Source organism: Sphingomonas sp. LY29, assembly GCF_035593985.1.
Classification (GTDB): Bacteria; Pseudomonadota; Alphaproteobacteria; order Sphingomonadales; family Sphingomonadaceae; genus Sphingomicrobium.
The window spans coordinates 1610001-1667120 of record NZ_CP141587.1; the positions used below are offsets into that span (position 1 = coordinate 1610001).

General features: G+C 66.4%; 53 protein-coding genes, 1 tRNA gene and 2 rRNA genes (1 of these 56 cut by a window edge). 34 read left to right on the top strand and 22 right to left on the bottom strand.

The window, feature by feature from the left end:
• The 8 genes from SH584_RS08190 to SH584_RS08225 form a co-directional block, all read left to right on the top strand.
• Window positions 1-2208 (top strand): 23S ribosomal RNA (locus SH584_RS08190) (it extends 589 nt beyond the left edge of the window).
• A gap of 119 nt (window positions 2209-2327) precedes the next feature.
• Window positions 2328-2442: ribosomal RNA gene (rrf, locus tag SH584_RS08195) — 5S ribosomal RNA — on the top strand.
• 87 nt (window positions 2443-2529) lie between these two features.
• Window positions 2530-2606 (top strand) — tRNA-Met (locus SH584_RS08200).
• Between the two features lie 175 nt (window positions 2607-2781).
• Window positions 2782-3594: a universal stress protein gene (locus SH584_RS08205; RefSeq protein WP_324806194.1), complete on the top strand. Its 813-nt coding sequence runs from the start codon at window positions 2782-2784 to the stop codon at window positions 3592-3594.
• Window positions 3595-3608: 14 nt separating this feature from the next.
• On the top strand, window positions 3609-4241 hold the full coding sequence (locus SH584_RS08210; protein WP_324806196.1) for an NAD(P)H-dependent oxidoreductase: 633 nt from the start codon (window positions 3609-3611) through the stop codon (window positions 4239-4241).
• A 22-nt stretch (window positions 4242-4263) separates the two neighbouring features.
• Window positions 4264-5517 carry an MgtC/SapB family protein gene (locus tag SH584_RS08215; RefSeq protein WP_324806198.1) on the top strand — a complete coding sequence of 418 codons (1254 nt, stop codon included), beginning with the start codon at window positions 4264-4266 and terminating at the stop codon, window positions 5515-5517.
• 19 nt (window positions 5518-5536) lie between these two features.
• Complete coding sequence (locus SH584_RS08220; protein ID WP_324806200.1) at window positions 5537-6349, top strand: endonuclease/exonuclease/phosphatase family protein; 813 nt, start codon at window positions 5537-5539, stop codon at window positions 6347-6349.
• Between the two features lie 70 nt (window positions 6350-6419).
• A complete protein-coding gene (locus SH584_RS08225) occupies window positions 6420-8852 on the top strand; it encodes a DUF305 domain-containing protein (protein WP_324806203.1) in 2433 nt (810 codons plus the stop codon).
• A 12-nt stretch (window positions 8853-8864) separates the two neighbouring features.
• Here the strand turns inward: SH584_RS08225 and SH584_RS08230 are convergent, their stop codons facing one another.
• Together SH584_RS08230 and SH584_RS08235 are read right to left on the bottom strand one after the other, a co-directional pair.
• Entirely contained in the window at window positions 8865-10727 is a 1863-nt protein-coding gene (locus SH584_RS08230) for an ABC-F family ATP-binding cassette domain-containing protein (protein WP_324806204.1), read from the bottom strand.
• Between the two features lie 41 nt (window positions 10728-10768).
• Window positions 10769-11491, bottom strand: a complete 723-nt coding sequence (locus SH584_RS08235; RefSeq protein WP_324806206.1) for an arylesterase — start codon at window positions 11489-11491, stop codon at window positions 10769-10771.
• An 11-nt stretch (window positions 11492-11502) separates the two neighbouring features.
• Between SH584_RS08235 and SH584_RS08240 the strand changes: the two genes are divergently transcribed.
• The 13 genes from SH584_RS08240 to SH584_RS08300 all read left to right on the top strand — a co-directional run bounded on the left by SH584_RS08240 (window position 11503) and on the right by SH584_RS08300 (window position 23610).
• On the top strand, window positions 11503-12201 hold the full coding sequence (locus SH584_RS08240) for an ABC transporter ATP-binding protein (protein WP_322841680.1): 699 nt from the start codon (window positions 11503-11505) through the stop codon (window positions 12199-12201).
• Window positions 12198-14714 carry an ABC transporter permease gene (locus SH584_RS08245; RefSeq protein ID WP_324806208.1) on the top strand — a complete coding sequence of 839 codons (2517 nt, stop codon included), beginning with the start codon at window positions 12198-12200 and terminating at the stop codon, window positions 14712-14714. Before SH584_RS08240 ends, SH584_RS08245 begins: the two co-directional genes overlap by 4 nt.
• A gap of 80 nt (window positions 14715-14794) precedes the next feature.
• A complete protein-coding gene (gene paoA / locus SH584_RS08250) occupies window positions 14795-15424 on the top strand; it encodes an aldehyde dehydrogenase iron-sulfur subunit PaoA (protein WP_324806210.1) in 630 nt (209 codons plus the stop codon).
• Complete coding sequence (locus tag SH584_RS08255; protein ID WP_324806211.1) at window positions 15421-16371, top strand: FAD binding domain-containing protein; 951 nt, start codon at window positions 15421-15423, stop codon at window positions 16369-16371. Before paoA ends, SH584_RS08255 begins: the two co-directional genes overlap by 4 nt.
• Window positions 16368-18578: an aldehyde oxidoreductase molybdenum-binding subunit PaoC gene (gene paoC / locus SH584_RS08260; protein WP_324806213.1), complete on the top strand. Its 2211-nt coding sequence runs from the start codon at window positions 16368-16370 to the stop codon at window positions 18576-18578. The genes SH584_RS08255 and paoC overlap by 4 nt, the downstream gene beginning before the upstream one ends.
• Window positions 18579-18633: 55 nt before the next feature.
• Window positions 18634-18876, top strand: coding sequence for a MoaD/ThiS family protein (locus SH584_RS08265; protein ID WP_324806215.1), 243 nt, complete (start codon window positions 18634-18636; stop codon window positions 18874-18876).
• Window positions 18876-19352 (top strand): molybdenum cofactor biosynthesis protein MoaE, encoded by a 477-nt coding sequence (locus SH584_RS08270; RefSeq protein WP_324806217.1) that lies wholly within the window; start codon window positions 18876-18878, stop codon window positions 19350-19352. Before SH584_RS08265 ends, SH584_RS08270 begins: the two co-directional genes overlap by 1 nt.
• A complete protein-coding gene (locus SH584_RS08275) occupies window positions 19336-19872 on the top strand; it encodes a molybdenum cofactor synthesis domain-containing protein (protein WP_324806219.1) in 537 nt (178 codons plus the stop codon). Before SH584_RS08270 ends, SH584_RS08275 begins: the two co-directional genes overlap by 17 nt.
• Complete coding sequence (gene moaC / locus SH584_RS08280) at window positions 19869-20351, top strand: cyclic pyranopterin monophosphate synthase MoaC (RefSeq protein WP_324806220.1); 483 nt, start codon at window positions 19869-19871, stop codon at window positions 20349-20351. Before SH584_RS08275 ends, moaC begins: the two co-directional genes overlap by 4 nt.
• Window positions 20348-21532, top strand: a complete 1185-nt coding sequence (locus tag SH584_RS08285; protein WP_324806222.1) for a molybdopterin molybdotransferase MoeA — start codon at window positions 20348-20350, stop codon at window positions 21530-21532. The genes moaC and SH584_RS08285 overlap by 4 nt, the downstream gene beginning before the upstream one ends.
• A 2-nt stretch (window positions 21533-21534) precedes the next feature.
• On the top strand, window positions 21535-22293 hold the full coding sequence (gene modA / locus SH584_RS08290) for a molybdate ABC transporter substrate-binding protein (RefSeq protein ID WP_324806224.1): 759 nt from the start codon (window positions 21535-21537) through the stop codon (window positions 22291-22293).
• Window positions 22290-22985 (top strand): molybdate ABC transporter permease subunit, encoded by a 696-nt coding sequence (gene modB, locus SH584_RS08295; RefSeq protein ID WP_324806226.1) that lies wholly within the window; start codon window positions 22290-22292, stop codon window positions 22983-22985. The genes modA and modB overlap by 4 nt, the downstream gene beginning before the upstream one ends.
• Window positions 22975-23610 carry an ATP-binding cassette domain-containing protein gene (locus SH584_RS08300; RefSeq protein ID WP_324806229.1) on the top strand — a complete coding sequence of 212 codons (636 nt, stop codon included), beginning with the start codon at window positions 22975-22977 and terminating at the stop codon, window positions 23608-23610. Before modB ends, SH584_RS08300 begins: the two co-directional genes overlap by 11 nt.
• Here the strand turns inward: SH584_RS08300 and moaA are convergent.
• Complete coding sequence (gene moaA, locus SH584_RS08305) at window positions 23607-24584, bottom strand: GTP 3',8-cyclase MoaA (RefSeq protein WP_324806231.1); 978 nt, start codon at window positions 24582-24584, stop codon at window positions 23607-23609. The genes SH584_RS08300 and moaA overlap by 4 nt on opposite strands.
• Before the next feature lie 140 nt (window positions 24585-24724).
• Between moaA and SH584_RS08310 the strand changes: the two genes are divergently transcribed.
• The 5 genes from SH584_RS08310 to SH584_RS08330 are packed head-to-tail and all read left to right on the top strand — an operon-like array spanning window position 24725 to window position 29955.
• Window positions 24725-25636, top strand: coding sequence for an XdhC family protein (locus SH584_RS08310; RefSeq protein WP_324806233.1), 912 nt, complete (start codon window positions 24725-24727; stop codon window positions 25634-25636).
• Entirely contained in the window at window positions 25633-26202 is a 570-nt protein-coding gene (locus SH584_RS08315) for a nucleotidyltransferase family protein (RefSeq protein ID WP_324806234.1), read from the top strand. Before SH584_RS08310 ends, SH584_RS08315 begins: the two co-directional genes overlap by 4 nt.
• A 43-nt stretch (window positions 26203-26245) precedes the next feature.
• Window positions 26246-27043, top strand: coding sequence for an N-formylglutamate amidohydrolase (locus SH584_RS08320; RefSeq protein WP_324806236.1), 798 nt, complete (start codon window positions 26246-26248; stop codon window positions 27041-27043).
• Window positions 27040-28902 carry a peptidase MATCAP family protein gene (locus tag SH584_RS08325; RefSeq protein WP_324806237.1) on the top strand — a complete coding sequence of 621 codons (1863 nt, stop codon included), beginning with the start codon at window positions 27040-27042 and terminating at the stop codon, window positions 28900-28902. Before SH584_RS08320 ends, SH584_RS08325 begins: the two co-directional genes overlap by 4 nt.
• Window positions 28903-28908: 6 nt before the next feature.
• Window positions 28909-29955, top strand: a complete 1047-nt coding sequence (locus SH584_RS08330; protein ID WP_322841662.1) for a glutathione synthetase — start codon at window positions 28909-28911, stop codon at window positions 29953-29955.
• Here SH584_RS08330 and SH584_RS08335 read toward each other — a convergent pair.
• Complete coding sequence (locus SH584_RS08335; RefSeq protein WP_324806240.1) at window positions 29952-30830, bottom strand: arginase family protein; 879 nt, start codon at window positions 30828-30830, stop codon at window positions 29952-29954. The genes SH584_RS08330 and SH584_RS08335 overlap by 4 nt on opposite strands.
• Before the next feature lie 39 nt (window positions 30831-30869).
• On the opposite strand from SH584_RS08335, the gene hutI reads away from it, so the two are divergent.
• Both hutI and SH584_RS08345 read left to right on the top strand, forming a co-directional pair.
• Window positions 30870-32081, top strand: coding sequence for an imidazolonepropionase (hutI, locus tag SH584_RS08340; RefSeq protein ID WP_324806242.1), 1212 nt, complete (start codon window positions 30870-30872; stop codon window positions 32079-32081).
• A gap of 39 nt (window positions 32082-32120) precedes the next feature.
• Window positions 32121-32825: a VIT1/CCC1 transporter family protein gene (locus tag SH584_RS08345; RefSeq protein ID WP_324806244.1), complete on the top strand. Its 705-nt coding sequence runs from the start codon at window positions 32121-32123 to the stop codon at window positions 32823-32825.
• Window positions 32826-32861: 36 nt separating this feature from the next.
• Here SH584_RS08345 and SH584_RS08350 read toward each other — a convergent pair whose 3' ends face one another.
• Window positions 32862-33668: a TerC family protein gene (locus SH584_RS08350; RefSeq protein ID WP_322841658.1), complete on the bottom strand. Its 807-nt coding sequence runs from the start codon at window positions 33666-33668 to the stop codon at window positions 32862-32864.
• A gap of 267 nt (window positions 33669-33935) precedes the next feature.
• Between SH584_RS08350 and SH584_RS08355 the strand changes: the two genes are divergently transcribed.
• Both SH584_RS08355 and hutU read left to right on the top strand, forming a co-directional pair.
• Window positions 33936-34493: a DUF937 domain-containing protein gene (locus SH584_RS08355; protein ID WP_324806248.1), complete on the top strand. Its 558-nt coding sequence runs from the start codon at window positions 33936-33938 to the stop codon at window positions 34491-34493.
• Between the two features lie 78 nt (window positions 34494-34571).
• Complete coding sequence (gene hutU, locus SH584_RS08360; protein WP_324806250.1) at window positions 34572-36233, top strand: urocanate hydratase; 1662 nt, start codon at window positions 34572-34574, stop codon at window positions 36231-36233.
• Here the strand turns inward: hutU and SH584_RS08365 are convergent.
• Both SH584_RS08365 and SH584_RS08370 read right to left on the bottom strand, forming a co-directional pair.
• On the bottom strand, window positions 36230-36829 hold the full coding sequence (locus SH584_RS08365) for an MliC family protein (RefSeq protein WP_324806252.1): 600 nt from the start codon (window positions 36827-36829) through the stop codon (window positions 36230-36232). The genes hutU and SH584_RS08365 overlap by 4 nt on opposite strands.
• Window positions 36830-36839: 10 nt before the next feature.
• Window positions 36840-37511, bottom strand: a complete 672-nt coding sequence (locus tag SH584_RS08370) for a hypothetical protein (RefSeq protein ID WP_324806254.1) — start codon at window positions 37509-37511, stop codon at window positions 36840-36842.
• An 87-nt stretch (window positions 37512-37598) separates the two neighbouring features.
• Here SH584_RS08370 and SH584_RS08375 point away from each other — a divergent pair, with 87 nt between their 5' ends.
• Complete coding sequence (locus SH584_RS08375) at window positions 37599-37778, top strand: hypothetical protein (protein WP_324806255.1); 180 nt, start codon at window positions 37599-37601, stop codon at window positions 37776-37778.
• A gap of 4 nt (window positions 37779-37782) precedes the next feature.
• On the opposite strand, the gene SH584_RS08380 is transcribed toward SH584_RS08375, so the two are convergent.
• Window positions 37783-38760, bottom strand: a complete 978-nt coding sequence (locus SH584_RS08380; protein WP_324806257.1) for a GGDEF domain-containing protein — start codon at window positions 38758-38760, stop codon at window positions 37783-37785.
• Between the two features lie 193 nt (window positions 38761-38953).
• Between SH584_RS08380 and hutH the strand changes: the two genes are divergently transcribed.
• Complete coding sequence (gene hutH / locus SH584_RS08385) at window positions 38954-40453, top strand: histidine ammonia-lyase (RefSeq protein ID WP_324806259.1); 1500 nt, start codon at window positions 38954-38956, stop codon at window positions 40451-40453.
• A 41-nt stretch (window positions 40454-40494) separates the two neighbouring features.
• Here the strand turns inward: hutH and SH584_RS08390 are convergent, their stop codons facing one another.
• From SH584_RS08390 to SH584_RS08435, 10 genes are all read right to left on the bottom strand, one after another.
• On the bottom strand, window positions 40495-40899 hold the full coding sequence (locus tag SH584_RS08390) for a hypothetical protein (protein ID WP_322841650.1): 405 nt from the start codon (window positions 40897-40899) through the stop codon (window positions 40495-40497).
• A 71-nt stretch (window positions 40900-40970) separates the two neighbouring features.
• On the bottom strand, window positions 40971-41369 hold the full coding sequence (locus tag SH584_RS08395) for a DUF2147 domain-containing protein (RefSeq protein ID WP_324806262.1): 399 nt from the start codon (window positions 41367-41369) through the stop codon (window positions 40971-40973).
• Window positions 41370-41436: 67 nt separating this feature from the next.
• Window positions 41437-44781, bottom strand: a complete 3345-nt coding sequence (locus SH584_RS08400) for an error-prone DNA polymerase (protein ID WP_324806264.1) — start codon at window positions 44779-44781, stop codon at window positions 41437-41439.
• A gap of 6 nt (window positions 44782-44787) precedes the next feature.
• Window positions 44788-46302 (bottom strand): DUF6504 family protein, encoded by a 1515-nt coding sequence (locus SH584_RS08405; RefSeq protein ID WP_324806266.1) that lies wholly within the window; start codon window positions 46300-46302, stop codon window positions 44788-44790.
• Window positions 46202-46939 (bottom strand): ImuA family protein, encoded by a 738-nt coding sequence (locus tag SH584_RS08410; RefSeq protein WP_324806268.1) that lies wholly within the window; start codon window positions 46937-46939, stop codon window positions 46202-46204. Before SH584_RS08410 ends, SH584_RS08405 begins: the two co-directional genes overlap by 101 nt.
• 65 nt (window positions 46940-47004) lie before the next feature.
• On the bottom strand, window positions 47005-47760 hold the full coding sequence (locus tag SH584_RS08415) for an alpha/beta fold hydrolase (RefSeq protein ID WP_324806269.1): 756 nt from the start codon (window positions 47758-47760) through the stop codon (window positions 47005-47007).
• 63 nt (window positions 47761-47823) lie between these two features.
• On the bottom strand, window positions 47824-49086 hold the full coding sequence (serS, locus tag SH584_RS08420; RefSeq protein WP_324806272.1) for a serine--tRNA ligase: 1263 nt from the start codon (window positions 49084-49086) through the stop codon (window positions 47824-47826).
• A 52-nt stretch (window positions 49087-49138) separates the two neighbouring features.
• Window positions 49139-50203, bottom strand: a complete 1065-nt coding sequence (locus tag SH584_RS08425) for an extracellular catalytic domain type 1 short-chain-length polyhydroxyalkanoate depolymerase (protein WP_324806274.1) — start codon at window positions 50201-50203, stop codon at window positions 49139-49141.
• A 134-nt stretch (window positions 50204-50337) separates the two neighbouring features.
• A complete protein-coding gene (locus tag SH584_RS08430; protein ID WP_324806276.1) occupies window positions 50338-50841 on the bottom strand; it encodes a hypothetical protein in 504 nt (167 codons plus the stop codon).
• Window positions 50838-51317 (bottom strand): GreA/GreB family elongation factor, encoded by a 480-nt coding sequence (locus SH584_RS08435; RefSeq protein WP_324806278.1) that lies wholly within the window; start codon window positions 51315-51317, stop codon window positions 50838-50840. Before SH584_RS08435 ends, SH584_RS08430 begins: the two co-directional genes overlap by 4 nt.
• Window positions 51318-51451: 134 nt before the next feature.
• Between SH584_RS08435 and SH584_RS08440 the strand changes: the two genes are divergently transcribed.
• Complete coding sequence (locus SH584_RS08440; RefSeq protein WP_324806280.1) at window positions 51452-51724, top strand: hypothetical protein; 273 nt, start codon at window positions 51452-51454, stop codon at window positions 51722-51724.
• A 3-nt stretch (window positions 51725-51727) separates the two neighbouring features.
• Here the strand turns inward: SH584_RS08440 and SH584_RS08445 are convergent, their stop codons facing one another.
• Window positions 51728-51868, bottom strand: a complete 141-nt coding sequence (locus SH584_RS08445) for a DUF2256 domain-containing protein (protein ID WP_324806282.1) — start codon at window positions 51866-51868, stop codon at window positions 51728-51730.
• Window positions 51869-51951: 83 nt separating this feature from the next.
• Between SH584_RS08445 and SH584_RS08450 the strand changes: the two genes are divergently transcribed.
• On the top strand, window positions 51952-53505 hold the full coding sequence (locus SH584_RS08450) for a cryptochrome/photolyase family protein (RefSeq protein ID WP_324806284.1): 1554 nt from the start codon (window positions 51952-51954) through the stop codon (window positions 53503-53505).
• Window positions 53506-53547: 42 nt separating this feature from the next.
• On the opposite strand, the gene SH584_RS08455 is transcribed toward SH584_RS08450, so the two are convergent.
• From SH584_RS08455 to coxB, 3 genes are all read right to left on the bottom strand, one after another.
• Complete coding sequence (locus SH584_RS08455; RefSeq protein ID WP_324806286.1) at window positions 53548-54048, bottom strand: hypothetical protein; 501 nt, start codon at window positions 54046-54048, stop codon at window positions 53548-53550.
• 84 nt (window positions 54049-54132) lie between these two features.
• On the bottom strand, window positions 54133-55812 hold the full coding sequence (gene ctaD, locus SH584_RS08460; protein WP_322841636.1) for a cytochrome c oxidase subunit I: 1680 nt from the start codon (window positions 55810-55812) through the stop codon (window positions 54133-54135).
• A gap of 21 nt (window positions 55813-55833) precedes the next feature.
• The gene (coxB, locus tag SH584_RS08465) at window positions 55834-56940 is read right to left on the bottom strand and encodes a cytochrome c oxidase subunit II (protein ID WP_324806289.1); all 1107 of its coding nucleotides are present in this window, start codon (window positions 56938-56940) and stop codon (window positions 55834-55836) included.
• Window positions 56941-57120: the final 180 nt, after the last annotated feature.

Below are 57120 nucleotides of genomic sequence, written 5' to 3' on the forward strand. Positions count from 1 at the left end.
CGTACCTCTTGCATAATGGGTCAGTGACTTAATGTATCAAGCAAGCTTAAGCCGTTAGGTGTAGGCGCAGCGAAAGCGAGTCTGAATAGGGCGACTTAGTTTGATGCATTAGACCCGAAACCCGGCGATCTATACATGACCAGAGTGAAGGTGCGGTAACACGCACTGGAGGCTCGAACCGATTAACGTTGAAAAGTTACCGGATGAGTTGTGTTTAGGGGTGAAAGGCCAATCAAGCCGGGAAATAGCTGGTTCTCCGCGAAAACTATTGAGGTAGTGCCTCGGATGTTTTCCTCAGGGGGTAGAGCACTGGATGGGCTAGGGGGTCGCGAGATCTACCAAACCTAACCAAACTCCGAATACCTGAGAGTATAGTCCGGGAGACAGACGGCGGGTGCTAAGGTCCGTCGTCAAAAGGGAAACAGCCCTAACCTACAGCTAAGGTCCCCAAGTCATCACTAAGTGGGAAAGCATGTGGGACTTCCAAAACAACCAGGAGGTTGGCTTAGAAGCAGCCATCCTTTAAAGAAAGCGTAACAGCTCACTGGTCTAATTAAGAGGTCCTGCGGCGAAGATGTAACGGGGCTAAAGTGATGCACCGAAGCTTAGGGTTCGATCGTTTACGATCGAGCGGTAGCGGAGCGTTCCGTAAGCCGTTGAAGCGATCTGGTAATGGGTCGTGGAGGTATCGGAAGTGCGAATGCTGACATGAGTAGCGATAAAGAGGGTGAGATGCCCTCTCGCCGAAAGCCCAAGGGTTCCTGCGCAAGGCTAATCCGCGCAGGGTGAGTCGGCCCCTAAGACGAGCCCGAAGGGGGTAGTCGATGGGAAACTGGTTAATATTCCAGTACCTGGTGGTGTGTGACGGATCTAAAAAGTTGTTCCCCCTAATCGGATTGGTGGGGGCAGCGAATAGGTTCCAGGAAATAGCCCCACCGTATAGACCGTACCCGAAACCAACACAGGTGGGCAGGTAGAGTATACCAAGGCGCTTGAGAGAAGGGTGTTGAAGGAACTCGGCAAATTGCCTCCGTACCTTCGGAAGAAGGAGGCCCCATATATGCGCAAGCACTTATGGGGGGCACAGGCCAGGGGGTAGCGACTGTTTAACAAAAACACAGGGCTCTGCTAAGTCGGCTTCAAGACGACGTATAGGGTCTGACGCCTGCCCGGTGCCTGAAGGTTAAGAGGAGGTGTGCAAGCACTGAATTGAAGCCCAGGTAAACGGCGGCCGTAACTATAACGGTCCTAAGGTAGCGAAATTCCTTGTCGGGTAAGTTCCGACCTGCACGAATGGCGTAACGACTTCCCCACTGTCTCCAACACCTGCTCAGCGAAATTGAATTCTCCGTGAAGATGCGGAGTACCCGCGGTTAGACGGAAAGACCCCGTGCACCTTTACTGCAGCTTCAGAGTGGCAGTGGAAAACAATTGTGTAGAATAGGTGGGAGGCTTTGAAGCCCAGGCGCCAGCTTGGGTGGAGCCACAATGTGAAATACCACCCTGTTGTTTTCTATTGTCTAACCTCGCACCGTTATCCGGTGCAGGGACCCTCTGTGGCGGGTAGTTTGACTGGGGCGGTCGCCTCCTAAAGAGTAACGGAGGCGCGCGATGGTAGGCTCAGGACGGTTGGAAACCGTCTGTTAGAGTGCAATGGCATAAGCCTGCCTGACTGCGAGACTGACAAGTCGAGCAGAGACGAAAGTCGGTCATAGTGATCCGGTGGTCCCTCGTGGAAGGGCCATCGCTCAACGGATAAAAGGTACGCCGGGGATAACAGGCTGATAACCCCCAAGAGCTCATATCGACGGGGTTGTTTGGCACCTCGATGTCGGCTCATCACATCCTGGGGCTGGAGCAGGTCCCAAGGGTTTGGCTGTTCGCCAATTAAAGTGGTACGTGAGCTGGGTTCAGAACGTCGCGAGACAGTTTGGTCCCTATCTGCCGTGGGCGTCGAAATTTGAGAGGAGTTGACCCTAGTACGAGAGGACCGGGTTGAACATACCTCTGGTGGACCTGTCGTTCTGCCAAGAGCGCAGCAGGGTAGCTATGTATGGACGGGATAACCGCTGAAAGCATCTAAGCGGGAAGCCTCCCTCAAGATAAGATTTCATCGAGCCGTGGAAGACCACCACGTTGATAGGCTGGGTGTGGAAGTGCGGTAACGCATGGAGCTAACCAGTCCTAATTGCTCTTTTCGCGCTTGAGAGTCCCACCATCATCGTCAGTCCTGGACTGTCGGTGAGGTTTGACCTCAGCTAGATGACGCTAAAGAATATAAAGGTCGCACGATTTCTAGAATTTTCCGCTTAGCGCCAGCTTCATAGCTTGGTGGCCATAGCGTCTGTGACCCACCCGATCCCATCCCGAACTCGGCCGTGAAACCAGACTGCGCCAATGGTACTTCAGCTTAAGCTGCGGAAGAGTAGGTCGTCGCCAGGCTTTGTAGCTGGCGCTAGACGGAAAAACCCATTCACATGTTTCAAAAGCCGCTGCCGGCACGTCCGAGCGGCGGCTTTTGTGTTTTGGCGCGGGGTGGAGCAGCCCGGTAGCTCGTCAGGCTCATAACCTGAAGGTCGTAGGTTCAAATCCTACCCCCGCAACCAGACACCAACATTCAAGACGGCGCTCCGAAAGGGGCGCCGTTTTTGTTTGTGTTCGTGTCTTGCGCTTCTCACAGGATCTATGGCCGGCACCCTACGCCGCAACCCCTAGACGTGGTATGACGCCGCTGAGCCGTCAGTGCGCTTCCACAGTTCGCGGCCTTTCAGGAGACGAACGATGCGATCGATCCTGTTGAACGTCGACAGCGGCCCGACGCTCGACCTTCGATTGCAGCTGGCGCTGTCGCTGGCCCGCGCGACCGGCGGGCATCTGTCTTGCCTCCACGTCACTCCGATCGGTGCCTACACCGCATTCGACGGCTTTGGCGGTGTCTTCGTCATGGACCAGGTGATCGACGCGCTCACTCAGCAGGAAGCGTCGCTTCGAGCCGACATCGAAGAGCGCCTGGCGCGAGAGGATGTCAGTTGGGATTACGCCGCCGTCACCGGATCGGTGGTGCATACGCTATTGGGTCACGCGTCGCTCGCCGACGTCCTGATCACAGGTCGTCACACCTATCCGGGCTATCGGCCGCCGTCCCCAGCCGAGATCGGCGACTTGCTGCTGCTGGCGCGATCACCAATGATCGTGGTCGCCGACGAGCCCGCGCCTTTCGATCCGACCGGCAAAGCGGTGATTGCGTGGAATGGCCGCGCCGAGGCTGCCCATGCGGTCCGCGGCACCATCGGCCTCCTCAAGCTTGCGTCCAGTGTCGACGTGATCCGCGTCGGCGCGGACGATCGCTCGCTATTCCCGTCGACCCGCGTCCTCGAATATCTTTCGGGACACGACATTCACGCCAATCTCGTGATCGAAGATGTCGAGCCCGATTTCGTCGCGGCCGCACTGGTCGCCAAGGCCCAGGAGGCGAAGGCCGCCTACCTCGTGATGGGCGGATACGGACACACGCGGATTGGCGAGTATATTTTCGGCGGCGTTACGCGGTCGCTCCTGACGGCTTGCCCCGTGCATCTCGTTCTGTCGCATTGAAGGAGCCGATCCGGATGACCGACTTAGATCAGAAGCGCCCGATGCACCTGGTCGTGCTCGGCCATCCCTCGCCGACCAGCTTCAACGCGGCCATCGCTGCCGCCTACATCGATGTCGTCCACGCGCGGCACCAGCGGACCGAATTTCGCGATCTCTACGCGTTGGGGTTCGATCCCTTGTTGAAGGAGGAGGAGCGGACCGCGTCCGACGGCGAGAAGCTCCCCGAAGACGCACGGCGCGAGCTCGACCTCGCGCTTGCCGCCGACGTCATCTTATTCGTCTACCCGCTTTGGTTCGGCGCACCGCCGGCGATCGTCAAAGGCTATCTCGATCGCGTGTTCGGCGCCGCATCGCGGACGCGCGAATTCTACGATCCCGGCAACAGCCAGTTTGCCGACAAGCGACTAGCGGTCATTTCAACGTCGGGTGCCTCGCTGCCATGGCTCGAAGGGCAGGGCGTGTGGGTGTCGCTGAAGCAAAGCTTCGACCGCTATTTGAAGGTCGTTGTCGGTTTCGCCGAGGTCGAGCATTACCATGCCGACGGAATCGTCGATGGACTGGGACCGGCCCACGCCGAGCGAGTGCTGTACGAGGTAGCGCAATTTGCCGATCGGATGTGCGCCGCGCCGGCTAGGAGCGGCACCTGACTCTCATCCTGCGGCGCAACCCTTGACTGCCACAAACGATTTCCTCGCGGTCGGCACCGCCATCGCGGCCGGACTCCTGATCGGGATCGAACGCGGATGGAATTTGCGTCGCGTCGCCACGGGAACGCGCGTGGCCGGCGTGCGGACGTTCACGCTTCTTGGCCTGATTGCGGGACTGGCCGGCCTCATGGGGCGGATCGGGCAACCGATCGCCGCCGCCATGCTGCTTGCCGCCACGGGGGCGGTGCTTGCCATCGGCTACGCGCGACGGACGAAGGTCGACGGCCGGCCCGACGCGACAACCGCGGTTGCCGGGTTGGCGACGCTTGCCCTCGGCTTCGTGTCGGGCCTGGGCGAGCCCGGCCTTGCCATTGCTGGCGCGTCGCTCGTGATGCTCGTGCTTGCGCTGCGCAACGAGGCGCATGGGCTGATCGATCGGCTCGATGCCGAGGACGTGAAGGCACTTGCCCGTTACGCGGTCATCGCCGCCGCGGTCCTTCCTTTCCTGCCGGCCGGCGAGTTCGGTCCATATGACGCCTGGAATGCGCAGAAGCTGTGGCTGGTGGTCGTTCTCGTCACGGGCTTTTCTTTCGCGGGCTACATCGCGAACCGCTTGTTCGGCGCCCGCCACGGCACAATCGCAACGGCGCTGATCGGCGGAGCCTACAGCTCGACCGCGGTCACCCAATCGCTGGCGCAGCGGCTCGGGTCGGAGGATCGCGGCGGCGCGGAGGAAGCCGGGATCGCGCTGGCCAGCGCGGTTATGTACCTTCGCGTATTGATCCTGGTCGGCATCCTCGCGACATCGGTGCTGCTGCCCTTTGCCATACTGATCGCACCGCCGCTCCTGGTCGCGGCGATCGCCGGGATCTTTCTTTATCGGCGGTCGTCGGCCAGTGCCGCGCCGTCTCCGCCGGGCAACCCGATCGCCCTCCTGCCAGCGCTCGGCTTCGTCGTCTTCGTGGCACTCGCCGCGGTCGCAGCGCGCTGGGCGGAAGGGCGCTTCGGGCAAGAAGGGATTGCCATCCTCATCCTGATCATGGGGAGCCTCGACGTCGACGCGGCGATCGTGACCGTTGGCGGATTGAGGCCGGGAGCGATTACTCCCGCGCTTGCAGCCATCGCGCTGGGCGGGACGGTATTTGCGAACATGACGGTCAAGCTCGGCATCACGCTGGCGCTCTCGCGCTCGCGGGGGCGTGGCGCAGCGATCGCTTTGGCGGCGAGCATGATTGCGCTAGCCATTTCGATTGCCGTCGCCTTCTTCCGGTTGTGATGCGAAAGGAACCTCGCCCGTGAATCTCAATCGCCGCTCGATGATCATCGCGACTGCCGGAATGAGCCTGACCGCGTGCGTGGGCATTGCACCGGCTCCGCGCCCGCGTCGCCTTACCGTCGCGACCTTCAACATCTGGCATGACATGGGCGACTGGAAGGCACGCCTGCCGCTGATCGTCGCCGCGTTGCGCGGGATCGATGCCGACGTGATCGCGCTTCAGGAGGTATTGCAGGACGCGGCGAAGAGCCTGCCCAACCAAGCCGACACGATCGCCAAGGCGCTCGGCGACTATTCGGCCCACTTTTTCTCGACCGATCCGGCGGGGGCGCCCCGACGCTACGGCAATGCCATCCTCTCCCGCGTTCCGGTGCTCGCCGAGACCGCGAAGAGGCTGCAGCCACTCGACGATTATCGCACCGCCTTGCGGCTTCGGGTCGTGGCGCACGGTCGACCGATCGATGTCGTCGTGACGCACCTGGCGTGGCAGGAAGATGCAGGCCCGGTCCGCGCGCGACAGGTCGCGGATCTGCTCGCCTGGCTTCCGAACGACGGAGTGCCCCTGGTCGTGCTTGGCGATTTCAATGCGCCGCTAACCGACAGCGGGCTGGCGACGCTGACCTCGCCACGGTTCGAAAGCGCGCTCCCGCTTGGCGCCGCTCGGACGACGCTCAATCCCGCGAAAAAACATCCGGAGCGGGTCATCGACCATATCTTCGCGGAGCGGGGTCACTTCGCGGTCGAGCGCTCGCAGGTCTTCGCCGACCAGCCTACCGCCGGCGAATATCCGTCCGATCATTTCGGCGTCGCCGCGACCCTCGCCTTGCGCTGACGATTTTCCCTCTTCCCTAAGACGGCGGGCGCCCTAGTCTGACGGGCAACTCAGGCAATCAGGGGTTTTCATGTTTAAGCAGGCACTTCTCGGCAGCGCGCTCGTCGCGGCGCCCGTCCTTTTCGCCGCCGCCGCCGCGCAGACGGTGCCGATCGTGCAACCGGGCGTACCGGGCACTGCTGGCCGAGTGCTGACCCCGGGCGATGCCGCGCGGATTGCCGACACGCGCTTCACCGCCGCCGACATCTCCTTCATGCAGATGATGATCATCCACCATAATCAGGCGGTGGAAATGGCGACGCTTGCGCGGCCGCGCACCAGCCGGCCCGAAGTGCTGGCGGTCGCAGGACGGATCAACGCCGCGCAGAAGGACGAAGTTACCTTCATGCGCGACTGGCTCCGCGAGCGCGGTGCGGGCGTGTTGCCCGCGTCGATGGCCTCGCATGCCGCGATGGGCCATTCGGTCATGGGTCACACCATGAAGGGCATGGCGACGCCGCAGCAGATGGCCGCGCTCGCCGCCGCCAAGGGGACCGAGTTCGATCGCCAGTTCCTGACATTGATGATCGCGCACCACCGCGGCGCGGTTGACATGGTGTCCGAACTGCTCCGTCAGCCGGGAGCGGCCTACGATCCCGTGCTCTATCAATTCATCACCGACGTCAGCAACGAGCAGTCGGCCGAAATCAAGCGGATGGAAACGCTCCGCGCCGGCCTGTCGAACGACCCGCGCGTCGACCTGAAGGCCGGCTACACCAATGCCGGCGAGGCGATTTCGAACCTGACCAAGATCGCGTCGCTGCCGCGTCCGGCCGGCTTCTTCGATCCCGCCAATCCCTCGGGCCTTCCGCCGGTCAAGGCGCGCTCGGGCGCGAAGCCCGGCGATGCGCCGCGTCCGGGCAACCCGAAAGACGACGGCGCGCAGTTCAGCGATCGCGGCCCGCTCCTCAACTTCGCGCAGACCGACATGGCCTTCTCCGGAGACCGCCTGTTCGTCGGCAACTACCATGGCTTCAACACCTATCGCCTCGATGCCAATGGCGTACCGACCCAGGTCGGCTCGGTCGTTTGCCCGGGCGGGCAGGGCGACGTGTCGGTGGTCGGCAACCTGCTGCTGATGTCGGTCGAGCAGGGTCGCGGCCGGGTCGATTGCGGGCTCCAGGGCGTAACCGAAGACGTCAGCCCGATGCGGTTCCGCGGGCTTCGTATTTTCGACATCAGCGACATCGCACGCCCCCGTCAGGTCGGGCAGGTGCAGACCTGTCGCGGGTCGCACACGCACTCGGTGGTCAAGGGCCCCGAAGGCGACGGCAAGATCCTCGTCTACAATTCGGGCACCGCGGGCGTCCGCAAGGGCGAAGAACTGGCGGGATGTGTCGGCAACGTACCCGGTGACGTGAACACAGCGCTGTTCCGCATCGACATTATCGAGATTCCCGTCGCCAATCCGGCGGCGTCGCGCATCATCGCCAGCCCGGCAGTGTTCGCCGATCCGCGAACCGGACGCCTCGCGGGCCTTTGGCAGGGCGGCGATCACGGCGACGGCACGCAGGACACCAACGTCACCGACCAATGCCACGACATCACCGTTTTCCCGACCAAGAAGCTCGCGGCCGGCGCCTGCTCAGGCAACGGCATCATTTTCGACATCGCCGACCCGCGCAAGCCAAAGCGGATCGACGTCGTCAGCGATCCGGGCTTCGCCTACTGGCACTCGGCGACGTTCAACAACGACGGCACCAAGGTGCTGTTCACCGACGAATGGGGCGGTGGCGGGCGGCCGCGTTGCCGCACGTTCGATCCGTCGAACTGGGGCGCCGACGCCATCTATGACATCGAAGGCGGCAAGCTGACCCGTCGCGGCACCTACAAGCTGCCTGCGCCGCAGTCGGAGCAGGAAAATTGCGTCGCGCACAACGGCTCGATCATCCCGGTCCCGGGTCGCGATATCATGGTGCAATCCTGGTACCAGGGCGGCCTGTCCATCTTCGACTTCACCGACAGCCGCGCGCCCCGCGAAATCGCCTTCTTCGATCGCGGCCCGGTCGATGCCAAGGCGCCGACGCTGGCGGGTTACTGGTCGTCCTATTTCTACCGCGGCCGCATCTACGCGACCGAGATTGCGCGCGGGCTCGACGTGTTCGCGCTTCAGCCGAGCGCGATGCTCAGCCAGAACGAGATCGCCGCTGCCGCGCTCGCGGACCAGGGCGGACTGTTCAATCCGCAGCAGCAATATCCGGTGCGCTGGCCGGCCGAACCGGTCGTCGCGCGTGCCTACATCGACCAGCTGCGTCGCGGCGGCGCGCTCGATGCAGGGCTCGACCAGCGTCTCAACGCGGCCCTCACCCAAGCAAGTGCGCAACTTGGCGCACGCGCACGGAACGACGCCAATGCGCGGCAACTCAAGGCCTTGGCCGACGAGGTGAAGCGCGGACCGGCCGATGCACCGCGTCGCGCCAAGCTGGCGACCGTGCTCGACGAGATTGCCAACCGCCTCGATTGAGGCGGTCGCGGGTCAGGCGGCTTGGCTTTCCAGCTGTTCGCTGACCTCTAGCCAGCGCGCCTCGGCGGCGGCCAATTCGGTCGCCAGCCGTTCGCGCCGGCGGGCAAGCTCCGACATCGGCAAGTCGGCGAGCGCCGGCTCGGCCGCGGTCGGATCCAACATGGCCTTGTCGAGCGCCGAACATTGCGCGGCGATGCGCGCACTTTCGGCTTCGGCTTCGGCCGCTGCCTTTCGCAAGGCGCGTTCGTCGTCACGCGCCTTGGCGGCGGCCTTCTTGTCCCATTTGACCTTGGGCTTCGCCTCGGCCTTCGGCTGGTTCTTGCCGAGCACCAGGTCGATATAATCGTCGATCGATCCGGGATATTCGATTGCCTTGCCGTCTTCGACCAGCACCAGGCGATCGGCCACCAGTTCGACCATGTGGCGGTCGTGGCTGATCAGCAGCACGGCTCCGTCATAGTCGTTGAGTGCCTGCACCAACGCTTCGCGCGCATCGACGTCCAAGTGGTTGGTCGGCTCGTCGAGGATGAGCAGGTGCGGGGCGTCGCGAGTAATCAGTGCCAGCGCCAGCCGTGCGCGCTCGCCGCCCGACAGCTTGCTAGCGACCGTGGTCGCCTTGTCGCCAGAAAAGCCGAAGCGGCCAAGCTGCGCGCGCACCGCGGCGGGGCTCTTGCCGTCCATCGCGCGGGTCATGTGCAGGAGCGGCGTATCCTCGCCGTGCAATTCTTCGACCTGATATTGGGTGAAATAGCCGACCCGCATCTTGCCGGTCGCGTTGACCGCACCTTCGAGCGCCGGAAGCTGCGCCGCGAGTAGCCGCGCGAGCGTGGTCTTGCCGTTACCGTTGCGGCCAAGCAGCGCGATCCGGTCGTCGGGATCGACGCGCAGGTTGAGCTTGCGAAGGATCGGTTCGCCGCCATAGCCGACCGCGGCCATGTCGAGCGTGATCAGTGGGGGCTTCAACTCGGTCGGACTGGGAAAATCGAAGCTGAGGCTCGGATCGTCGGCCAGCGCGGCGATCGGTTGCATCTTGGCCAGCATTTTGGCGCGCGACTGCGCCTGCTTGGCGGTCGACGCGCGGGCGCTGTTGCGGGCGATGTAATCCTGCAGCCGGGCGCGCTGCGCATCCTGCGAGGCGCGCGCGGCAGCGATCTGCGCGACTCGCTCAGCACGCTGTCGCTCGAAATCGTCGTAGCCGCCGCTGTAGAGCGTGATCTGGCCGCGCTCGAGATGAAGGATCGTGTCGACGACATTGTTGAGCAGGTCGCGCTCGTGGCTGATCACCACCAGCGTGCCCGCATAATTCTTCAGGAAGTTCTCGAGCCACAGCGTCGCTTCGAGGTCGAGGTGGTTCGAAGGCTCGTCGAGCATCAGCACGTCAGGCTCGGAGAACAGCAGTGCCGCCAGCGCGACGCGCATCTTCCAACCGCCCGAATAGCTGTCGAGCGGGCGACCCTGCATTTCCTCGTCGAAGCCAAGGCCGAGCAGGATGCGGGCGGCCCGGGCGTCGGCGCTATAGGCATCGATCGCCAGCAGCCGCTCGTGGATGTCGCCAAGGCGATCCATGTCGACGCAATTCTCGGCTTCGGCCATCAGCGCCGACCGCTCGACGTCGGCGGCGAGCACCGCTTCGAACGGGGTGGTCGTCCCGCTCGGCGCTTCCTGCGCGATATAGCCGATGCGTGTCCTGCGCGGCATCTCAATCGCGCCCTCGTCAGGGTCGAGCTGGCCGATCATCACCTTCATCAGGGTCGACTTTCCCGCGCCGTTGCGCCCGATCAGGCCGACGCGGCTGCGCGGGCGGATCGCCGCGGTTGCGCGGTCGAGGATCATGCGCCCGCCAAGGCGCACCGTGATTCCGTTGATATTCAGCATGGGGCGCGCCCTAGCGGCAAATCATGGCGAACCCAAGGCCGTCAGGCGGGCTTGTCGCCAAGCTCGTCCGCGACGATCGGGGCGACCCGCGCCACGATCCGGTCGATGCCGGCTGGCGAAGGGTGCACACGGTCCGGCAACATCAGGCCGGGGACGCCGATCACCCCGTCGAGGAAGAAGGGATACAGGACGGCGTCGAACCGCTTGGCGAGATCGGGATAGATCGGATTAAACGCGTCGGCATATTCGTCGCCAAGGTTGGGCGCGGCGACCATGCCGGTCAGCATGATCGGGATTCCGCGCCGCTTCAGTTCCTCGCAGATCGCGGTGAGGTTGGCGCGGGTCTCGGCCGGATCGACCCCGCGCAGCATGTCGTTGCCGCCCAGATTGACCAGCACCAGGTCGGGCTTGCGCGCCATTCCGTCGAGCACGAACGCCAGTCGGCGAAGTCCGGCGGAGGTCGTGTCGCCCGACACGCCGGCATTGTCGACCGTCACCGCCAGTCCACGAGCGGTCAGCGCCTTCTGCAGCTCAGCCGGGAAACTGTCGGCGGCCGGCACACCGTAGCCCGCGTACAGACTGTCGCCGAAAGCGAGGATAAGCTTCGAATCCGCCGCGGGTTGGGCTGCCACCGCATCCTTCACCGGTTCGGCTGCAGCCGCCACGGCGGCGTTGGTCGAACTTTGTTCGCTCGAACAGGCGGCGAGTGGTTGGATCAGCAGCGCCGCCGCCACATATGGCAAGAAGTTGGACCGGTAGGACATAAAACCTCGACATGAATGATCACTCTGGGTCCGATATCGTCATCGCCGCTCGAAATGTCACCCTGACGCTGGGAAGCGCCGGCCATCCGACCGACATCCTCAAGGGGATCGACGTCGAAATCCGCCGCGGCAGCAGCGTCGCGATCCTGGGGCCTTCGGGGTCGGGCAAGACCTCGTTGCTCTCGATCCTCGCGGGGCTGGAGCAGGCCACCGGCGGTGAGGTCGAGGTCGCCGGCACGCGCTATCGCGGGCTCGACGAGGATGCGCTGGCGCGGGCGCGGCGGGGGCGGGTCGGGATCATCTTCCAAAGCTTCCACCTGCTGCCAACGATGACCGCGTTGGAGAATGTCGCCGTTCCCCTCGAACTGTCGGGCGCGACCGACGCGTTCGATCGCGCCGCGAGCGAACTGGCCGCGGTCGGCCTGGCCGAACGGACCGACCATTATCCGGTGCAATTGTCGGGCGGCGAGCAGCAGCGGGTCGCGATCGCCCGCGCGGTCGCCCCACGTCCCGAAATCCTTTTCGCCGACGAACCAACCGGCAACCTCGACGGCGCCACCAGCGGTGTCATCGTCGACCTTTTGTTCGATCGCCAGCGCGCCGCGGGCGCAACCTTGGTCATGATCACCCATGACCCCGGGCTCGCGGCGCGATGCGACCGCGTGCTGGAAATGCGCGATGGCCTGATCGTCGCGGATCGCGCCGCTTGACCGACGACAGCCGCCTCGGCTGGGCCGCGAGCTGGCGGCTCGCCCGCCGCGACCTAAGCGGGGGGCTTCGCGGTCTCCGCCTGCTGTTCATCTGCCTGTTGCTCGGCGTGACCACGCTCGGCGCAATCGGCAGCATGACCGCGGCGATGACCAGCGAACTCGCCACGCAGGGTCAATCCTTGCTTGGCGGCGACCTTGAAGTCGCGATGACGCAGCGCCGCGCCAGTGCCGAGGAACGACAAGAATTATCGAGCTTCGGCACGGTGAGCGACACGATCCGGACCCGCGCGATGGCGCGCGCAATGAACGGCGGTCCCGCGGTCCTGACCGAGCTGAAGGGCGTCGACGCGCGCTATCCGCTATACGGCACGATCGGCCTCGCCAATGGAAAATGGCGAACGCTGGCCGCCGATGAGGTCGTCATCGACCGCTCCCTCGCCGAGCGGCTCGAAGTCCGGCCCGGTGGCTTGCTGACCTACGGCGACGCCCAATATCGGATCGCCGATATCCTGACCGACGAGCCCGATCGTGTCGGCGAGGGCTTCACGCTCGGCCCGGTCGCCTTGGTCTCGGTTGAGGGGATCGAGCGGTCGGGGCTGCTTCGTCCCGGCGCGCTCTACGAGAGCAAGTATCGGCTTCGCCTGCCCGCCGGCGCGTCGACCGAGACGATCGAGGAGGCCATCAAGGATCGCTTCCCGTCGGCCGGCTGGGAGATCAAGGACCGCGACCGCGCCGCGCCCGGGACGTCGCGCTTCTTCGAGCGGCTGGGGCAGTTTCTCTCGCTGATCGGTCTCGCCGCGCTGGCGATCGCAGGCATCGGCGTCGGCAACGGCGTCGCGTCCTACATGGCGACCAAGCGCGAAAGCATCACGACGCTGAAGGTTGTCGGCGCCACGTCGCGCGACATTGCGCGAATTTACCTGCTGCAGGTCGGCGCGGTCACGCTTGCGGCGGTCGCGGCGGGCCTCGTCGCCGGGGCATTGCTGGCCAATCTCCTCATTCTGGCGACGGGCGATCTGCTTCCCGTGGCGCCGGGCTTCGGCCTATTCCCGCAGCCGCTGATCGTCGCGGGTCTTTACGGTCTGCTGATCGCACTGATGTTCGCCTTCCCGCCGATCGACCGCGCCCGGTCGCAGCCGGCGGCGGCGGGTTTCCGGGGCTTGGTCGACGGGCCGACACGTTTCGCTCGCCGGACATGGGTGATCGTCGGGCTCAGCGCGGCGGCGATCATGGCGCTGGCGCTCGCCACGGCGCGCGACCCGCTCTTCGCGGCAATGGTGATCGGGTCGGTGGTCGGCGTGCTCCTGCTCCTGCTCGGCGTCGGGCTGCTCATCCGTCGTTTGGCGCGCAGCGTCCCGCGCCTTCGCCAACCGCTCCCGCGACTCGCTGTCGCCAACCTCTATCGCCCGGGCGCACAGACCGTCGCGCTGGTGATCGCGCTCGGCCTCGCGCTGACGCTGTTCGTGACCATCGCCGCGATCCAGACCAGCCTGTCGGCCGAGATCAGCCGCACCGTGCCGCAGCGCGCGCCCAACCAGTTCGTGCTCGATGTGCCATCAGAGGCCCGTGTGCAGTTCGCCGAGCTCGTCCGCCGCGAAGCGCCCGAGGCCGAGCTTAACATCGTCCCGTCGCTGCGCGGGACGATCGTCGCTTACGACGGCAAGCGCGTCGCCGACCTTGCCGAGATTCCCGACGGCGCCTGGTTCCTTCGCGGCGAGCGCGGACTGACCTACAGCGACACCGTCCCGCAAGGCAGCGACCTGACCGCCGGCGAGTGGTGGCCGAAGGATTATCGCGGTCCGCCGCTGGTTAGCCTCGACGAGGAAGCCGCCGAGGTGCTCGACATTGGCGTCGGCGACACGATGACGGTCAGCGTTCTCGGCCGCGAGATCGAGGCAAAGATCGCGTCGCTCCGGCGGGTCAATTGGGACACGATGGGCTTCAACTACGTCCTCGTCTTCTCTCCAAGCGCATTGTCCTCGGCACCGCACAGCCTGACCTCTACCATCCACATGGACGAGAAGAACGAGGGCGCCGTGTCGCGCGCGCTGGTCGGCGCCTTTCCTTCGGCGTCGATCATCTCGATCGGCGAAGTGATCGGCAAGGTGCGCACCTTGCTCGACCAGATGGCGCTCGCGATCCTGATGTCGGCGTCGGTGACGATCCTGGCCGGCATCGCCGTGCTGGTCGGCGCAATCGCGGCTTCGCGGCAGGCTCGCGCCTACGACAGCGTCATCCTGAAGACTCTTGGCGCGACGCGCGGGCAAGTGCTGGCCACGCAGGCGCTCGAATATGCGCTGCTGGCCGCGATCCTCGTCGCACTGGCGCTTGCGCTCGGATCGGCGGCCGCCTGGTATGTCATCGTCCAGATTTTCGAGTTCAATTGGGCGCCCGATTGGCCGGTGGTCCTCGCGACTCTTGCCGGGGGCGCGGTGCTCACGCTCGGCATCGGCATCCTCGGCTCGCTGCCGCTGATGGCGATTCGGCCGGCCGCGGCGCTTCGTCGGGTCTGACGCGATAATTTCACGGCGTGCATCGGACTCGGCTTTGCTGCGTTGACCCCGCATTCGCGGGCGGAAGGCAGAATTCCCAGATGAGCAAGGACCTCGAAATCTCAAGGCGCGGAGTCCTCGTCGGCACCGCCGCCGCCACGACCGTGTCGGGAATGCCCGCCGCCCATGCGCAAGCGCCACTTCGTCAGGCCGAGCCGAGCGTCGTCCCGGTGACGATGGAAGTGAACGGTCAAAGCCGCACGCTCAACGTCGACACCCGCACCACCCTGCTCGACGCGCTGCGCGAGAATCTCAAGCTCAACGGCACCAAGAAGGGCTGCGATCATGGTCAGTGCGGTGCCTGCACCGTGCTTGTCGATGGCAAGCGGATCAACAGCTGCCTCAGCCTCGCGGTGATGCACCAGGGCGACAAGATCACCACCATCGAAGGCCTGGGCGCTCCGGGTCGGCTCCACCCAATGCAGGCCGCCTTCATCAAGCATGACGGTTACCAGTGCGGCTATTGCACGCCGGGCCAGATCTGCTCGGCGGTCGCCGTGCTCAACGAGATCAGTGCGGGCATCCCAAGCCACGTCACCGAGGATCTGACCAAGAAAGCGGGCGCGACGCCCGACGAGATGCGCGAGCGGATGAGCGGAAACATCTGCCGCTGCGGCGCCTATTCCAATATCAGCGAAGCGATGGTCGAAGTCGCAGGGGGCCGGGCATGAGGCCGTTCACTTACCACCGCGCGGCCAGTCCGGCGGAGGCCGCCGCAGCGGTCGCCGCGACTCCCGGCGCCAAGTTCATCGCCGGCGGCACCAACCTGCTCGACCTGATGAAGCTGGAGATCGAAACGCCAACGCACCTCGTCGATGTCGGCGCGCTCGGCCTCGACCGGATCGAGAAGACCGATGACGGCGGGCTTCGCATCGGCGCGCTGGTCAGCAACACTGATCTCGCTGCGCATCCGCGCGTTCGAAAGGACTATGCCGTCCTCAGCCGCGCGATCCTCGCCGGCGCCTCGGGCCAGCTGCGCAACAAGGCGACGACCGCCGGAAATCTCCTCCAGCGCACGCGCTGCCCCTATTTTTACGACACCAACCAGCCGTGCAACAAGCGCCGTCCAGGCTCGGGTTGCGCCGCGCTGGCCGGATACAGCCGCCAGCTCGGGATCGTCGGGACGAGCGATTCCTGCATCGCGACCTACCCTGGCGACATGGCGGTCGCGATGCGCGTGCTCGACGCGCGGGTCGAGACGGTTGATCCGTCCGGCGCGGTGCGGGCGATCCCGCTGTCCGATTTCCATCGGCTTCCGGGAACGACGCCCAATGTCGAAACCGCGCTCCGGCCGGGCGAATTGATTACCGCGGTCGCGCTGCCCAAGCCGATTGGCGGGCGGCACATCTATCATAAGGTTCGCGACCGTGCGTCTTACGCCTTCGCATTGGTTTCGGTCGCGGCGGTGATTGGACGCAATGGCGAGGGCCGCGTCGCGGTCGGCGGGATTGCGCCCCGCCCATGGCGCGTCGAGTCCGCCGAAGGCGCCATGCGGCAGGGCGCGCGCGCGGTGACTGCGCAGCTTCTGGCGGCGGCACGGCCGACGCGTGACAATGCGTTCAAGGTGCCGTTGGTCGAACGAACCATCGCCTCGGTCATGGCGGAGGCGCGGTCATGAAGTTCGACAAGCCAGCAGGCCCCAATCCCATCGATCGTCAGCGCGTCATCGGCCAGCCGGTCGACCGCATCGACGGTCCGTTCAAGACCAGTGGCCTCGCGCCCTATGCATACGAACGGCACAATGTCGCGGCCAACCAGGCTTACGGCTATGTCGTCGGCAGCGGCATCGCCAAGGGCCGCGTTCGCCGCATCGACACGACCGATGCCAAGGCCGCGCCGGGCGTTCTCGCCATCGTGACGACGCTCGACATGCCCAAGCTGACCAAGGGCGACTTCAACACCGCCTCGCTGTTCGGTGGCGCGCAGATCCAGCATTACCACCAGGCGATCGCGATCGTCGTCGCGGAAACGTTCGAGCAGGCGCGCGCCGCGGCGGGAATGCTGCGGATCGACTATAGCCGGCAGGACGGTCGCTTCGACCTCGAAGCCGTCCACAAGACCGCCCCGCTGGTTGGCGGCGATCCGGCGCAGGGCGGATCGAAAGAAAAGGTCGACCGCGTCGGCGATTTCGAACGCGGATACGAAGCCGCGGCGGTGAAGCTCGACGCGACCTATACCACGCCCGACGAGAGCCATGCGATGATGGAGCCGCATGCCTCGATCGCGGCATGGGACGGCGACAAGCTCACCATCTGGACCTCGAACCAGATGGTCGCCTGGGGCCGCGGCGACGTCGCCAAGACGCTCGGCATCGCCAAGGACAAGGTGCGAATCGACTCGCCCTATGTCGGCGGCGGCTTCGGCGGGAAATTGTTCGTTCGCGCCGACGCGATCCTTGCCGCGCTGGGCGCCAAGGCGGCGAAGCGGCCGGTCAAGCTCGCGCTGACTCGGCCGATGATGTTCAACAACACGACCCACCGCCCGGCGACGATCCAGCGGATCCGCATCGGCGCGGAGCGTGGCGGCAAGATTACCGCGATCGCGCACGAAAGCGCGTCGGGCGACCTGCCCGGTGGTCAGCCTGAGACGGCGGTGAACCAGACCAAGCTGCTCTACGCCGGCGCGAACCGTCTGACCTCGATGCGGCTGGCCGAACTCGATCTTCCCGAAGGCAACGCCATGCGCGCACCGGGCGAGGCGCCGGGGCTGATGGCGCTCGAAATCGCGATGGACGAGATGGCGGAAAAGCTGGGAATGGATCCGGTCGAATTCCGGATCGTCAACGACACCGCGGTCGACCCGGAAAAGCCCGAGCGCCAATTCTCCGAACGCCGTCTAATCGAATGTCTTCGTGTCGGCGCCGACCGCTTCGGCTGGTCGAAGCGATCGGCGCGGCCGGGCACGCGCCGCGATGGCCGCTGGCTGGTCGGCATGGGGGTCGCTGCAGGCTTCCGCAACAATATGAACATGAAGTCGGCGGCGCGTGTCCGCCTCGGCGTCGACGGGATCGTCACGGTCGAAACCGACATGACCGACATCGGAACGGGCTCTTATACGATCATCGCCCAGACCGCGGCGGAGATGCTTGGCGTTCCGCTCAACCGCGTCCGGGTCAAACTCGGCGATTCCGATTTCCCGGTGTCGTCGGGTTCGGGCGGGCAGTGGGGCGGCAACAGCTCGACGGCCGGAGTCTACGCCGCCTGCGTCAAGCTCCGCGCGGCGATCGCGGCCAAGCTCGGCATCGATCCAGAAACCGCGACCTTTGACGATGGCATGGTCAGCGCCCGGGGCAAAAGCGCGCCGCTCGCCAGCGCGGGCGAACTCGTTGCCGAAGACCATATGGAATATGGCGATCTCGAAAAGCGCTTCCAGCAGTCTACATTCGCTGGCCATTTCGTTGAAGTCGGGGTCGATGCCTATACCGGCGTGACGCGCGTGCGGCGGATGCTCGCGGTGTGCGCGGCGGGCCGAATCCTCAATCCCAAATCGGCGCGAAGCCAGGTCATCGGCGCGATGACCATGGGCGTCGGCGCGGCGCTGATGGAGGAATTGGCAGTCGACAAGCGCTTCGGCTTCTTCGTCAATCACGACCTTGCCGGCTATGAGGTGCCGGTTCACGCCGACATTCCGCACCAGGACGTGATCTTCCTCGGCGGGGTCGACGACAAGACCTCGCCGATGAAGGCGAAGGGGGTCGGCGAACTCGGCCTGTGCGGCGTCGGCGCGGCAATTGCCAACGCCGCCTACAACGCCACCGGGATCCGCGTTCGCGACTATCCGATCACGCTGGAAAAGATGATCGGCCGGCTTCCCGCCATCGCCTGACCATGACCGACCAAGACTGCTTCCCTCGGACGGCCTTTGCTGCCAACGAAGCGGCATGACCAGCGTGCTGTTCTTCGGACATCTGGCGGATCGGCTAGGCCGGCAGATCGACGTGCCGGTCGACGGCGCCACGACCGTGGCCGAGATTCGCCGGGAGTTGGCAGCAAGGGGCGAGGGGTTTGCCGAACTTAGCGATCCGCGCATCCGCATCAGCGTCGATCAGGCGATCGTTGGCGAAGACCATCCGGTCCCGGCCGATGCCGAAGTCGCCTTTCTTCCAATTTTGTCGGGCGGATGATGCCCATCGTCACCCGCCTCGAGCCCGGTCCTCTCAAGCCCGATGCCGAGCTGGCCGCCTTTCTCGACGACCTCGATGGAGAGGGCGCGGTGGTCAGTTTCGTCGGGGTGGCTCGGCCGACCGCCCGCGACGGCCAATCGGTCAACGGCCTGTTCCTCGACCACTACCCCGGCATGACCGAGACCACGTTGCGGGACATTGCCTCGGCCTGTGCAGCGAAGCACGGCGACCTCACCATCCGCGTCGCGCATCGCAGCGGACAGGTCGTGCCGGGCGAGCCGATCGTATTCACCGCTGTCGCCGCGACCCATCGCGGGGTCGCGTTCGACGCCGCCAGCGAATTGATGGACCGGTTGAAAAGCGAAGCCGCCTTCTGGAAACGCGAGGATCGCGCCGACGGACCGGTCTGGATCGAGCCGAGCGCCGAGGATCGGGCCGCCCTGGAAAAATGGAGTGACGATGCCCGGGATCGATGAACAATTGCCGTTCCACGCGCTCGGGATCGCGGTGCTGACTGTTTCCGACACGCGCGATCTCGCCAGCGACACCTCGGGTGCGCTGCTCGAACAGCGGCTCCGCGATGCGGGCCACCGGTTGCACGAGCGAGCCATCGTTCGCGACGAGGTCGAGGCGATCCAGGCCAAGGTCCGCGACTGGGCCGCGGACGACCACGTCGACATCATCCTCACCACGGGCGGGACGGGCTTCTTTCCCCGCGACATGACGCCCGAAGCGATCCGGCCGATGCTGACGCGGGAGATGGACGGCTTTTCGGTCGTCTTCCATCAGGCCAGCCTGACGACGGTCGGCGTGTCGACGCTGCAATCGCGTGCATTCGGCGGACAGATCGGCACGACCTTCATCTTCTGCCTGCCCGGATCGACCGGTGCCTGCCGCGATGCGTGGGACCTCGTGCTCGGGATGGAATTCGACAGCCGTTATCGGCCGTGCTCGATCGCGGGACTGATCCCGCGGCTGGAAGGCGTGCCGTCGTGAGCGACCTCACGCACATCGACGAGGCGGGCCGCGCCCGCATGGTCGATGTCTCCACGAAGGCCTCCACCGCCCGCCGTGCCGTCGCGGAGGGCCGGGTTCGATGCTCGGCGGAAGCACTGGCGATGGCGGTCGAAGAACGCGCGGCCAAGGGGTCGGTCATCGCGACCGCCGAACTCGCCGGGATCATGGGCGCAAAACGAACCGCCGACCTCATCCCCTTGTGCCACCCGCTCCCGCTGTCGAAGGCGGGCGTGACGATCACCGCCGATCCCGATCTGCCGGGCTTTCGCGTGACCGGCGAGGCCGCGACGACCGGCCCGACCGGCGTCGAGATGGAGGCCCTTACCGCGGTCTCGGTCGCCTGCCTGACGCTTTACGACATGCTCAAAGCCGTCGACCGGTCAATAACGATCGAGGGCGTCCGCCTGCTCGAAAAAGAGGGCGGTCGAAGCGGTCATTGGCGGGCGATCGACGAGTGATCTCGTTCGACGAGGCGCTGGCGCTGGTCGAGGCGAATGCCCGCCCGGTCGGAAGCGAGACGGTCCCGCTTGGCAAAAGTGCAGGCCGGGTACTCGCGACTGCGGTTCGCGCCGGGATCGATTCTCCCCGCGCCGATGTCTCCTCGATGGACGGATATGCGGTCGCGACCGGTGCCGACGTGGGCGTCGGCGCTCGGTTCGAAATGGCCGGGGAAGCCTTTCCGGGAACCACGCCGCTTCCCGCGCTGCAATCCGGACAGTGCGTGCGGATCTTCACGGGCGCGCCGCTCCCGATGGGGGCCGACCGGGTCATCATCCAGGAGGATATCGATCGGACCGACGCGTCGATCATCGTCCGCGCCGCTCCGGGCGAAAGCCGCTTCGTCCGGCATCGGGCCTCCGATTTTGCCGAAGGCGACGACCTGCTCGCCGCGCGCACCGTCCTGACACCCCGGGCGCTGGTGACCGCCTCCGCGGCCGATTGCGGCGAGGTCGATTGCTTCATCCGTCCGCGCATCGCGCTGCTGGCCACCGGCGACGAATTGCGCGCGGCCGGTGTGACGGGCAGCGCGACCTCGATCCCCGAAAGCCTGTCGGTCGGCCTCGCCGCTTTCTGCGAAGCATGGGGCGGCGAAGTTGCTTCGGTCCATCGCGAGCCAGACGATCTCGCGCATCTGCTGCAGGTCGCGGCCAGATTGGTCACAGCGCTTGACCTCATCGTCGTCACTGGCGGTGCCTCGGTCGGCGAGCGCGACTTCGGCAAGGCAATGTTCGAGCCGCTGGGGCTCGACCTGATCTTTTCCAAGGTCGCAATCCGTCCGGGCAAGCCGGTGTGGTTCGGCCGCGTGGGCACGACGCTGGTGCTCGGCCTCCCTGGCAATCCGACCTCGGCCATGGTCACCGCGCGCCTGTTCCTCGCGCCGTTGCTTGCCGGAATGACCGGCCAGAGTCCGAGTGATGCCGTCCGATGGGAGCAAGTGGAGCTTACCTCGCCGCTCAGACCCTGCGACGGTCGCGAAAGCTTTTCCCGCGCGCGCCGCGACGGCGACCGCGCGCGCCCGTTCGACAATCAGGACAGTGGGGCGCAGGCAACGCTCGCCGCCGCTGACTGGCTGTTGCGCCAACGGCCCAACAGTCCCGCGTTGAACATCGGCGACCGCGTCGAGGCGCTCGCTTTTTGATCATGCGACTGGTCCTTGCGCTTGCCCTTGCCGTCGTGGCGGGCTGCGCGCCCGATCCTTCGCCACCCGCACCCGTCATTCTCGCGGCGTCGAGTTTACAGGAGGCGCTGACCACGGCGGCCGGAGAATGGGAGAAGCAGGGACATCCGCGCCCGACGTTGTCTTTCGCGGCCTCCTCGGCCCTGGCGCGACAAGTGGAAAGCGGCGCCCAGGCCGACATCTTCATCTCCGCCGACGAGCAATGGATGGACCATGTCGAAGCTTCAGGCGCGCTTCGGGCGGGAACTCGCTACGATCTGGTGGGCAATGCCCTGGTCCTTGCCGCGCCACGCGCATCTGCGCCGGTGGCGCTGGCGCCCACCGCGCTCGCCAAAGCGCTCGGAGACGGACGGCTGGCGATGGCCGACCCCGACGCGGTACCCGCAGGGCGCTATGGGCGGGAGGCGCTGGAATCGCTCGGTCTATGGCCGACCGTGGCCGCCAGGATCACGCGCAGCGAGAACGTCCGCGCCGCGCTGGCCTTGGTCGAGCGTGGAGAGGCGCCGCTCGGCATCGTCTACGCGACCGACGTGCAGGCCGCGCCCGCTCTGCGGGCCGTCGCCGTGTTTCCGAAAGGAAGTCACGCCGCGATCCGTTACCCGGTCGCGCTCCTCGCCGCCGGCCGCCATCCCGGCTCCGCGGCGTTTCTCGCCTTTCTGCGTTCGCCCGATGGGCAGCGGATTTTCCGCGCCCACGGCTTCCCCTCGGCGGACCGCCGATGACTGCCAGCGCCGCAGAGTGGGCGATCATCGCCTTGTCGATGAAGGTCGGATTGGTCGCGGTGCTGGGCGCGCTACCCGTCGCGCTGGGCCTCGCGTGGATCCTCGCTCGAACGAATTTTCGAGGCAAGCTGCTGCTCGACGCGCTGGTTCACCTGCCGCTGGTGATTCCGCCGGTGGTCACCGGCTGGCTCCTGCTCCTGCTGTTCGGCCGGCAGGGACCGGTCGGACGGTTGCTCGAGCAATGGTTCGGCGTGACGCTGATGTTCCGCTGGACCGGGGCCGCGCTGGCGGCGGCGATTATGGCGTTGCCGCTGATGGTTCGCGCACTGCGCTTGTCGCTCGAAAGCGTCGACGTCCGGCTGGAGCAGGCGGCGCGGACGCTGGGGGCGAGCCCGTGGCGCACCTTCCTGACCGTGACCCTTCCGCTCAGTCTCCCTGGCTTCCTCGCCGCCGCGACGCTCGGTTTTGCCCGGTCGATCGGCGAGTTCGGCGCGACCATCACCTTCGTGTCGAACGTGCCGGGGCAGACCCAGACGATCCCGCTCGCAATCTATTCGGCGTTGCAGGTGCCGGGCGGCGAAGCGATCGTGACGCGGCTGGCGATCATCTCGGTCATCCTGTCGATCGGTGCGCTGCTCCTGTCCGAAATCATTTCGCGACGGATGGGCAACGGGGGCCGCCATGTCCTTTGAAGTCGCGGTCGAGCGACGGCTGGGCGAGGCGAGCCTTTCGGTCGCCTTCACTTCCGAAGCACTCGTGACCGCCGTGGTCGGACCGTCGGGGGCGGGGAAGACCAGCCTGCTCAACATGATCGCGGGCCTGCTTCGCCCCGCGGCCGGGCGGATCGTGGTCGGCAGGCGTACCTTGTTCGACGCGGAGGTCGGCATCGACCTTCCGCCCGAAGCGCGCCGCGTGGGATATGTCTTCCAGGAACCGCGTCTGTTTCCGCACCGCACTGTCCGCTCCAACCTCCTCTTCGGTGAGCGACTGGCCGGTGTCCGGCGGCGCGTCATTGCGTTCGACGAGGCCGTTGCGTTTCTTGGCCTCGCTGGACTGCTTGACCGGCGACCCCCGACGCTGTCGGGCGGGGAAGCGCGCCGTGTCGCGATCGGGCGGGCGTTGCTGTCGGCGCCAGAGTTTCTGCTGCTCGACGAGCCACTGACCTCGCTCGACCGCGCGCGGCGCGAAGAACTGCTGCCGATGATCGAACGGATTCGCGACGAATGCGCCCTGCCGATGCTGTTCGTCAGTCACCAGGAAGCCGAAGTCAGCCGGCTGGCGGGCGCGGTCGTCCGGCTCGACCTGCCCGAGGCCTAGCCGCCGGTCACGCTCATGTGGCGCGGCTGCGCGGGGGTGGTGCGGTCGATTTGGAAATCGTGGCGCGGCGGCTTGCCCGCGATCAGCCGGTCGAGCAGCGCCTCGACCGCCGCCCCGTCGCCATGGCGCAGCGGATCGCGAAGCTCGACATGCTGGTCCTGCCCCAGGCAGCCGAAGACGGTACCGGTCGCGGTGACGCGGATGCGATTGCACGACGCGCAGAAATTATTGGTCAGCGGGGTGATCAGGCCAAGCCGGATGCTGCTCTCGCTGACCTGGAAGTATCGCGCCGGCCCGCCGGTGGCGTAATCGGATGCGGCTAAGTCGAACGAGCGGGCGAGCTCCTCTCGCACGACGTCGAGCGGAAGGTAATGCGCCTTCCGGCCCATCCCGATATCGCCCAGCGGCATCGTTTCGATCAGCGTCAGGTCGAAGCCGCGCTCGACGCACCATTCGAGCATCGGTGCGATCTCGCGGTCGTTGAGGCCCGCCAAGGCGACCATGTTGATCTTGATCGCCAAGCCGGCGGCCTTCCCCGCGTCGATCCCCGCGAGCACCTGCGCCAGGTCGCCGCGGCGGGTGATGAAACGAAACGTCTCGGCGTCGCGGCTGTCGAGGCTGACGTTGATCCGCCGCACGCCGGCGTCGCGCAACATTGCCGCATGCCGCGTCAATTGGGTGGCGTTGGTGGTCAGCGTCAACTCATCAAGACCAGCGTCGAGCAGCGCGCCAATCCCACCCACGATGGCAGCGATGTCCTTTCGTACGAGCGGCTCGCCGCCGGTCAGGCGGATCCGACGTACTCCGCGTTCGACCAGCAACGTCGCCAGCCTCACCAGCTCGTCGGAGGACAGAAGGCGGTCGCTTGGCTCGAAGGTCATTGTCTCGGCCATGCAATAGCGGCAGCGCAGATCGCAGCGGTCGGTGACCGACAGCCGGACGTAATCGATCCGCCGCCCGAGCGAATCGATCATTGCCCGCGAAGGGGCTGCCCGCGTCCGAACTGCGTCCAACGTCCTGAATCTCCTGAGCGCCCGATTGGCGGCCCGACGGGGCCATACTATACCCGCCCGATGCCAATGGAAACGCGACCGACCCGCAAGGGGTCCCGCCGATGAGCGGTTGGCCCGAAGAAGGGCTGGCCGACGACATCCGCCCGCGCCTGTTCGAAGCATGGTCGGAAGGCCGCACCGTCGCGCTGTCCACGATCGTCGCCGCCGACGGCGGGCCGCGGCCGGTGGGTTCGCAGATGCTGATCGACGGCGGCCGCACATGGGGGTTCCTGTCCGGCGGCTGCATCGAGGACGATGTCGCGCTCAACGCGGCGGCAGTGATCGAAGACGGAAAATCGCAATTGCTCGTCTATGGCCGGGGCAGTCCGTTCGTCGACATGCGCCTGCCGTGCGGCGGACGGCTGGAAGTGCTGGTCGAGCGGATCGAGCCCGGCGATGAAGCGGTCGCGGCCCTGCGGCGCTGCTGGTTGGAGCGGGTCCCCGCCCGCTGGCGGAGCGACGGGCGCATTCGCTCGTGCGAAGCCGGGGAGGCGATCGGCGACGGCGATATTCAGTTCGATCCGCCGTGGCGCCTGCGAGTAATCGGCGACGATCCCTTCGCCTTGGCTATCGCGGCGATGGGGCAGACGGTCGGCCTCGATACGCGCCTGCTGGCGCCGTTCGCGGACGCCGAGCAAGCGCCGTTCGGGTTGGCGGTTGATCGTCGCGGCCTTGCCGAAGCGCTCGGCGACGAGCCGCCCGACGCCTTTACCGCGATGGTGCTGGCCACCCACGATGTCGACCTCGACGAAGAAGCGTTGGGTCGTCTGCTCCAGAGCAAGGCCGGTTATATCGGCGTGCTCGGCTCGCGCCGCCGGATTGCCGAGCGGACAGCGCGACTGAAGGGAGCCGGCTTCTCGGTCGACGAGATTGCACGAATCCGCATGCCGCTGGGCCTTCCCATCCGCGCCCGCTCGCCGTGGGAAGTGGCGGTGTCGGCGATCGGCGAGATCATCGCCACGCGGCGGTCGTGAGCGCCCACGCCATCGTCCTCGCGGCCGGCGCCGGGCGCCGCTTCGGAGGGGGCAAGCTCCTCGCCTCGTGGAACGGGCGTCCGCTGATCGCGTGGAGCGTCGAGGCAGCAAAGGCGAGCGGGGTCGACGCGGTCACCGTCGTCCTCGGCGCGGATGCCGAAAAGATCACGGCCTACCTCGGTGAAGACGTTCGCATCGTCCGTTGCCACGACTGGGAAGAAGGAATGGCGGCCAGCCTGCGCTGCGGGATCCAGTCGCTACCCGACGGCGCCGAAGCAGCCCTCATCTTCCTTGCCGACATGCCCGACGTCTCCCCCGCGCTTGGCCGAACGCTTCTCGAAAAAGTTCTTTCGGGTGCGCCCGCCGCGCTTGCTACCTACGACAGGGCGCCCGCTCATCCTGCCGCCGTCGGCGCGTCAGCATTCCCACTGCTCGCGTCGCTCCACGGCGATCGTGGCGGGCGCGACGTGCTCGCAGCGCTCCACGGCGCCGTGCAGATCGTCACCGACTGGCCCGGCTCGACCTTCGATATCGACCGTCCCGACGACCTTTCGCGCCAACGCTGACCGGGGCACGCAACCGAACCGGGCGCGAAACGCTTAAAGGCGCATGACACAGCATGCGGCCCTCGGGCAGAAATGGTGGACGGTTCAGCGCGGCGCAGGCCCGGTCATCGCCACCGCGATCCACGACGGACACAGTCTACGCGACGAAGTTGCCGCGGCGATGAAACTCGCCGACCTCGACCGCCTTCGCGAGGAAGACCCGTTCACGGGCCAGGCGGTCGCCGACGTGTCGACCCACGTCATCGCCCATGTCTCGCGCTTCGAATATGATCTCAACCGCGGTCCCGACGGTGCGATCTACGAAACGCCCGATCAGGCGTGGGGTCTCGACATCTGGCACGACGGCCTGACGCCCGACCTCGTCACGCGCTCGCTCGACCTTCATAAGTCGTATTATCGCATGCTCGGCTCGCTGCTCGACGACATCGCCGCCGCGGATCCGAAGTTCGTGCTGATCGACGTCCATAGCTACAATCACCGCCGCAATGGTGCCGACGCCGCCCCGACGCCGCAGGAGGATGCGCCCGACATCAACATCGGCACCTCGTCGATGCCGCGCGAGCAGTGGGCATTCCTGATGGACCCGCTGATGGAGGCGATGCGCGGCTTCGATTTCAACGGCCGCCGCCTCGACGTTCGCGAGAATGTCGCGTTTCAGGGCAAGGGCGAGCAGACCCGCTTCGTCCACGACCGCTATCCGGGACAGGGTTGCGCGATCGCGCTGGAGTTCAAGAAGTTCTTCATGGACGAATGGTCGGGTGAGCCCGATGCGGCCGAGCTCGGCGCGATGCGGCGCTTCATCAATCATGTCGCCGTCACGGCAGAGGATCTGCTGGCGTGAAGACCAAGGCGCGGCTGCGCGAGGCACCGGCGCCGTTCGACGCCGACTTCGGCAAGGACGGTGCGCTGCGCGAGGCGGTCGGCGCGCATGGCCGCGTCCACCTCGACCGCTGGCTGCCGTTCCTGATCCTGCATCGTACCGACGAGCCCGAAACCAGCCTCGTCCGCCGTATCGCGATCGACAGCCCGTCCTACATCGTCTGGTCGAGCGAGGACGATCACGCCGCGCTGTCGGCGGTCGAAGCGGTGGCGCAGCGGTTGATCGAGCGGATGGGCCGCCTGCTCGTCATCACGTTGCAGGACCAGCCGGTCGAGATGCGCAAGCGCCACTCGTCCAGGTTGCCGACCTTCCAGGCGCATATCGGCGCCGGCCGCGACGCCGCCTCGGACCGCACCGCCGACGCGCTCCAGAAGGGCCTCGAGAAGATCGTCATCGACCTGCGCGCATGCGAAGTCGACCGCGACCAGTTTGCCGAAGTGCTTCCCGATCCCTTCGCGCGCCTGCTGGGCGACATGGCGAAGGTGACGCACCTGACGCTGACGATGCCGCCGATCCACCGTCGCGAAGACGGCGGCGTCTTTCCGGCGATCGTTCACGACCTTGCCGTCGCGACCAGCGACGCGCTGCTCCGCGCCGCCTGTGCCTTCCTCGACGACGGATCGGGCGAGGCGCCGCGCCATTATCGAGCGCTGGGCCGCAGCGCCTACCTCGCCGCCGCGATCAAGGCCGACCGGCGGTTGCAGGAGGTGGTCGGCGGCTACGATTTCCTGCTCTCGATCTCGCCGATCAACACATCGGACGCGCTCGAGAAATTCCTTGCCGACAAGTGTGGGTCGGCACCCGATTTCCACTATCGCCCGCTGACGATCGACCCCGATGTCGCCAAGCGCGAACTGTTCGCGATCGACCTCAATCTGGTCGAAGATCCGCTGATCGAGCGGCTATTGTCCGAACGGCGGCGGGAAATCGACGCGCAGCTGACGATGCTCGCGACCCGCAACACGCCATCCTTCCGCGCCGCGTCGATGTTTCTCTACGGCGCGGTCGAGTCCGAACTGCTCGCCGACGCGCATTCGATCCTAGCTTCGACCGACCGCGATCCCCCGCGCGGCGAGGCGATCGGCGCGCAGGAAATCGCCGACGGCGCGCGTGCGCTGATCGATCGCTATCGCGCCATCGATCCGTCGTTCGATGCCGTCGTCGACATTCGCGACGACGTCTCGGGCCTGCTGGTGTCCGGCCCCAAGCTGATGATCGCGTCGGATGCCCTGATGCCCGCGCATCGCCTGAACGCGTTGCTGGCACACGAGGTCAGCGTCCACCTGCTCACCTATTTCAACGGCGCCGAGCAGGGGCTCGGCATCTTCCGCACCGGCCTCGCCCGCTACGAAGGTGTTCAGGAAGGCCTTGGCGTTTTCGCCGAATGGGTCACCGGTGGCCTGACGCGCACCCGGCTCCGTCTGCTCGCTGGGCGCGTCGTCGCGGTCGACGCGATGCTCCACGGCGCCGAGTTCGTCGAAGTATGGCGCACGCTCCACAAGGAGCATGGCTTCTCGCGTCGCGGCGCATTCGGGATTTCCGCGCGCGTGTTCCGCTCGGGCGGGCTCGCCAAGGACGCCATCTACTTGCAGGGCTTCCGCGCGGTCATGAACCTCGTCGCGTCGGGCGCGTCGCTGCTGCCCTTCTGGCTGGGCAAGATCGCAGTCGATCACGTGCCCGCGATCGAGGAGCTGTTGCAGCGCGGGCTGGTCCGCGCGCCGGCCTTCACCCCCCTTTTCCTCGACGACCCAGCCGCCGAGGCGCGCATCGCGTCGCTTCGGTCCCACACCAATCTCCACGATATGCTTGCAGGAGCCTGAGCAACCATGCTGATCGCCTTTTTCGTCAACGATATGGAACGCGAATTCGCGGGCTATACGACCACCGTCCTTGCCTATGAGGCGGCGTTGCGCGGGCACCGCGTCTGCTACGTCACGCCGTCGGATTTCGCGCTCCAGCCCGACGATTCGCTGTGCGTTCACGGCCGCTTCCTGCCGAAGAAGAAGTACAAGGACCGAGAGGACTTCTTCAAGACGATGCGGAGCGCCGCGACCAAGCTTGAGCAGGTCAACATGGACGACGTCGACGTGCTGATGCTTCGGTCGGACCCGTCGCTCGACGCGCAAACGATGCCGTGGGCGGCCGAGGCCGGGATCCTGTTTGGGCGCGAGGCCGCCAAGCGCGGCGTCATCGTCCTCAACGACCCTGACAGCCTCGGCCGCGCCACCAACAAGCTTTATTTCCAAAGCTTCCCTGTCGAAGCGCGTGCCGAAACCCTCATCTCGCGCCACGACAACGACATCAAGGCGTTCGCCAAGAAGCATGGTGGCAACATCATCCTAAAGCCGCTGCAGGGATCGGGCGGATCGGGTGTGTTCAAGCTCGACCCGGGCAACAAGGCCAACCTCAACCAGATGATCGAGGCGATCGGCCGCGACGGCTACATCATCGCGCAGGCCTATGTGCCCGCAGCCAAGAAGGGCGACATCCGCTTCTTCCTGATGAACGGCCGCCCGCTGGAGATCGACGGCAAATATGCCGCGTTGCGCCGCGTCGCGTCGAAGGACGACATACGGTCGAACATCCACGCTGGCGGCACCGCCGAAGCAGTCGAGATCGGCGAGACCGAGTTGAAGGTCGCCGAGCTGATCCGGCCCAAGCTGGTTGCCGACGGCATGTTCCTGGTCGGGATCGACATTGTCGGGGACAAGATCCTCGAAGTGAACGTCTTTTCGCCCGGCAACCTCGGCAGCTGCTCGCGACTTGCGGGCGTCGATTTCGCGGTTCCGATCATCGACGCGATGGAACGCAAGGTCGCGATCAAGTCCGACTACGCCCACGCCTTCGACAACCGCCAGCTGGCGGTACTCTAACGGGCTTCATACCCCGCGAGGCATTCGGCGACCCAGCGCGCTGCCACCAGCGCGCTGAGGTCGGTCGGGTCGAGCGGCGGATCCCATTCGGTCAAGTCGATCAGGCGAACCCGCGGATCGGAGGCGAGCGCGCGGGTGGCGGCGAAGAAATCATGCGCGGCCATTCCGCCGGGTCGGGCACCAGGCGCGCCGGGGAGCTGGCCTCGGTCGATCACGTCGATGTCGCAATCGATTGCCACCACCTCGCAATGCGCGACGTGGGCGAGCGCGGCCTCGATCGCCGACTCGATGCCTGCGCGGCGCACCTCGCCGATCGTCACCACCAAGTGACCGCCGTCGACCGCGTCGCGGTGCATCGCGGCCGAGTTGGCGAAGGAAGCAAGGCCGACCTGCGCGATGTTCCTCCCCGGCAGCCCGTCTTCGCGAAGCGCGCGGATGGGGTTGCCGTTGCCAAGACCGTCGGTCGTCTCGCGGAGGTCGAAATGCGCGTCGAGCGTGATCAGGCCGACCTGATCAAGCGGAACGCCGAGCGCCAGCACGCCGGGCCGGGTGACGGCGTTGTTGCCGCCGACCAGCAAGGTCAGGTCGCGCTTGGCGACGCTCGACGCGACAAGATCGCGGATGGGCGCGGTGGCCTGTTCGATCGTCATCGCGTCGATCGCGGCATTGCCATAGTCCGCGATGCGCGACCGAAGCTCCTTGCCCGTCTCGACATCGTATCGCCCGATGCGGCGCAGCGTGTTGCGCAGGATGCCCGGCGCCAGGTCGCAGCGTCCGGGCGTGACCGACCCCGTTCCAAGGGGCGCACCGACCAGCCCGATGGGGGCCTCGGCGATGGCGGGAACGATCAGGTCGGCGAGATTGGGCCAGCTCATGCTTGACGATTAGCAGGCCCGCGCCCCACAGCGCCAGTCATGTGGGACCGCCTGATTACCGATTGCCATGTCGCGACGATGGTCGCGCAACCGGGCAATCCGCTCGGCCTGTTCCCCAACGCCGCGATCGGCGTTTCCGACGGGCGCATCGTACGCGTCGGCAAGCGCACCGAACTTGCCGGCTTCCGCGCAAAGGAAGTCGTCGCGCTTGGCGGGGCATGGGTCACGCCGGGGCTGATCGACTGCCACACCCATCTTGTCTTCGGCGGCACTCGCGCCCACGAACATGCGATGCGCCGCGCCGGCGCGACCTATCAGCAGATTGCCGAGGCGGGCGGGGGCATCGCCTCGACCGTCGCCGCGACCAAGGCAGCCAGTTCCGACGAACTTCGCGCGGCGTCGCGCCGCCGCCTGCAAGCGTTGATGGCGGGCGGCGTAACGACGGTGGAGATCAAGTCGGGCTACGGGCTCGATACCGCCGCCGAGATCCGGATGCTCAACGCCGCCAAGGCGATCGGGCGCGACCAGGCGGTGCGGATCGTGCCGACCCTGCTCGCCGCGCACGCCATTCCGCCCGAGCATCGCGAGGATCGCGACGCCTATGTGCGGATGATCGCGGAAGAGATGATCCCGGCGGTCGCGCGCGCAGGACTCGCCACCAGCGTCGATGCATTCTGCGAATCGATTGCCTTTACGCCATCGGAGGTCGAGCGCATCTTCACCGCCGCGCGGGCGAACGGGCTGCCGGTGCGCCTGCATGCCGAACAGCTCAGCAACCAGCATGGCGCCGCGCTGGCCGCCAGCTACAAGGCGCTGTCGGCCGACCATCTCGAGCATCTCGATCCGCTGGGCGCACGCGCGATGGCCGCGACCGGGACCGTCGCGGTGCTGCTGCCAGGTGCCTTCTATGCGCTGCAGGAAACCAGGAAGCCGCCGGTCCAGCTGCTGCGCGACACCGGCGTCCCGATCGCGATCGCAACCGACTGCAACCCCGGCACCTCGCCGCTGCTCAACCCGCAATTGGCAATGAACATGGCGTGCACCCTGTTCGGCCTGACGCCCGAGGAAGCGATCGCGGGCATGACGATCAACGCCGCCCGCGCGCTCGGGCTCGCGCACGAGATCGGCACCGTCGAGGCCGGCAAGGCGGCCGACCTCGCGGTGTGGCGCGTCGATGATTTGGCCGAGCTTGGCTACTGGATCGGGATGCCCGGACCCGAACGGCGGATCTTCGCAGGGCTCGACGCCTGACGCAGTGACTCGGCGGCTGCGGAGGCGTAGCTTGTCGTGATGGTCCATCTTTCCAGCCACCCCGAACGCCATCTCGTCGAACGGGTCGGCTGGCTTCGCGCCGCCGTGCTCGGCGCCAATGACGGAATCGTCTCCACCGCCAGCCTGATCCTCGGCGTCGCGGCGGCGGCAACCGGACGAAGCGAAGTGCTGCTTGCGGGCGCGGCGGGGCTGGTCGCCGGGGCGATGTCGATGGCGGCGGGCGAATATGTCTCGGTCAGTTCGCAGGCCGACACCGAATCCGCCGACCTCGCCCGCGAGCGTGCCGAACTCGCCCGGTCGCCTGAGGCCGAACAGCGCGAGCTTGCGACGATCTTCGAGGGGCGCGGGCTCGACCCCGCCATCGCCAGCGAAGTCGCCACACAGCTGATGAATCGCGACGCGCTCGGCGCACATGCCCGCGAGGAATTGAGCATCACCCACGTCACCACCGCGCGGCCGGTGCAGGCGGCGTTGACCTCCGCCGCGACGTTCACCGCCGGCGCGGCCTTGCCGCTGCTCGCGGCGTGGCTGTTGCCGACCGGTCAGACGATGCTGGTCGGGGTGTCGGTCGCGGCGCTGGTGTTCCTCGCCCTGTTGGGCGCGATCGGGGCGAAGGCGGGCGGTGCCCCGATCGGCCGCGCGACGCTGCGCGTGACCTTCTGGGGTGCGCTGGCGATGGCGATCACCGCCGGCATCGGCAAGCTGGTCGGCACCGCGGTCTGACCGGGCGGGCGATCGCCACGCCCGGTCATCGCCTTCTTACCCTGCCGGGTCGGTCTCGCCGCGAAGCGCCGCGGCGCGGTCCCTCCGCCGCCGCGACCAGATGTTGAGGCCCTCGACGCCAGCCGAGAAGGCCATCGCGGCGTAGATGTAGCCCTTGGGCACGTGCACGCCGAAGCCGTCGGCGATCAGCACCGCACCGATCATCAGCAGGAAGCCAAGCGCCAGCATCACGACGGTCGGGTTGTTATGGATAAAGTTCGCCAGCGGATCGGCCGCGAACAGCATCACCGCGACCGCGAACACCACCGCGATCACCATCACCGGCAAATGCTCGGTCATGCCGACGGCAGTCAGGATCGAATCGATCGAGAAGACCATGTCGAGGATCAGGATCTGGACGATCGCCGCGCCGAAGGTCATCGCCTTCTTGCCCGCGTCGAACAGGTCGTCGTTCGGATGCGGATCGGCGTTGTGGTGAATTTCCTTGGTCGCCTTCCACACCAGGAACAGGCCGCCGGCAATCAGGATGAGGTCGCGCCAGGAAAACTGCGTTTCGAAGGTCGGTTCGCCGTTCATTCCGGGCGCGCCCTGGATGCCAAGGTCGATCACCGTCGCGGTCAGCCCGACGAGCCACGCGATCATCGACAGCAAACCAAGCCGCATGACGAGCGCCAGCGTGATGCCGAGCTTGCGCGCCTTCTGGCGCTGCTCCTCGGGCAGCTTGTTCGACAGGATCGAGATGAAGATGAGGTTGTCGATGCCGAGCACGACTTCCATCACGATCAGGGTCAGCAACGCTGCCCAGACCGCGGGATCCGAAAACAGGACGATTAGACTTTCCATGGACTACCCTTTTGAAGCGCCGGCGGCGTTGACGTCGAACGGGGTAGCTGGTGCGGGGTTCCTAAACGCGTGACGGCACCGGGCTTCCCCGATGCGGTCCGACATCACGATCGTCGTTCGATCGCCAGAGGGGCCCGGCCCGCCCGCCGCAGGTAGGATAGACGGGGCGTGCAATCAACCCGGCGGCTGCCGCGCAGGCGAGTGAACATTCGTCGCCCGCGTTCGTCTGTTCGACGGGACGCGCCATCCCGGTGCGGGAGTATGATGATGAACAGCGAGCAATTCCTGGAGCAGACCAACGCCATCGACGCGCTGTCGCGTGAACTTGGCGTCGACCGCGCCACAGCGCAGGCCGGGGCGGCCGCGCTGCTTCCGTCGATCCTGTCGGGCATGAGTCAGCCTGCCGCGGCACCGCAGGCCGCACTCGGCGGCGGCGGTCTCGGCGGATTGATCGGTTCGCTGACGGGCCTTGGCGGTGGCGGCCTGCTCGACAATGCGGTTTCGGACCAGCCGACCGACGTGTCGAAGGGCAACGACATCCTTGGCCAGATCTTCGGGTCGAAGGACCGCAGTCGCGAAGTCGCCGCCAACGCCGCCACGCAGTCGGGGGTCGAACCGTCGCTGCTCAAGAAGATGCTGCCGATCCTCGCGATGATCGCGGCGGGCTATGTGATGAAGCAGGCCGGCCAGGGCGGCGGGCTTGGCGGCGCGCTGGGCGGCATCCTCGGCGGCAACCAGCCGGCCAATGCCGGCGCCGCCGCGGGCGGACAAGGCGGCATTCTCGACGACCTGATCGGCGCTGCGGGCAAGTTCCTCGGCCGCTAAGGCACCGACCTGCCTCTTGGGCGTGGGCGCGGTTGCGGCTAGAGGGCTGCAACCGCCACCACCGATCCAGGAAGCCGCATGACCGACGCCCGCCTCGACAACAGCCGCCACATCCGCGCCCGCCGGGGCAACGAGATCAAGGCGAAAAGCTGGCTGACCGAGGCCGCCGTCCGGATGCTAATGAACAACCTCGACGACGAGGTTGCCGAGGCGCCGCAGAGCCTGGTCGTTTATGGAGGGATCGGCCGCGCCGCGCGCAATTGGGCCGCGTACGACAAGATCGTCGAGACGCTCGAGCGGCTCGAAGGCGACGAGACGCTGCTGGTGCAGTCGGGCAAACCCGTCGGCGTCTTCCGCACCCACGCCGACGCCCCGCGTGTGCTGATCGCCAATTCAAACCTGGTGCCGAAGTGGGCGACGTGGGAAAAGTTCAACGAACTCGATCGCGCCGGGTTGATGATGTACGGCCAGATGACCGCGGGCTCGTGGATCTACATCGGCACGCAGGGCATCGTCCAAGGCACCTACGAAACCTTCGCCGAAATGGGCCGCCAGCATTATGGCGGCGACCTCAAGGGTAAGTGGATCCTCACCGCCGGACTTGGCGGCATGGGCGGGGCGCAGCCGCTGGCGGCGGTGATGGCGGGGGCCCACTGCATCGCGGTCGAATGCCAGGAAAGCTCGATCGAAAAGCGGCTGGCGACCCGTTACCTCGACCATCGCGCGACCAGCATCGACGAGGCGCTCGACATCATTTCCAAGGCGACCGAACCGGTCAGCGTCGGCCTCCTCGGAAACGCCGCGGAGATCCTCCCCGAAATGGTCGCGCGAGGCATCCGCCCCGACGCGGTCACCGACCAGACCAGCGCGCACGATCCCGCGAACGGATACTGCCCCGCCGGCTGGAGCGTCGCCAAGTGGCTGGAGATGCGTGAGCGCGACCCGCAGGCAGTCGTCACCGCCGCGCGCCACTCGATGGCGCGTCACGTCGAGGCGATGCTGGCGTTCAAGGCGATGGGCATCCCCACCTTCGACTATGGCAACAACATCCGCCAGGAAGCGCTCGACGACGGTGTCGCCAACGCGTTCGACTTCCCCGGCTTCGTGCCCGCCTATGTCCGCCCGCTCTTCTGTCGCGGGATCGGCCCGTTCCGCTGGGCCGCGCTGTCGGGCGATCCGGAGGATATTTACCGCACCGACCAGCGCGTCAAGGAACTGATCCCCGACGATCCACACCTCCACCGCTGGCTCGACATGGCGCGCGAGCGGATTGCGTTCCAGGGTCTGCCCGCGCGCATCTGCTGGGTCGGGCTCGGGCTTCGCCACAAGCTCGGCCTCGCCTTCAACGAGATGGTCCGCAACGGCGAGGTCAGCGCCCCGATCGTCATCGGCCGCGACCACCTCGACAGCGGCAGCGTCGCCAGCCCCAACCGCGAGACCGAGGCGATGATCGACGGCAGCGATGCGGTCAGCGACTGGCCGCTTCTCAACGCGCTGCTCAACACCGCGTCGGGCGCGACCTGGGTGTCGCTCCACCACGGCGGTGGGGTCGGCATGGGCTATTCGCAGCACTCAGGCATGGTGATCGTCGCCGACGGCACCGACGATGCCGCACGCCGGCTGGAGCGGGTGTTGTGGAACGATCCCGGCACCGGGGTCATGCGCCACGCCGACGCAGGCTACGACGTCGCTATCGACTGCGCCCGCGAACAGAGCCTCGACCTGCCGATGGTGGGTTAGCCAGTCTCGTCCTGTGTGCAGGTGAGGCCGCGCTGGCCGGGACGTTGCAGCGTGGCGCTTCGTCCCTTAATCCAGAAGACATAGCCGCTGTCGGTTTGCGTCCCCGCGTAGCGAGCGCCCGATGCACTTCGGGCCTGCGGCAGCGCCATCCCCTTGTCGGCCCATTCGATCCAGACGGCCCCGGGGCCGGTGTTGATGAAGGTCGCTCCGACCAGCGCGCCGAGCCCAGCGCATCGATAGGCGAACGGGCCCAGCGATCGCCCCTTGCCGTCCTGCGACCGCGCATTGGCATAGCCTTGCCGAAGCTGGTGGATGCGCTGGGCGTAATTCGCCAGGACGCATCGCCGCAGATCGTCGGCCTTCCAGCAATCGTCGCGCCCCTTGATCCAGCCCCGCTGAACCGCGCGAAGCTGCGCCGAGGTCGCGGGCCGCAGCGCGCGGTCGCGCAGGGCGAGCTTGAATAGGCGATCGACTTCGACATCCATCGCCGCCAGTCCGGCATCGCCGCACACCAGGCGCTGTGCGTTGCTGCTTGCCTTGGCGCAATCGAACGAGGACGGGGCGAAGGCCGCGAGAAACAAGGCAAGCTCGATCATTCCCATCTCCTCAGATCATGGCACCGATTCCGATCACCGCCGCGGCCGCCGCGGCCCAGCCGACGATCGCCGACACCAGCGCCTGCCCGGTTCCGACCCCGGCGATGCGCCGAAACCAAGCCGTCTGTACGGCGACGAAGACAATGACGGCCACCAGAATGATCCCGGCCGCAACCAGGCTGTCGACCGTGGTGTGCGATGCGACTTGCGTCAGGGTGGTCGCGACGCTGATCGACAGTGCGAACGGCGCGCAGGCGTAGCATTGGGCGAAGAACGGCCCCATCAGCGTCGTCCGGGTCACCGGCTGGTTGCGAAGCCGGACGGTGACCGCTGCGAGGACCAAGGGGAAGATGGCGAAGGCAACGACGCGAAACAGGATCAGGCTGACATCGTCGCTCACGAGCGCGGCCAGTCCGTGGTTGTTGGTCAAAAGTTCGCTTTCGCCGACCAGCGTCAATTCGAGGCCATGCGCCACGAGAACAGTCAGCAGCAGCTGGACCGGCGGACTGACCAGCGCATCGAACCTGTCCTCGATCGGATTGTCCAATTCCCCTTCGGCGTAGGCCATCGTCGCGATCGGTCGCCGCATCGACCGCCACAGCGTCAGCGGGTAGAACAACAGCCACGACACCACCTCGTACAGCAGGTCGTCGAGCGACTTCAGAAACTGGAAGAAATTCATGGCCTTGCACTGTGCCCTTTTCGACAAGCGGACATCGGGCACCATGCCGGGCCTTCCCGACAAGTCAAACGGGCGGTTTGGCGCACCATGAAGACCCGCCTGAGCATTTGTGCACGCAAGGCACGTTATCCGACCAGGACGGAGGCGCTGGCGGCGATCCGCGACGAGGCGGCGTTACGCGCCTACCGATGCGATCGATGCCGGCAGTTCCACCTCACCAGCCGAACCAAGGGCAAGCGGATCCCGCGCCCCCTCGACGAAATTTGACGCGTCAAAGCGTCGCGAACGTGATCCGGTTTCGGCCGTTCTGCTTCGCGGTGTAAAGCAGGCGGTCGACGGCATCGACGAAGTCGGTCGCGGCAATCGTCGCCGACGGCACGATCGTTCCGACGCCGATGCTGGCCGTGACCATCGCATTGCAGGGCGATGCGGCATGCGGGATGGCAAGGCCCGCGATCAGTTTCTGGCAGCGGTCGGCCATCGCCTGGCCCGCCTGCGCATCGGTGCCCGGCAGCAGGATGACGAACTCTTCCCCGCCGTACCGCGCCACGACGTCGCGCCGCCGGCGTCCCAGCTGCTTCATCGCCGCGGCCACCCGCGTCAGGCACTGGTCGCCCTCCAGGTGGCCATAATGATCGTTGAACTGCTTGAAGTGGTCGAGGTCGAGCATGATCAGCGTGATCGGCTGGCCGCTTCGGCGCGCGCTTTCGAATTCCACATCCAGGCGGCTGTCGAACAGGCGGCGGTTGGCGGCGCCGGTCAGCCCATCCTCGAACGACATGGCCTCCAGCTTCTTCTGCATCTCCAGAAGCTGCTCCTCACTCCGCTTGCGCTCGGTAATGTCGAACATGAAGCCGACCAGGCTGTCGACCTCGCCGTCGGGCGTGCGCACGACGTGAACCACGTCGCGGATCCACACATAGCCGCCGTCCTTCGTCAGCGCGCGATAGTCGGCCTCGTGATCGACGCCGGCCATCGATTGCGACACGCAGAAATTGACGACGAAGTCGCGATCATCCTCGTGCATCCGCGATGCCCAATCGTCGACCGTGACCCAGCTGTCGGGCGACCAGCCCAACAGGTCTTCGATCTGCGGCCCGATATAGGCAAAGGACTTGGTCGCCCACTCGATCTTCCACGGGATCGCGCGCGTCGATTCCAGGAGCGTTTTATAGACCTGGCTGTCGCTGCCGAAGGTGGCGCCAATCTCGTCAAAGGACAGGGCGTGGACATCAACGGGCTTGTTCACAGGCGTAAACCTCGCGGCGATTGTTCGACGGGCGCTGGTCGATACCGGCTTTGCGGCATCCATCAATCTCTTAGCCAACGCGTCGTTTCGATTGCGTTAAATGCGCAGCCGCCGTGCAACAGCGGCGCGTGGTGGGGATGATCGGCCGGGCGCGCCACTGGTGAGCGCCATCGAATTCTGCCAAGGCGCCGACATGATTTTGATCAATCCCGGCACCGTCACCCTCGATCAGCTCCGCGACATCTGGACGGGAGCGCCCGTCCGACTATCGGACCAATCGCTCGACGCGATCAACACGGCCGCCGCCGCGGTGGATCGCATCGTCGCGTCGGGTCGCACCGTTTATGGCATCAACACTGGCTTCGGCCTGCTCGCGCAGACCCGCATTCCGGGTGACAAGCTGGCCGAGCTGCAGCGAAACCTGATCCTCAGCCACAGCTGCGGGCTTGGCGATCCGCTGCCTCGCCACGTCACGCGGTTGATGATCGTCCTCAAGCTGATCGGTCTGGGCCGCGGCCATTCGGGCGTTCGCCGAGTGGTCATCGACGCACTGCAATCCTTGCTCGACGCCGATGCGATGCCGCTCATTCCCGCGCAGGGAAGCGTCGGGGCAAGCGGCGATCTCGCCCCGCTCGCGCATATGGTCGCGGCGTTGATGGGGGAAGGGCGCATCGATCTTGCCGGAACGGTGATGCCTGCCGCCGCGGCGCTGAAGGCGATGGGGCGCGAGGCGTTGACGCTGGCGCCCAAGGAAGGCCTTGCACTGATCAACGGCACGCAGGCCTCGACCGCGATCGCGCTCGACGCGCTCTTCACCGGTCAGCGCGTGTTCGACGCCGCGCTTCACGCCGGGGCGCTGTCGGTCGACGCGCTGAAAGGCAGCATCGCCCCGTTCGATCCGCGTATCCATGAAGCGCGTGGCCAGCCGGGGCAGATCGAAGTTGCGCGCCGCCTCCGCGAATTGCTGACCGGAAGCGACATTAATTGCAGCCATCACGACTGCGACCGGGTGCAAGACCCCTACAGTTTCCGCTGCCAGCCGCAGGTGATGGGGGCCAGCCTCGACCTGCTCGTCAACGCCGCGCGCACGCTGGAGATCGAGGCAAATGCGGTCACCGACAACCCGATCCTGTTCGCGGACACCGACGAGGTCATCTCCGGCGGCAATTTCCATGCGCAGCCGGTGGCCTTTGCTGCCGATACGATCGCCATGGCGCTGTGCGAGGTGGGATCGATCAGCGAGCGGCGCACCTCGGTGCTGGTAGATCCGCACATGAGCCGGCTTCCGGCCTTCCTGACCGACGACGGTGGGGTCAATTCGGGGCTGATGATCCCGCAGGTCACCGCCGCCGCGCTGGTCAGCGAGAACAAGGGCCTAGCCTTCCCGGCCAGCGTCGATTCGATCCCGACCTCTGCGGGCCAGGAGGATCATGTGTCGATGGCGCCGATCGCAGCGCGCAAGGCCGGCGCGATCGCGCGCAATGTCGCCGGGGTGATCGCAATCGAACTGATCGCGGCGGCACAGGGGGTCGATTATCACGCGCCGCTTCAGACCTCGGCGGATCTTCGGCGCATTCACGAAAAAGTCCGCGCGCTCAGTCCGCATCTTGAAGCAGACCGTTACTGGGCGGACGAGATGGCCGCGCTTCAGGCGGCGGTGCTTGCGGGGGAATTCGCCTCAGGCAAGGCCTAGACGCGAAAAAGGGGTGACGCGTCGCGCCACCCCTTCGTCATTTAGCGGTTCGGATCGAACGCTTTTTCGGCGCGATCGAGCGGACCGCGGTTCGGATCGTCATGACCGTCGAGCGCATTGGCGGCGCGGTCGAACGGGCCACGATTGGGATCGTCGGTGCCGTCGATGGCGTTTTCAGCGCGATCGAGCGGACCGCGATTGGGGTCGTCGTTACCGGTGATTGCGTTTTCGGCGCGGTCGAGCGGACCACGGTTGGGATCGTCGGTGCCGTCGATGGCATTTTCGGCGCGATCGAGCGGTCCGCGATTGGGATCGTCGTTACCGTCGATCGCATTCTTCAGGCGATCGAGCGGGCCGCGGTTCGGGTCGTCATGACCGTCGAATGCGTTGGCGATCTTGTCCGAAATCGTTTCGTTCGGCGGGTTCAGATTGTCGCGATCGGTCATGTTTCTCTCCTGTGTCGCCCCACGGGGCTGATGGGAAGAGAACCGAGCGCTACCCGTTAACGTTCCGTCGGCTACTCGACTCTTGTCCAGCGCTGTTCCTTGCACAGCACGCCTGCGACCGCGCAGCCCTTGACGATCATCGTATCGGCGCCCGCCGACCTGACGGTGGCATTGGCGGTGATGCGATGCTTCGGCAGGAACACGCGCCCGCGATAGGTGCCGCCGCCCGCTGGCTTCAGGCCGGTCAGCAGCCGCGATCCAACGATGTTGTTGGTGCCGCCCTTGCGCGCGTTCGCCTTCACCTTGTCCGACGCACGGATCACGGTGCCGCACCACGCGCCGGCACCGCACGGCGCAACACGCACGACGACGCTATCCTTGGGATTGCGCCACTTGCCTTCGATCGGCGCCGCCGCAAGAGCGGTGGAAGCGATCGGGAGAAGGGCGAGACTCAGCAAAATCCGTTTCATGACGAACGGTTTAGCGGCCATTTGTGGCGAAGATGGTGCGCTCCGATTGCCGCCAGATGAACAAGGGTCAGTGAAAATCGCGGCTCTTGGGGATGATCGTGGCATTGCGGGGATGGCCTGCAACCGGCGGGCGCCAGCTTCCGCCACCGTCACCGTTGCTCAGCGTCGACGGCATCGCATCCTCGCTCAAATGCTGGAGCATCGCAGTGTCGTCCTCCAGCCGGGCGGCGACGACGTGGACCACCGCCTCGTCATGCTGGACGATGCCGTGGACGATCATCAGCCGCGCGCCCATCACCACCGCGCGCTGTGCCGCGAAGGCGTCGGGCCATACGATCAGATTGGCGATCCCGGTCTCGTCCTCCAGCGTGATGAAGCACACCCCCTTGGCGCTTCCGGGCCGCTGGCGGATCAGCACCAGCCCGGCCAGGCTGACCCGCCGACCATAGCGCAACGATCGAAGCTCGCCCGCCGCGACGAAGCCGCGCGCGGCATAGTGGCCGCGCAGGAAGTGCATCGGATGCGCCTTCAACGACAGGCGCGTGGTCTGGTAATCGGACACGACATGCTCGCTCAGCGGCATCGCGGGCAGGCGCACCACCTCTGTCTCCCAGCCCTCGTCTCGCGTCTCGGCATGGGCGAACAGCGGCAGGTCGGGTGCCCCCTTCAGTGCCCGCGCGTCCCACAGCGCGCCGCGCCGATCGAGCTTGATCGATCGGAACGCATCGGCCTCCGCCAGCCGCTGCACCGCCGCCACCCCCACGCCCGACCGCCGCCGCACTTCCTCGACGCTGGCATAAGGCACCTCGCCCCGCGCCGCGACGATCCGCGTGGCGGCGTCGAGCCGCAGCCCCTCGACCTGGCGGAGACCAAGGCGCAGCGCGACGACCCCCGGCCGTCCCTCGACCGGCTCCAGCGTGCAGTCCCAACCGCTGTGATTGACGTCGATCGGCCGCACCTCGACCCCATGTTCGCGTGCGTCGCGGACGATCTGGGCAGGGGCGTAGAACCCCATCGGCTGGCTGTTGAGCAAGGCCGCTGCGAACGCCGCGGGATAGCGCCACTTGATCCAGCTCGACACGTAGACGAGGTGCGCGAAGCTCGCGGCATGGCTCTCGGGGAAGCCATATTCGCCGAAGCCGCGGATCTGGTGGAAACAGCGCGCGGCAAACTCGGGATCGTAACCGCGCTCCACCATCCGCCCGACCATCTTGTCCTGAAGCAGGTCGATCGTCCCGCGGCTGCGGAAGGTCGCCATCGCCTTGCGTAGCTGGTTCGCTTCCTCCGAACTGAATTTCGCGGCGTCGAGTGCGATCTTCATCGCCTGCTCCTGGAACACGGGTACGCCCAACGTCCGCTTCAGGATGCGCTCGAGTTCATCGGGCTCACCATGCTCGGGGCCGGGGCAGGGGTAGGTGACGACCTCCTTGCCCTGCCGCCGCTTGAGGTAGGGATGAACCATGTCGCCCTGGATCGGGCCCGGCCGGACGATCGCGACTTCGATCACCAGGTCGTAGAATTCACGCGGTTTCAGCCGCGGCAGCATGTTCATCTGCGCCCGGCTTTCGACCTGGAACACGCCGAGCGAATCGCCCTTGCACAGCATGTCGTAGACTTCGCTGACTTCGCGCGGGACCGTCGCCAGCTCGAAGCGCTCATGATGGTGCGCTTCGATCAGGTCGAAGGCCTTGCGGCAACAGGTCAGCATGCCGAGCGCGAGCACGTCGATCTTGAGGATGCCCAGCTCCTCGATGTCGTCCTTGTCCCATTCGATGAAGGTGCGGTCGTCCATCGCGCCATTGCCGACCGGCACCGTCTCGATTAGTGGCCGCTCGGTCAGAATGAAGCCGCCGACATGCTGCGACAGGTGGCGCGGCATTCCGATCATCTGCTTGGCGATCGCAATCGTCCGGCGCAGGTGCGGGTCCGACCAGTCCATCCCGGCCTCGCCGACGCGCGCTTCCTCGATGTCGGCTTCCATGCTGCCCCAGTGGGTCGACGCGATCGCGGCGGTGACGTCCTCCGACAGGCCCATCACCTTGCCGACCTCGCGGATCGCGCTGCGCGGGCGGTAATGGATCACCGTTGCGGCGATGCCCGCTCGCTCGCGGCCATATTTGCCATAGATGTGCTGGATCACTTCCTCGCGCCGCTCATGCTCGAAATCGACGTCGATGTCGGGCGGCTCCTTGCGCTCCTCCGAAATGAAGCGCTCGAACAGCAGGCTGTTGGTCGACGGATCGACCGCGGTGATCCCCAGGCAATAACAGACCGCGCTGTTCGCCGCGCTGCCGCGCCCCTGGCACAGGATTGGCGGATCCAGGCTGCGCGCGAAGGCGACGATGTCGTGGACCGTCAGGAAGTATCGCGCGAAATCGAGCTTCTCGATCAGCGCAAGCTCGTGATGAAGCTGCGCCGTCACCGCATCGGGCACGCCGCCCGGATAGCGCCATGCCGCGCCCTGCCACGTCAGGTGGACCAGATGCTCCTGCGGGGTGCGTCCCTCGGGCACGCTCTCGCGCGGATATTCGTAGCGAAGCTCGTCGAGGCTGAAGCGGATCGCGTCGGCGAAGTCGCGCGTCGCGCGGATCGCATGCGGCCAGCGCTCGAACAGGCGGATCATCTCGGCGGGCGATTTCAGGTGCCGCTCGGCATTGGGGTTGAGCAGGTAACCCGCATTGGCCAGCGTCACCTTTTCGCGGATGCAGGCCATCACGTCCTGCAGCGGGCGGCGGCTGGCCTCGTGATAATGGACGTCGTTGGTCGCCAGCATCGTGGCGCCATGACGCCGCGCCATTCGGTCGATCCGCTCGATCCGCGCCAGATCGTCGCCGCGATAGAGGTGGCTCGCGGCGACGTGTCGCATGCCTGGCAGCGCTTCGACCAGCGCGGGCAGCGCGGCCTCGAACGCATCGAGGTCTTCGTCTGGCATGGCGATGAAGGCGATGTCCTGCCCATGCAGCGCGACCTCGCTCAGCTTCAGGTCGCACTCGCCCTTGTCGCAGCGCATCTTGCCCAGGCTCAGCATCCGCGACAGCCGGCCATAGCCTTCGCGGGTCAGCGGATAGGCGAGCAGGCTGGGCGACCATGTTCGGCCCGCCCCCGGCGGCCCGACTGCATGATCGTCAACCAGATCGATCCGGCACCCGATCAGAGGACGAAGCCCGGCTCCCTTGGCAGCGCTGTGCAGCCGCACCACCCCCGACAGCGTGTTGCGGTCGGCGATCCCGATCGCATGCATCTCCAGCTGGACCGCGGTCAGCACCAGCTCGATCGCGTCCGACGCCCCGCGCAGGAAACTGAACGGGGTCGAGATGCCCAGCTCGACGAACGGCGCGGGCGCGATCTCCAGCGGCGGCGCATCGTCGTCGCGCACCAGCTTGCGCCGGGCAAAGCCGGTATATTCAGGCATCGCCGATCACCCGAACAATCCGTGCAGATACCAGCCGGGATCGCCGCCACGCCCGTCGCCATGAAGCCCTTCGCGGTAGATCCAGTAGCGGCGCCCCTCGCGGTCCTCGACGCGGTAATAGTCGCGCAGCCTCGCCGTCGCCCGCTCGCGCCACCATTCGGGGGAGATCCGCTCGGGTCCCTCGGCGCGGACGATGTCGTGCACCCGCCGCCGCCACATGAAGCGGCGTGGCAGCCCCTCCGGCGTGGCGTAGATCACCCCGATCGCCTCGGGCGCGTCGAGCAGACGCTCGGGGCGAGTCTGGCCGTGACAATGGTCGGGCGCGGGGGGCACGTCGGCGACCGCCGATTGCCACCCGCTCGCGCGTTCGGGGATATGGCTTTCGCGCGGGGCGGGGCGGCGCACCCGCTCGGGGCCCAGCTTGACCGTCAGCCGGTCGACCAGCCGCGCCACCGCCAGCGCGGGCGGGGTACCGCCGTCCAGCCCGTCCTGCATCGCCCCCAGCGGCTCGCACCAGCTCGCCTCCAGTGCGAACCCGTCGAAGCCGAAGCCGGGATCGAGCGTCTCCGCCTTGTCCTTCAACAGGCGGACCAGGTGCGGCGCCTCGCGCGTCGGCAATGCGCAGGCGGTGGCGACGGTGATCGTCTCGCCATCGACGCGATACCCACTCAGCGCCAGCCGCCGCACGCCCAGCCGCCGCGCCTCCAATTGTCGCACCAGGTCGGGCACCAGCCGGTCGAGCGCCTGCACGCCGACCGCGGGATCGGTGACCGGTTCGGCCAGCCGCATCAGGCTGCGCGGTGGCGGGTCGAACGGGGCGGCGGTCAGCGGCTCGGGCTTGCGGCCCAGCATGCGGTCGAGCGCGTCGAGCGGATTGTCCGCCTCGCGGAAGCGCCGCGCCAGGCTGCGCCGCTCGATCCCCGCCAGCGCGCCGATGGTCTTCAGCCCCAACCGCTCGAGCGTTCGGGAAACTTGCGGCGGCAGGCGCAGCGCCGCGACGGGGAGCGTGGACAGATCATCGCCGCGCTGACCGCCATAGCGCGCCAGCGCCCATGCCGCGCCGGCGGTGGGTGCGGCGGCGGCACGCGCGGTCAGCCCGGTCGCGGCGAAGCGCTCCTCGATCTCGGCCAGCATCGCCGCTTCGCCGCCGAACAGATGCGCCGCCCCGGTCGCGTCGAGGCGAAGGCCATCGTCGCCGTCGATCTCGACCAGCGGGGACCATCGCGTCGCCCAGCGCGCCAGTCGCGCGGCCAGCGCGCGATCGCCCGCGACGTCGGCATTGACCGCGACCAGTTCGGGATCGAGCGCGCGCGCATCGGTCAGCCGCCCGCCGATCCGAGCGCCGCCCGCCATCGCCGCCTCGGTCGCGGCGAGGATCAGCTGGCCGTGCTGCGCCTCGACCACCAGCACCACTCGATCCTCACGCGGATCGCCGCCGGTCAACTTCGCCCACCGTTCGATGCTCAGGCGCGGCAACCAGATGGAAACCACCCGCCGCGCCGGATTCGTCGCCCGGGTCATGCGCCACGCTCCATCGTCCCGGCTGGAACCCACGCGCGCGGAACAGCTCGGCGTCCCACGTCGGCTGGCCGGGCGCCTTGGCGTTGAGCGGATGGGCAAGGCTCGGCGCGCTCGCGATCCGCCAGCGCATTCTCGCGCCACTCAGGTTGGCGTGGCCGCCCAGCCGAATCAAATAAGCGGCCACGCCATATCGTTCGGCGGCTACGGCGAGCCGCCGGGTCGCGGTAAAGTCGAGCGCGGCCGGGTCGCCCCAGATCTCGCCGATCACGGCACCTAGTCCGCTGCATCGAAGTCCTTCCTCCATCGCCCACAAGGCTGCGCGGGCATCGCGCGCCTCGACATGGATGAGGTCGCAAGGGGGAAGCCCGGGCGGATGGACCCGCCCCGATTCCATGATCGCCATCCGCTCCTGCACCCACAGCAGCGGACGGCCGGCCCCCAGCATCGCCGACAGGAAGCCGACCCAGCCGCCGTCGCGCGGCGATACGGCGAACAATTCGCTGAGCGTCGCGCCGTCCGCTCCGGGCAGCCGCCACCGCTCCGCTCCCCCTTGGGGATCGGGATCGATTGGCGCACGGGGGCGATCCGCGAAGCGCCGGTCGTCGACCGGACGCATCGCGGTGCCGCCGTGGGCCACCAGGGAAAGACCTGCTGCCACACGACTCGCAACGTTTATGTTCTGCTTTTGTTCTTATCCGCGAGTCAGCGGGATGGAGTCAATGGACTCCTGTCGGCGGGGTGATCTTCCAGGAAATCGGCGACCACCCGGTTGATCCGCGTCAGCGCCGACCGGCTGACCGCGAAGCCCATGTGGGTGGTGTCGATCTCCACCTCGCGGTCGCGCTCACCTTCCAGGCCGCGCGCCGATCGCACCGATACGATCCCGTCGCGTCGCGACCACAGCGCCAGCGTCGGCACCGGCGGCTTGTCGAGGATTCGCGGGAAGGGCGGCTGGTCGACCGGGTGCCCCGCGATCCATTCGTAAAAGGCGCGGACATTGTTGTTGGTCTTCAAGTCCCCCGAAAAGGGGGAGCCCAGCGTCACCACGCCGCGCACCATCTCGGGATGCGCCCGCGCCAGCTCGCGCGCGTACAGCCCGCCGAGGCTCCATCCGACCAGCAGCACCTTGCGATGGTCGCAGACCGCGTCGAGCCGCGCCTTCAGCCGAACCAGCGTGTCGACCTTGGCGCCGGTGTTGAGCCCCATTTCCCACGGATGCACGCGCCAGCCGCCGCGCGCGAGGCCGCGGCGAAGCTCCATCGTCGTTCGATCGCTCGCCATGAATCCCGGCACAACTAGCGCCGGCGGCCCGTCTTCCGGCCCGCGCGCGCCGAGGGGGCCGAGTCCCGACAGGACGCGCGGCAAATGCCATGCCACTTCGCCCAGCCGAAGCCAGGCCGACGGCGCGCGGTCGTCGGGGTCGATGTCGTGTTGGGCGAGGCCGCGTTCGATGTTCATGCCCCTAAAGATGAGGCGAATTGCTCAGCGAAACAAGAAGCGGCCCGTCACACCCCTTGCAAATCAGAGATATTCGTCGCCACCCATCAGCGATCGAAGCGCGGCAGGAAGCCGGACGCGGCCGTCCTCGGTCTGGTGATTTTCCAGCAGCGGAACGAGGATGCGCGGGCTTGCGAGCGCGGTGTTGTTCAGCGTGTGCGCCACCCGCACCTTGCCGTCCTCGCCGCGATAGCGAAGGTTCGCGCGGCGCGCCTGCCAGTCGTGCAGCGTCGAACAGCTGTGTGTCTCGCGATACTTGTTCAGGCTCGGCACCCAGCTTTCGATGTCGTTCATCCGGAACTTGCCCAGCCCCATGTCGCCGGTCGACGTTTCGATCACCTGGTAAGGAATCTCGAGTAGCGACAGCAGCCTTTCGGCTTGCGCCAGCAGGCGCGCGTGCCACTCGGCGCTGACCGCCTCGTCGGCCTCGCACATCACCCACTGCTCGACCTTCAGGAACTGGTGGACGCGAAGCAGGCCGCGAACGTCCTTGCCCGCGCTTCCCGCCTCGCGGCGGAAACAGGGCGAATAGCCGGCGTAGAGGATCGGAAGCTTGCTCGCCTCGACGATCTCGCCCGAATGGAGGCTGGTCAGCGCGACCTCGGCGGTGCCGGCAAGCCATGCATTGTCATTTGGGAGTTCGTAGGTTTCTTCGTAATGGCCAGGAAATTGGCCTTGATTCCGAAATGCTTGTTCTCGTGCGATCGCCGGGACCGTTATCGGAGTAAAGCCGGCTTCGGCGATCTGTTCGAGCGCCCAGCCCATCAGCTTGGTTTCGAGCAGCGCCAGTCGCCCCTTCAGGCAATAGGTGCGGCTGCCCGACACGCCGACGATGCGGCTGAGGTCGGCCCAGCCGTTCTTCTCGATCAACGCGACATGGTCGAGCGGCTCGAACCCGAAGTCGGGCACCGCGCCTTCGGTGCGAATGACGACATTGCTGTCTTCGTTCGGCCCGACCGGCGCGCCTTCCCAGGGAACGCCGGGAAGCGCCATCACCATGTCGCGGAGTGTCGCTTCCTTGGCCGACAGCTCGCCCTCCAGCTCGCCCGCGCGCGCACCCGCCGCCTTGGCCTCGGCGCCCAGCGCGGCCTTCTCCTCCGGCTTGGCGTCCTTGAAGCGCGCGCTGATGGCGTTGCGGTTCGCGCGCAGCGCCTCGATCTCGCCCTTGGCGCCGCGCACCTCGGCGTCGAGCGCCAGCAGCGCGTCGAGGTCGACCGCGACCCCCTTGTCCCGGATCGCGCGTTCGACATCGGCGCGGCGGCTCTTGATGAAATCCATGCTCAACATGGGCCGAGCACTGCGACAAAGCGGCGGCGCTGACAAGCGCCTCCGCCGAGCATCACCGCATCAGGCCGGCAGTGCGCAGCGCATCCTCGATCACCGCGCCAATCGCGTTGTGCGACGGCATAAAGGTCGGGGAAGGGGCCGGGACCGCGTCGACCGTGATTGGCTTGGGCACGCGCTGCGCCTTCCGCGGGACGGTGATGCCCCATCGCTCCGCAATCGCGGTGGTCGAACAAATGCCCGATTCCAGCATGTGCGGCGCGGCGCGGCCGACAGACTCCTCGCCCCTCGTGTCGATCGGGGTGCCGTGGCCCATTCCGGCGACGTCGATCCGCTCGACCAGCGCGCGGCCCTTGGCATCGCGCCAGGTTTCGCGGCGGTGCCGGCCGATTGTTTCGACATCGCCATCGACCTTGCCGATCCCGTGCAGGTCGCGCCACTGGTCGACGATCACGCCGGCATTTGCGATATCGACGATGCCGTCATGGGTGCCGTGCCACACCGACAGCGTCGGGTGCGGTCCCTTCTGCGCCGATGCCTCTCCGGCCCGCGCGGCCAGCTCATGACGCGACGGCGATCCCTCGCCGCGCATCCGCTCCAGCGCGGCGGGAAGCGTGTTCGCGCTGGCAAAGGGAAGGCCGGCGATGATCGCTCCGCCCGCGAACAGTTCGGGGTAGCTCGCCAGCATCACCGCGGTCATCGCGCCGCCCGCCGACAGGCCGGTGACGAACACGCGCGACGGATCGAGGCCATGCGTCTTGATCATGTGCGCAATCATCGCCGCGATCGACTTCGCCTCGCCACGGTCGCGGCGGGCATCGGCGGGCGAATACCAGTTGAAGCACAGGTTGGAATTGTTGGCGCGGCGCTGCTGCGGGTAGAGCAAGGCGAAGCCGTGGCGATCGGCGAGCGCCGACCAGCCGCTGCCGCGATCGTAGACCGCCGCATTCTGCGTGCAGCCGTGGAGGATGACGACCAGCGGCGCGCCCTCGGCCAGTCCCTCAGGCACATGGCACAGCGCGTCGAGCGCGCCGGGGTTGGGCGCAAAGTCGCCGAGCGGGGCCAGCCGACCCTCGTCCTCGGTCATCGCTGCCTGAAATGCACGCCGGGTCGCGGTCATTCGCGCAACAGTGGAACCAAGACCTCGCATAAATCATCCTTTCACTCGCCACAGGCACGGATATTTATGCTGCAGTGCACAATAGGTGGTCGTGCAAGCTGCTGTCTTCAAGGTGAAAATGCCGCCGCGAATACCTATTCAGGCTTTGCCTTTGCCTTTCCCGGGGGCGGCGGCGGCGGGGGCGGCGGAGTAGAAATACAGAAAGGTTCACCGCAGTAACGCCGGTTTCCGCGAATCCCGCCGGGATTCTTCATGTAAACAGAGACGTAAACGACCTTGGCACTGCCCAACTGCTCGGCGCTATTTTCCTCCATGATCAGCAAATCCAGCACGCGCGCTGCCATAGAGCGAAGGGCAGGATCGTCGTCCGGGAGAAACTCGGCCTTCCTGCAGTTCGTCAGGCGTCCTGCGGGGGTCACGTTACAATCGGCGTAGAACGTGGCCTCGCGACTAAATGACTTGAGCGGCATGGCGCTGAAATCCGAGTAGACGGGAAGTCGCGTCCACGTTGCCGTGACGGTTTCATGCTGTCCTGTAACGGGTGACAAGACCACGCCGCCGCCCTTGATGTCGAACGACAGCACGGGCTGTCCAACCGCTGTCATTAGTGCGGCGACGACAGGAAGTAGCATACTCATGCGGGGCCCTGCGTTCCGATTGGTTCAATTGCGAGGACTCGAAGCGTCTCGTCCGACCCCGGCAGGTCGACCTCCTCGCCGACCTCGGCCCCCATCAGCGCATGCGCGATCGGGGCGGTGAAGGCGATGCGGTTGGCGGCGGGCTCGCTCTCGTCATGCCCGACCAGGTCGAGCGTTCGCTGCTTGCCGTCGCGCTCGAAGGTCACGCGGGTTCCGAACGCGACATGGGCCCCGTCCGACGCCGCCGCGACCTGCGCGGTTGCCAGCCGCTGCCGCCAGTAGCGTGCGTCGCGAAGCACCTTCTTGCGCTCCTCCTCCGATAGCTCCGCTTCAAGCTGCGCCTCGACCTCGTCGTGCCGCGCCTGGATCATCGCCAGCCCGCGCTCGGTCACCAGGTTCGGGCCGGGCGGGATCGGCAGCTCGAACTTGGGTTCCAGATGCTCTTCGTCGCTCTCGCGGCGGAAGGCGACGCTCATGGTCGGTTACTCGGACAGGTCATGCGCTCATCCTAGCACAATCGCGCCGCTTTCGCCCGAAACCCGCGCCGTTGCGCGCAACCTGTCGCCCCGACGATCATTCTATCGGAAAGGCCACGCCACAGGAGAGCGCCATGCACCACGACCGCGAAGAAGAACACGCTGACACCCCCGGCAGCCTTCCGCAAGAGCGCGTCGAGGATCGCGAGAATGTTGGCACCGTGAAGCCGCAGGATTATCCCGACGCGCAGGCCACCGATGCCAGCGGATCGGGCCGCCCCGCAGGCCGCGACGATCAGATGGAGGACGAACGTCTCCATCCGGGTGCCGCGCATGGCGAAACCCCGGCCTCGACCGATCAGGACAGCGAGGCCAAGCGCCAGCCGTTCAACGGCAACGAGGCCTGATCGTCACGCGTTCGAGCGGCAGCGGTCCGAGCAATATTTGACCTGGTCCCAGTCGCGCGCCCATTTCTTGCGCCACGCGAACGGCAGGCCGCACGTCGCGCAGACCTTGGTCGGCAGATCGCCTTTCTTGACCATCTTCGGCATGGCCGGGGCTTCGCGCGCCCCGGCGTCGGACGCAAGTCGATGCGTGCGGTAACCGCCGCACGTCCGGCGCGTTGTCCGCCGCGATGACCGTCCTCATCCCCATTCTTGGCGACCAATTGTCGCACGACCTCGCGTCGATGCGCGACATCGATCGAGGAGAGGCGGTGGTGCTGATGATGGAGGTCGTCGAAGAAACGACCTACGTCCGCCATCACCAGCGCAAGATTGCGCTCGTCCTGTCCGCGATGCGGCATTTCGCCGAGGAACTGGCCGAGGCCGGCTGGACGGTCGATTACGTCCGCCTCGACGATCATGGCAACAGCGGCAGCTTCACCGGCGAAGTCGAGCGCGCGGTCGCCCGTCACCGCCCCTCGGCGATCCGGGTGGTCGAGCCGGGCGAATGGCGGGTGCGGACCGCGATGAACGGCTGGGCCAAGGCGTTTGGGCTTCCCGTCGACATCGTTCCCGACGACCGCTTCATCTGCTCGACGCTGGAGTTCCAGACCTGGGCGCAGGCGCGCAACGACCTGATGATGGAATTCTTCTATCGCGACATGCGGCGCAAGACCGGGCTGTTGATGACTGCCGATGGCAAGCCCGAGGGCGGCCAGTGGAATCTCGACAAGGACAATCGCGCGCCGCCAAGGCGTGGGACCAACTATCCCGAACCGATGCACTTCGCGCCCGATGCGATCACCGACGAGGTAATGGCGCTGGTCGCCAAGCGCTTCGGCAGCCACTTCGGTCGGCTGGAGAAATTCGAGCTGCCGGTCACCGCCGCACAGGCGCGGCGCGCGCTCGGCCACTTCATCCGCACCGCCTTGCCCGACTTCGGCACCTATCAGGACGCGATGGTCACGGGTCAGGACTGGCTGTTCCACAGCTGGCTCAGCCCGGCGATCAATCTCGGCCTGCTCACCCCGCTCGAGGTCGCCACCGCTGCGGCCGACGCTTATGAGGCGGGCGACGTCCCGCTCAACGCCGCCGAAGGCTTCATCCGCCAGATCATCGGCTGGCGTGAATATGTGCGCGGTTATTATTGGCTCGAAATGCCAGAGGTCGCCGACGCCAACGCGCTGGAGGCAACGCGCCCGCTTCCCGAATTCTACTGGACCGGCGAGACCGACATGCTGTGCATGGCCGAAGCGGTGCGAAACACCCGCGATCACGGTTACGCGCACCACATCCAGCGCCTGATGGTGCTCGGCAATTTCGCGATGCTGGCAGGGGTGCGGCCACAGGACGTCGCCGACTGGTTCCTGGTCGTCTACGTCGACGCCTACGAATGGGTCGAACTGCCCAACGTTATCGGCATGAGCCAGCACGCCGACGGCGGGCGGCTAGCGACCAAGCCCTATGCCGGGGGAGGCGCCTACATCAACCGCATGTCCGACCATTGCGCGCGCTGCCGCTACGACGTGAAGAAGAAGACCGGCCCCGACGCCTGTCCGTTCAACGCGCTCTACTGGGATTTTCTGGCGCGGCACGAGAAGCGCTTTCGGCGTAATCGGCGGATGGTGCAGATGTACGCCAATTGGGACCGGATGAAGCCTGAGGTTCGCGAGGCTTACCGCGACAGTGCCGCGGCATTCCTCGACACGCTCGAACCCGCGGCCAAGGGATGGGCCAAGGGTTGACCCGCGGAGTTTGATGCAGCCGCCCCCTTCGACCAGCCCGGACTAGGGCAGAACGGTATCGCGAGGCCGGGCGGCCGAATCGATCCGCTTCCGGTCGGCGCTGGGGTAGCCTTTGCATGGCGAGCTGAACGAGAAGGCCCAGTGCGGTTCGTACTTCGCACTCCGCAGGCGTAGGTAGATGACAAACGAAAAGTCGCCGCGCCCGACGACGACTTTGCGATCGACCTTGGTCGTATCGGTATATCCGGCCCGGGTCAGTGCCGTGCGGATCGCCTCCAGCTGGGCGGCTTCGTTGCCCTCCGGGGCTCGGAAGGTCCCGCCGCCGTCATACTTCCACGCCATGCCCTGAACGCAGCTGAACCAGCGCGCGTCCGCTTTGGCGCCGCTCCCCCCTACCGCCTGCATCGACAGCGCGACGGCGTTGCGGGCCTCCTTGGCCACCGTCTCTTCGGTCTGGGCTGCGCTTGGCCCATCGCTGCTGTCGGAGCATCCCGTCATGAAAATTGCCACGCCCATCGCCAAGGCCGACCGAAAGAGACGCATTTCAAACCCCTGATACGAACGGACCCGGGAACGCCGTACTGGCCTTCCCGGGTCCCCCCTGTTGTCGTTCAGACTTCACCCGCGTCAGTCGATCTTGGGCAGCGTCTCGAACTGGTGGAACGGCGGCGGGCTGGTCAGCGTCCATTCCAGCGTCGTCGCGCCTTCGCCCCAGTAATTGTCCGGCGCCTTCTTGCCCGCGGCGAGCGACCAGATGACGTTGATGAAGAAGATCACCATGCCCGACGCCATCACCATGTAGCCGATCGTCGAGATCTGGTTCCAGTAGGCGAACGCCGGCGAGTAGTCCGGGATACGCCGCGGCATGCCGTCGAGGCCGAGGAAGTGCTGCGGGAAGAAGATCAGGTTCACGCCGATGAACATGACGAAGAAGTGCAGCTTGCCGAGCAGCTCGTTGTACATCTTCCCGAACATCTTGCCGAACCAGTAGTAGAATCCGGCGAACAGCGCGAACACCGCACCCAGGCTCAGCACGTAGTGGAAGTGCGCCACGACGTAATAGGTGTCGTGCATGTAGTTATCGACACCCCCGTTCGCGAGCACGACGCCGGTGACGCCGCCCACGGTGAACAGGAAGATGAAGCCGATCGCCCACAGCATCGGCGTTTCGAAGCTGATCGATCCGCCCCACATGGTGGCGATCCACGAGAAGATCTTCACGCCGGTCGGGACCGCGATGATCATCGTCGCGGCGGTGAAGTACATCTTGGTGTTCACGTCCATGCCGATCGTGAACATGTGGTGCGCCCACACGACGAAGCCGACCACGCCGATCGCGACCATGGCGTAGGCCATGCCGAGATAGCCGAAGACGGGCTTGCGGCTGAAGGTGGCGATGATCTGGCTGACGATGCCGAAGCCCGGCAGGATCATGATGTACACTTCGGGGTGACCGAAGAACCAGAACAGGTGCTGGTAAAGCACAGGATCGCCGCCGCCCGACGCGTCGAAGAAGGTCGTGCCGAAATTGCGGTCGGTCAGCAGCATCGTGATCGCGCCGGCCAGGACCGGAAGCGCCAGCAGCAGCAGGAAGGCGGTGATCAACACCGACCACACGAACAGCGGCATCTTGTGCAGGGTCATCCCCGGCGCGCGCATGTTGAAGATGGTGGTGATGAAGTTGATCGCACCCAGGATCGAGCTGGCGCCCGCGAGGTGAAGCGAGAAGATCGCCATGTCGACCGCCGGACCCGACGATCCGCTGGTCGACAGCGGTGCGTAGACGGTCCAGCCGGTGCCCGCGCCAAGCCCGGTGCCGCCGGTGACGAAGGCAGAGCCGAGGAGAAGCAAGAAAGCCGGGACGAGCAGCCAGAACGACACGTTGTTCATGCGCGGGAACGCCATATCGGGCGCGCCGATCATGATCGGAACGAACCAGTTGCCGAAGCCGCCGATCATCGCGGGCATGACCATGAAGAAGACCATGATCAAGCCGTGGGCGGTGATCAGGACGTTCCAGTGGTGGAGCGCCTCGTCGAAGTTGGCGCTGCCCGCACCGAGCGGCCAGGCGCCGGTCAGGATCTGGATGCCCGGTTCGGCCAGTTCGGCGCGCATCACGCCCGAAATGGCGCCGCCGATGATCCCCGCGATGATCGCGAAGATCAGGTACAGCGTGCCGATGTCCTTGTGGTTGGTCGACATGAACCAGCGGGCGAAGAAGCCCGGCTTGTGGTCCGCGTCGTGATGCGCGTGCGCGGCATCGTCGTGGGCCTTCAGCGGAAGCGCGTCGGCGGGAATAGTGCTCATGATCTTCTCGTTTCCGCTGTCTTAATTCTGTGCCGGGGTGGCTTGGTTCAGCGCCGGCTGTTCGATGGCGACGTCGTTGTCGTTGGTCGCGGCGGGCGTCGCAGCCGGAATGGCTGCTGCTGCCGGTGCCGCGGCGGGGGTTGCCGCCGGTGCGGCGCCCCTCGGCTGTCCGCCCTTCGATGCCAGCCAGCGATTGAAGGTGGCGTCGTCGACGACCTCGACCGCGATCGGCATGTAGCCGTGACGCGCGCCGCAAAGCTCGCTGCACTGACCGAAGTAGACGCCCGGACGATCGACCTTGACCCAGGTTTCGTTGAGGCGGCCCGGGGTCGCGTCCATCTTGGTCCAGAAGGCCGGGACGGCAAAGCTGTGGATCACGTCGTTCGAGGTGACGATGAACTTCACCACGCGGCCGACCGGAATGACGATCCGCTCGTCCACCGCCAGCAGCGGCGGGCCGTCGGCGTCGGTGCGGAAGCGTTCGCCCGCCTTCACTTCTTTTTGTTCCTTCAGCATGTTCGAAACGATTTCGAACCCGCCGTTGTCGGGATATTGATAGGTCCAGTACCACTGGTTGCCGATGACCTTGATCGTCACGTCGGCGGCCGGCGGACTGTACTGCGCGCGGATCAGCCGGATCGACGGGATCGCCAGCGCGACGAGGATCGCGACCGGGATCAGCGTCCATGCCACTTCCAGCGCGACATTGTGGCTGGTGCGCGACGGCGTCGGGTTCGCCCCGCGACGGAACCGGAACATGGTGTAGGCCAGCAGGACCAGCACGAAGACGCTGATCGCGATGCACATCCACAGCAGGGGGCCGTCATGGAACCAGGCGGCGCGCTGTCCGACCGCGGTCACTTGGTCCTGAAGGCCCATGCGGCCGTCGGGAACGCCGATGCCGGGGGTCGGCGCGGCGAAGTCGATCGACGGGGCGGGTGCCGGCGTCGCAGCCGGAGCGGCGGTCGCGGGCGCTGGCGCGGCGGCGGTCGGTTCGGCGACGGGGGGAGCAGCCGGAGTCGCGGCTGGCGCGGCCGTGGTCGGCGCCGGAGCAGGCGCCTGGGCGACCGCTGCTGCTGGAGTAAGCCCGGCGGCGGCCAAGGCGATCATCCATCCCTTAAAGTTCATCGTCACCCCGATATGATGCGTATTGGTCGAAGTCCGTCGCGCGCGACGGGCCTATGAAATTCGCGGCCTTATAGGCGGGACATTCCCTGCCCTCAAGCGCTCTTCCTACACGGTCCGTCGCGGCCATTGCGGGGGGCGCGCGCGGGCCTTATCCCGGTGCATGAAAGTGGTGGGAGCAAG

Bases quoted from the DNA above. Each gene is read 5' to 3' on its own strand.
- SH584_RS08440 (WP_324806280.1), top strand. From the start codon at position 51,452: ATGCACCACGACCGCGAAGAAGAACACGCTGACACCCCCGGCAGCCTT.
- SH584_RS08355 (WP_324806248.1), top strand. From the start codon at position 33,936: ATGAACAGCGAGCAATTCCTGGAGCAGACCAACGCCATCGACGCGCTG.
- SH584_RS08430 (WP_324806276.1), bottom strand. From the start codon at position 50,841: ATGAGTATGCTACTTCCTGTCGTCGCCGCACTAATGACAGCGGTTGGA.
- SH584_RS08230 (WP_324806204.1), bottom strand. From the start codon at position 10,727: ATGCTGAATATCAACGGAATCACGGTGCGCCTTGGCGGGCGCATGATC.
- SH584_RS08270 (WP_324806217.1), top strand. From the start codon at position 18,876: ATGCCCATCGTCACCCGCCTCGAGCCCGGTCCTCTCAAGCCCGATGCC.
- SH584_RS08320 (WP_324806236.1), top strand. From the start codon at position 26,246: ATGACACAGCATGCGGCCCTCGGGCAGAAATGGTGGACGGTTCAGCGC.
- SH584_RS08365 (WP_324806252.1), bottom strand. From the start codon at position 36,829: ATGATCGAGCTTGCCTTGTTTCTCGCGGCCTTCGCCCCGTCCTCGTTC.
- paoC (WP_324806213.1), top strand. From the start codon at position 16,368: ATGAAGTTCGACAAGCCAGCAGGCCCCAATCCCATCGATCGTCAGCGC.
- paoA (WP_324806210.1), top strand. From the start codon at position 14,795: ATGAGCAAGGACCTCGAAATCTCAAGGCGCGGAGTCCTCGTCGGCACC.
- SH584_RS08375 (WP_324806255.1), top strand. From the start codon at position 37,599: ATGAAGACCCGCCTGAGCATTTGTGCACGCAAGGCACGTTATCCGACC.
- SH584_RS08390 (WP_322841650.1), bottom strand. From the start codon at position 40,899: ATGACCGATCGCGACAATCTGAACCCGCCGAACGAAACGATTTCGGAC.
- SH584_RS08335 (WP_324806240.1), bottom strand. From the start codon at position 30,830: ATGAGCTGGCCCAATCTCGCCGACCTGATCGTTCCCGCCATCGCCGAG.
- SH584_RS08415 (WP_324806269.1), bottom strand. From the start codon at position 47,760: ATGAACATCGAACGCGGCCTCGCCCAACACGACATCGACCCCGACGAC.
- SH584_RS08455 (WP_324806286.1), bottom strand. From the start codon at position 54,048: ATGCGTCTCTTTCGGTCGGCCTTGGCGATGGGCGTGGCAATTTTCATG.
- modA (WP_324806224.1), top strand. From the start codon at position 21,535: ATGCGACTGGTCCTTGCGCTTGCCCTTGCCGTCGTGGCGGGCTGCGCG.
- SH584_RS08310 (WP_324806233.1), top strand. From the start codon at position 24,725: ATGAGCGGTTGGCCCGAAGAAGGGCTGGCCGACGACATCCGCCCGCGC.
- SH584_RS08255 (WP_324806211.1), top strand. From the start codon at position 15,421: ATGAGGCCGTTCACTTACCACCGCGCGGCCAGTCCGGCGGAGGCCGCC.
- SH584_RS08210 (WP_324806196.1), top strand. From the start codon at position 3,609: ATGACCGACTTAGATCAGAAGCGCCCGATGCACCTGGTCGTGCTCGGC.
- SH584_RS08350 (WP_322841658.1), bottom strand. From the start codon at position 33,668: ATGGAAAGTCTAATCGTCCTGTTTTCGGATCCCGCGGTCTGGGCAGCG.
- ctaD (WP_322841636.1), bottom strand. From the start codon at position 55,812: ATGAGCACTATTCCCGCCGACGCGCTTCCGCTGAAGGCCCACGACGAT.
- SH584_RS08405 (WP_324806266.1), bottom strand. From the start codon at position 46,302: ATGACCCGGGCGACGAATCCGGCGCGGCGGGTGGTTTCCATCTGGTTG.
- SH584_RS08240 (WP_322841680.1), top strand. From the start codon at position 11,503: ATGAATGATCACTCTGGGTCCGATATCGTCATCGCCGCTCGAAATGTC.
- coxB (WP_324806289.1), bottom strand. From the start codon at position 56,940: ATGAACTTTAAGGGATGGATGATCGCCTTGGCCGCCGCCGGGCTTACT.
- SH584_RS08225 (WP_324806203.1), top strand. From the start codon at position 6,420: ATGTTTAAGCAGGCACTTCTCGGCAGCGCGCTCGTCGCGGCGCCCGTC.
- moaA (WP_324806231.1), bottom strand. From the start codon at position 24,584: ATGATCGATTCGCTCGGGCGGCGGATCGATTACGTCCGGCTGTCGGTC.
- hutH (WP_324806259.1), top strand. From the start codon at position 38,954: ATGATTTTGATCAATCCCGGCACCGTCACCCTCGATCAGCTCCGCGAC.
- hutI (WP_324806242.1), top strand. From the start codon at position 30,870: ATGTGGGACCGCCTGATTACCGATTGCCATGTCGCGACGATGGTCGCG.
- SH584_RS08345 (WP_324806244.1), top strand. From the start codon at position 32,121: ATGGTCCATCTTTCCAGCCACCCCGAACGCCATCTCGTCGAACGGGTC.
- SH584_RS08330 (WP_322841662.1), top strand. From the start codon at position 28,909: ATGCTGATCGCCTTTTTCGTCAACGATATGGAACGCGAATTCGCGGGC.
- SH584_RS08450 (WP_324806284.1), top strand. From the start codon at position 51,952: ATGACCGTCCTCATCCCCATTCTTGGCGACCAATTGTCGCACGACCTC.
- SH584_RS08265 (WP_324806215.1), top strand. From the start codon at position 18,634: ATGACCAGCGTGCTGTTCTTCGGACATCTGGCGGATCGGCTAGGCCGG.
- SH584_RS08400 (WP_324806264.1), bottom strand. From the start codon at position 44,781: ATGCCTGAATATACCGGCTTTGCCCGGCGCAAGCTGGTGCGCGACGAC.
- SH584_RS08445 (WP_324806282.1), bottom strand. From the start codon at position 51,868: ATGCCGAAGATGGTCAAGAAAGGCGATCTGCCGACCAAGGTCTGCGCG.
- SH584_RS08205 (WP_324806194.1), top strand. From the start codon at position 2,782: ATGCGATCGATCCTGTTGAACGTCGACAGCGGCCCGACGCTCGACCTT.
- SH584_RS08235 (WP_324806206.1), bottom strand. From the start codon at position 11,491: ATGTCCTACCGGTCCAACTTCTTGCCATATGTGGCGGCGGCGCTGCTG.
- SH584_RS08370 (WP_324806254.1), bottom strand. From the start codon at position 37,511: ATGAATTTCTTCCAGTTTCTGAAGTCGCTCGACGACCTGCTGTACGAG.
- SH584_RS08275 (WP_324806219.1), top strand. From the start codon at position 19,336: ATGCCCGGGATCGATGAACAATTGCCGTTCCACGCGCTCGGGATCGCG.
- SH584_RS08435 (WP_324806278.1), bottom strand. From the start codon at position 51,317: ATGAGCGTCGCCTTCCGCCGCGAGAGCGACGAAGAGCATCTGGAACCC.
- SH584_RS08395 (WP_324806262.1), bottom strand. From the start codon at position 41,369: ATGAAACGGATTTTGCTGAGTCTCGCCCTTCTCCCGATCGCTTCCACC.
- serS (WP_324806272.1), bottom strand. From the start codon at position 49,086: ATGTTGAGCATGGATTTCATCAAGAGCCGCCGCGCCGATGTCGAACGC.
- SH584_RS08300 (WP_324806229.1), top strand. From the start codon at position 22,975: ATGTCCTTTGAAGTCGCGGTCGAGCGACGGCTGGGCGAGGCGAGCCTT.
- SH584_RS08425 (WP_324806274.1), bottom strand. From the start codon at position 50,203: ATGACCGCGACCCGGCGTGCATTTCAGGCAGCGATGACCGAGGACGAG.
- hutU (WP_324806250.1), top strand. From the start codon at position 34,572: ATGACCGACGCCCGCCTCGACAACAGCCGCCACATCCGCGCCCGCCGG.
- modB (WP_324806226.1), top strand. From the start codon at position 22,290: ATGACTGCCAGCGCCGCAGAGTGGGCGATCATCGCCTTGTCGATGAAG.